The 57425-nt window shown below is 71.7% G+C and carries 51 protein-coding genes and 3 pseudogenes (1 of these 54 running past the window's edge); 31 read left to right on the top strand and 23 right to left on the bottom strand.

Going from position 1 to position 57425, the window contains the following annotated elements; translation table 11 throughout:
- Positions 1-1222 carry the 5' end (the start) of an ATP-dependent helicase HrpB gene (gene hrpB, locus ABZT12_RS31420; RefSeq protein WP_356390822.1) on the bottom strand. Its footprint begins 1319 nt before the window's first position, so 1222 of the gene's 2541 nt are visible here — the first part of the coding sequence; the start codon lies at positions 1220-1222; the stop codon falls past the left edge of the window.
- A gap of 100 nt (positions 1223-1322) precedes the next feature.
- Complete coding sequence (locus tag ABZT12_RS31415) at positions 1323-2135, bottom strand: class I SAM-dependent methyltransferase (RefSeq protein ID WP_356390858.1); 813 nt, start codon at positions 2133-2135, stop codon at positions 1323-1325.
- Between the two features lie 385 nt (positions 2136-2520).
- Here ABZT12_RS31415 and rpsA point away from each other — a divergent pair, with 385 nt between their 5' ends.
- The 4 genes from rpsA (at position 2521) to ABZT12_RS31395 (ending at position 6415) form a co-directional block, all read left to right on the top strand.
- Positions 2521-4035 (top strand): 30S ribosomal protein S1, encoded by a 1515-nt coding sequence (gene rpsA, locus ABZT12_RS31410; protein ID WP_356390820.1) that lies wholly within the window; start codon positions 2521-2523, stop codon positions 4033-4035.
- A gap of 312 nt (positions 4036-4347) precedes the next feature.
- Positions 4348-5286 (top strand): PAC2 family protein, encoded by a 939-nt coding sequence (locus tag ABZT12_RS31405; protein WP_356390818.1) that lies wholly within the window; start codon positions 4348-4350, stop codon positions 5284-5286.
- Between the two features lie 77 nt (positions 5287-5363).
- A complete protein-coding gene (coaE, locus tag ABZT12_RS31400; protein WP_356390816.1) occupies positions 5364-5984 on the top strand; it encodes a dephospho-CoA kinase in 621 nt (206 codons plus the stop codon).
- Positions 5985-6034: 50 nt separating this feature from the next.
- Entirely contained in the window at positions 6035-6415 is a 381-nt protein-coding gene (locus tag ABZT12_RS31395) for a tetratricopeptide repeat protein (protein WP_356390814.1), read from the top strand.
- A gap of 33 nt (positions 6416-6448) precedes the next feature.
- Here ABZT12_RS31395 and ABZT12_RS31390 read toward each other — a convergent pair whose 3' ends face one another.
- A complete protein-coding gene (locus tag ABZT12_RS31390; RefSeq protein WP_356390812.1) occupies positions 6449-6715 on the bottom strand; it encodes a DUF6343 family protein in 267 nt (88 codons plus the stop codon).
- Between the two features lie 316 nt (positions 6716-7031).
- Here ABZT12_RS31390 and ABZT12_RS31385 point away from each other — a divergent pair, with 316 nt between their 5' ends.
- Together ABZT12_RS31385 and ABZT12_RS31380 are read left to right on the top strand one after the other, a co-directional pair.
- On the top strand, positions 7032-7730 hold the full coding sequence (locus ABZT12_RS31385; protein WP_356390810.1) for a class I SAM-dependent methyltransferase: 699 nt from the start codon (positions 7032-7034) through the stop codon (positions 7728-7730).
- Between the two features lie 101 nt (positions 7731-7831).
- The gene (locus ABZT12_RS31380) at positions 7832-8332 is read left to right on the top strand and encodes a DoxX family protein (protein WP_356390808.1); all 501 of its coding nucleotides are present in this window, start codon (positions 7832-7834) and stop codon (positions 8330-8332) included.
- A gap of 219 nt (positions 8333-8551) precedes the next feature.
- On the opposite strand, the gene ABZT12_RS31375 is transcribed toward ABZT12_RS31380, so the two are convergent.
- Positions 8552-9229 carry an RNA-binding S4 domain-containing protein gene (locus ABZT12_RS31375; protein WP_356390806.1) on the bottom strand — a complete coding sequence of 226 codons (678 nt, stop codon included), beginning with the start codon at positions 9227-9229 and terminating at the stop codon, positions 8552-8554.
- Between the two features lie 120 nt (positions 9230-9349).
- Here ABZT12_RS31375 and ABZT12_RS31370 point away from each other — a divergent pair, with 120 nt between their 5' ends.
- Positions 9350-10060: a uracil-DNA glycosylase gene (locus ABZT12_RS31370; RefSeq protein WP_356390803.1), complete on the top strand. Its 711-nt coding sequence runs from the start codon at positions 9350-9352 to the stop codon at positions 10058-10060.
- Between the two features lie 183 nt (positions 10061-10243).
- Here ABZT12_RS31370 and ABZT12_RS31365 read toward each other — a convergent pair whose 3' ends face one another.
- Together ABZT12_RS31365 and ABZT12_RS31360 are read right to left on the bottom strand one after the other, a co-directional pair.
- The gene (locus ABZT12_RS31365; RefSeq protein WP_356390801.1) at positions 10244-10711 is read right to left on the bottom strand and encodes a GNAT family N-acetyltransferase; all 468 of its coding nucleotides are present in this window, start codon (positions 10709-10711) and stop codon (positions 10244-10246) included.
- Positions 10708-11220 (bottom strand): RidA family protein, encoded by a 513-nt coding sequence (locus ABZT12_RS31360; protein ID WP_356390799.1) that lies wholly within the window; start codon positions 11218-11220, stop codon positions 10708-10710. The genes ABZT12_RS31365 and ABZT12_RS31360 overlap by 4 nt, the downstream gene beginning before the upstream one ends.
- A 312-nt stretch (positions 11221-11532) precedes the next feature.
- Here ABZT12_RS31360 and ABZT12_RS31355 point away from each other — a divergent pair, with 312 nt between their 5' ends.
- The 3 genes and pseudogenes from ABZT12_RS31355 to ABZT12_RS31345 all read left to right on the top strand — a co-directional run bounded on the left by ABZT12_RS31355 (position 11533) and on the right by ABZT12_RS31345 (position 14202).
- Complete coding sequence (locus tag ABZT12_RS31355) at positions 11533-13392, top strand: FUSC family protein (RefSeq protein WP_356390797.1); 1860 nt, start codon at positions 11533-11535, stop codon at positions 13390-13392.
- A gap of 253 nt (positions 13393-13645) precedes the next feature.
- Positions 13646-13865, top strand: a pseudogene (locus ABZT12_RS31350) (DUF899 family protein); the annotation flags it as partial.
- 154 nt (positions 13866-14019) lie between these two features.
- Entirely contained in the window at positions 14020-14202 is a 183-nt protein-coding gene (locus tag ABZT12_RS31345) for a hypothetical protein (RefSeq protein ID WP_356390795.1), read from the top strand.
- Between the two features lie 5 nt (positions 14203-14207).
- Here the strand turns inward: ABZT12_RS31345 and ABZT12_RS31340 are convergent, their stop codons facing one another.
- From ABZT12_RS31340 to ABZT12_RS31330, 3 genes are all read right to left on the bottom strand, one after another.
- Positions 14208-16151 carry an ABC transporter ATP-binding protein gene (locus ABZT12_RS31340; RefSeq protein WP_356390793.1) on the bottom strand — a complete coding sequence of 648 codons (1944 nt, stop codon included), beginning with the start codon at positions 16149-16151 and terminating at the stop codon, positions 14208-14210.
- A 281-nt stretch (positions 16152-16432) separates the two neighbouring features.
- The gene (locus tag ABZT12_RS31335; protein WP_356390791.1) at positions 16433-16876 is read right to left on the bottom strand and encodes a hypothetical protein; all 444 of its coding nucleotides are present in this window, start codon (positions 16874-16876) and stop codon (positions 16433-16435) included.
- Positions 16867-17508 (bottom strand): ATP-binding protein, encoded by a 642-nt coding sequence (locus ABZT12_RS31330; protein WP_356390789.1) that lies wholly within the window; start codon positions 17506-17508, stop codon positions 16867-16869. Before ABZT12_RS31330 ends, ABZT12_RS31335 begins: the two co-directional genes overlap by 10 nt.
- Before the next feature lie 253 nt (positions 17509-17761).
- On the opposite strand from ABZT12_RS31330, the gene ABZT12_RS31325 reads away from it, so the two are divergent.
- Together ABZT12_RS31325 and ABZT12_RS31320 are read left to right on the top strand one after the other, a co-directional pair.
- A complete protein-coding gene (locus ABZT12_RS31325; RefSeq protein ID WP_356390787.1) occupies positions 17762-18622 on the top strand; it encodes a helix-turn-helix transcriptional regulator in 861 nt (286 codons plus the stop codon).
- On the top strand, positions 18623-18877 hold the full coding sequence (locus ABZT12_RS31320) for a DUF397 domain-containing protein (protein WP_356390785.1): 255 nt from the start codon (positions 18623-18625) through the stop codon (positions 18875-18877). It abuts the gene before it with no gap.
- Between the two features lie 226 nt (positions 18878-19103).
- Here ABZT12_RS31320 and ABZT12_RS31315 read toward each other — a convergent pair whose 3' ends face one another.
- On the bottom strand, positions 19104-20591 hold the full coding sequence (locus tag ABZT12_RS31315; RefSeq protein WP_356390783.1) for a glutamate synthase subunit beta: 1488 nt from the start codon (positions 20589-20591) through the stop codon (positions 19104-19106).
- A 243-nt stretch (positions 20592-20834) separates the two neighbouring features.
- Positions 20835-21815: a zinc-binding alcohol dehydrogenase family protein gene (locus tag ABZT12_RS31310; protein ID WP_356390781.1), complete on the bottom strand. Its 981-nt coding sequence runs from the start codon at positions 21813-21815 to the stop codon at positions 20835-20837.
- Positions 21816-21913: 98 nt separating this feature from the next.
- Between ABZT12_RS31310 and ABZT12_RS31305 the strand changes: the two genes are divergently transcribed.
- The 7 genes and pseudogenes from ABZT12_RS31305 to ABZT12_RS31275 all read left to right on the top strand — a co-directional run bounded on the left by ABZT12_RS31305 (position 21914) and on the right by ABZT12_RS31275 (position 30392).
- Positions 21914-22411 carry a MarR family transcriptional regulator gene (locus ABZT12_RS31305; RefSeq protein ID WP_356390779.1) on the top strand — a complete coding sequence of 166 codons (498 nt, stop codon included), beginning with the start codon at positions 21914-21916 and terminating at the stop codon, positions 22409-22411.
- A gap of 381 nt (positions 22412-22792) precedes the next feature.
- Positions 22793-23020: a hypothetical protein gene (locus ABZT12_RS31300; RefSeq protein WP_356390777.1), complete on the top strand. Its 228-nt coding sequence runs from the start codon at positions 22793-22795 to the stop codon at positions 23018-23020.
- 328 nt (positions 23021-23348) lie between these two features.
- Positions 23349-26549 carry a TIM-barrel domain-containing protein gene (locus ABZT12_RS31295; protein WP_356390855.1) on the top strand — a complete coding sequence of 1067 codons (3201 nt, stop codon included), beginning with the start codon at positions 23349-23351 and terminating at the stop codon, positions 26547-26549.
- Between the two features lie 413 nt (positions 26550-26962).
- Entirely contained in the window at positions 26963-27940 is a 978-nt protein-coding gene (locus tag ABZT12_RS31290) for an aldo/keto reductase (protein ID WP_356390775.1), read from the top strand.
- A 53-nt stretch (positions 27941-27993) separates the two neighbouring features.
- Positions 27994-28125 (top strand): annotated as a pseudogene (locus ABZT12_RS31285) (aldo/keto reductase); the annotation flags it as partial.
- Between the two features lie 162 nt (positions 28126-28287).
- Positions 28288-28446 carry a hypothetical protein gene (locus ABZT12_RS31280; protein ID WP_356390773.1) on the top strand — a complete coding sequence of 53 codons (159 nt, stop codon included), beginning with the start codon at positions 28288-28290 and terminating at the stop codon, positions 28444-28446.
- A gap of 158 nt (positions 28447-28604) precedes the next feature.
- Positions 28605-30392: a LamG-like jellyroll fold domain-containing protein gene (locus tag ABZT12_RS31275; RefSeq protein WP_356390772.1), complete on the top strand. Its 1788-nt coding sequence runs from the start codon at positions 28605-28607 to the stop codon at positions 30390-30392.
- Here the strand turns inward: ABZT12_RS31275 and ABZT12_RS31270 are convergent.
- Complete coding sequence (locus ABZT12_RS31270; protein ID WP_356390770.1) at positions 30367-31245, bottom strand: class I SAM-dependent methyltransferase; 879 nt, start codon at positions 31243-31245, stop codon at positions 30367-30369. The genes ABZT12_RS31275 and ABZT12_RS31270 overlap by 26 nt on opposite strands.
- A gap of 228 nt (positions 31246-31473) precedes the next feature.
- Between ABZT12_RS31270 and ABZT12_RS31265 the strand changes: the two genes are divergently transcribed.
- The gene (locus ABZT12_RS31265; RefSeq protein ID WP_356390767.1) at positions 31474-32115 is read left to right on the top strand and encodes a uridine kinase; all 642 of its coding nucleotides are present in this window, start codon (positions 31474-31476) and stop codon (positions 32113-32115) included.
- 59 nt (positions 32116-32174) lie between these two features.
- Here ABZT12_RS31265 and ABZT12_RS31260 read toward each other — a convergent pair whose 3' ends face one another.
- Positions 32175-33302: a magnesium and cobalt transport protein CorA gene (locus ABZT12_RS31260; protein ID WP_356390765.1), complete on the bottom strand. Its 1128-nt coding sequence runs from the start codon at positions 33300-33302 to the stop codon at positions 32175-32177.
- Between the two features lie 242 nt (positions 33303-33544).
- On the opposite strand from ABZT12_RS31260, the gene ABZT12_RS31255 reads away from it, so the two are divergent.
- Entirely contained in the window at positions 33545-34339 is a 795-nt protein-coding gene (locus tag ABZT12_RS31255) for a methyltransferase domain-containing protein (RefSeq protein ID WP_356390763.1), read from the top strand.
- A gap of 117 nt (positions 34340-34456) precedes the next feature.
- On the opposite strand, the gene ABZT12_RS31250 is transcribed toward ABZT12_RS31255, so the two are convergent.
- The 4 genes from ABZT12_RS31250 to ABZT12_RS31235 all read right to left on the bottom strand — a co-directional run bounded on the left by ABZT12_RS31250 (position 34457) and on the right by ABZT12_RS31235 (position 37944).
- Positions 34457-35371, bottom strand: a complete 915-nt coding sequence (locus ABZT12_RS31250; protein WP_356390760.1) for a PfkB family carbohydrate kinase — start codon at positions 35369-35371, stop codon at positions 34457-34459.
- A complete protein-coding gene (locus tag ABZT12_RS31245; protein ID WP_356390853.1) occupies positions 35368-36273 on the bottom strand; it encodes a pseudouridine-5'-phosphate glycosidase in 906 nt (301 codons plus the stop codon). Before ABZT12_RS31245 ends, ABZT12_RS31250 begins: the two co-directional genes overlap by 4 nt.
- Before the next feature lie 145 nt (positions 36274-36418).
- Positions 36419-36973, bottom strand: coding sequence for a methylated-DNA--[protein]-cysteine S-methyltransferase (locus ABZT12_RS31240; RefSeq protein ID WP_356390758.1), 555 nt, complete (start codon positions 36971-36973; stop codon positions 36419-36421).
- 77 nt (positions 36974-37050) lie between these two features.
- Positions 37051-37944 carry a glycerophosphodiester phosphodiesterase family protein gene (locus tag ABZT12_RS31235; RefSeq protein WP_356390756.1) on the bottom strand — a complete coding sequence of 298 codons (894 nt, stop codon included), beginning with the start codon at positions 37942-37944 and terminating at the stop codon, positions 37051-37053.
- A gap of 280 nt (positions 37945-38224) precedes the next feature.
- Between ABZT12_RS31235 and ABZT12_RS31230 the strand changes: the two genes are divergently transcribed.
- The 6 genes from ABZT12_RS31230 (at position 38225) to ABZT12_RS31205 (ending at position 46577) form a co-directional block, all read left to right on the top strand.
- Complete coding sequence (locus ABZT12_RS31230; RefSeq protein WP_356390754.1) at positions 38225-39094, top strand: MHYT domain-containing protein; 870 nt, start codon at positions 38225-38227, stop codon at positions 39092-39094.
- A 39-nt stretch (positions 39095-39133) separates the two neighbouring features.
- Positions 39134-41272: an excinuclease ABC subunit UvrB gene (gene uvrB / locus ABZT12_RS31225; RefSeq protein ID WP_356390752.1), complete on the top strand. Its 2139-nt coding sequence runs from the start codon at positions 39134-39136 to the stop codon at positions 41270-41272.
- Between the two features lie 158 nt (positions 41273-41430).
- Positions 41431-42009 (top strand): TerD family protein, encoded by a 579-nt coding sequence (locus tag ABZT12_RS31220; protein WP_356390750.1) that lies wholly within the window; start codon positions 41431-41433, stop codon positions 42007-42009.
- Between the two features lie 56 nt (positions 42010-42065).
- Entirely contained in the window at positions 42066-44144 is a 2079-nt protein-coding gene (locus tag ABZT12_RS31215; protein WP_356390748.1) for a TerD family protein, read from the top strand.
- Positions 44145-44383: 239 nt separating this feature from the next.
- Entirely contained in the window at positions 44384-45397 is a 1014-nt protein-coding gene (locus ABZT12_RS31210; RefSeq protein ID WP_356390746.1) for a TerC family protein, read from the top strand.
- 79 nt (positions 45398-45476) lie between these two features.
- A complete protein-coding gene (locus ABZT12_RS31205) occupies positions 45477-46577 on the top strand; it encodes an ionic transporter y4hA (protein ID WP_356390744.1) in 1101 nt (366 codons plus the stop codon).
- A gap of 24 nt (positions 46578-46601) precedes the next feature.
- On the opposite strand, the gene ABZT12_RS31200 is transcribed toward ABZT12_RS31205, so the two are convergent.
- On the bottom strand, positions 46602-47873 hold the full coding sequence (locus ABZT12_RS31200; RefSeq protein WP_356390742.1) for an MFS transporter: 1272 nt from the start codon (positions 47871-47873) through the stop codon (positions 46602-46604).
- Between the two features lie 93 nt (positions 47874-47966).
- Positions 47967-49013, bottom strand: coding sequence for a S66 peptidase family protein (locus ABZT12_RS31195; protein WP_356390740.1), 1047 nt, complete (start codon positions 49011-49013; stop codon positions 47967-47969).
- Positions 49014-49113: 100 nt separating this feature from the next.
- Between ABZT12_RS31195 and aroQ the strand changes: the two genes are divergently transcribed.
- Positions 49114-49587: a type II 3-dehydroquinate dehydratase gene (gene aroQ / locus ABZT12_RS31190; RefSeq protein ID WP_356390738.1), complete on the top strand. Its 474-nt coding sequence runs from the start codon at positions 49114-49116 to the stop codon at positions 49585-49587.
- A 54-nt stretch (positions 49588-49641) separates the two neighbouring features.
- Here the strand turns inward: aroQ and ABZT12_RS31185 are convergent, their stop codons facing one another.
- The 4 genes and pseudogenes from ABZT12_RS31185 to ABZT12_RS31170 all read right to left on the bottom strand — a co-directional run.
- Positions 49642-50409, bottom strand: coding sequence for an amino acid ABC transporter ATP-binding protein (locus ABZT12_RS31185; protein WP_356390736.1), 768 nt, complete (start codon positions 50407-50409; stop codon positions 49642-49644).
- On the bottom strand, positions 50406-51356 hold the full coding sequence (locus ABZT12_RS31180) for an amino acid ABC transporter permease (RefSeq protein ID WP_356390734.1): 951 nt from the start codon (positions 51354-51356) through the stop codon (positions 50406-50408). The genes ABZT12_RS31185 and ABZT12_RS31180 overlap by 4 nt, the downstream gene beginning before the upstream one ends.
- A complete protein-coding gene (locus ABZT12_RS31175) occupies positions 51353-52237 on the bottom strand; it encodes an ABC transporter substrate-binding protein (RefSeq protein ID WP_356390731.1) in 885 nt (294 codons plus the stop codon). Before ABZT12_RS31175 ends, ABZT12_RS31180 begins: the two co-directional genes overlap by 4 nt.
- 355 nt (positions 52238-52592) lie before the next feature.
- Positions 52593-52778: pseudogene (locus ABZT12_RS31170) on the bottom strand (MBL fold metallo-hydrolase); the annotation flags it as partial.
- Between the two features lie 1052 nt (positions 52779-53830).
- Between ABZT12_RS31170 and ABZT12_RS31165 the strand changes: the two are divergent.
- The 3 genes from ABZT12_RS31165 to ABZT12_RS31155 all read left to right on the top strand — a co-directional run.
- On the top strand, positions 53831-54022 hold the full coding sequence (locus tag ABZT12_RS31165; RefSeq protein WP_356390729.1) for a hypothetical protein: 192 nt from the start codon (positions 53831-53833) through the stop codon (positions 54020-54022).
- A gap of 26 nt (positions 54023-54048) precedes the next feature.
- Positions 54049-54204 carry a hypothetical protein gene (locus ABZT12_RS31160; protein WP_356390727.1) on the top strand — a complete coding sequence of 52 codons (156 nt, stop codon included), beginning with the start codon at positions 54049-54051 and terminating at the stop codon, positions 54202-54204.
- A 659-nt stretch (positions 54205-54863) separates the two neighbouring features.
- A partial coding sequence (locus ABZT12_RS31155) for an Ig-like domain repeat protein (protein ID WP_356390725.1) occupies positions 54864-57425 on the top strand: 2562 nt, incomplete at its 3' end.

Below are 57425 nucleotides of genomic sequence, written 5' to 3'. Positions count from 1 at the left end.
CCTCGCGCGCCGCCGCCATCGCACCGCCGGGCGGCGCGTCGAGCAACGCCAGCCCGGACGCGTCCGGGTCACCCCAGCAAGCCGCCTGGAGAGCGAACGCCGTCAGGTCGGCCACCTTGATCTCCGGCGCCGGGAAACGCGGCAGACGGGCGTCCTCGGCCTCCGCCCAGCAGCGGTACACCGTCCCCGGTGCCTCCCGGCCGGCCCGGCCCGCCCGCTGCCGTCCCGCCGCCCGCGACGCCCGCACCGTCGCCAGCGCGCTCAGCCCGCGCGCGTGATCGACCCGGGGCTCGCGCGCCAGCCCGGAGTCGACGACCACCCGCACCCCCGGAACCGTCAGCGACGACTCCGCCACGGCCGTCGCCAGCACCACCCGCCGCCGCGCCCCCGGGGAGAGCACCGCGTCCTGCACGGTGGCCGGCGCCCGCCCGTGCACCTGGAGCACCTCGACACCGCCCAGCCCTCCCAACTGCCCGGCGACACGGGCGATCTCACCCACGCCCGGCAGGAAACACAGCACGTCCCCGTTCCGCTCGGCCAGCGCCCGCCGCACCACCGACGCCACGTGCGCCAACTGCGCCGGATCCACCCGGGTCCCGTGCGGAGGCCGCACCGGACGCGCCGGCGGCGTCCACACCACCTCCACCGGATACGAGACACCCTCCGCCTCGACCACCGGCGCACCGCCCAGCAGCCGCGCCCACCCGGCCGCGTCCGTCGTCGCCGACGCGGCCACCAGACGCAGCTCGGGCCGCAGCGCCTCCCGCACGTCGACCAGGAACGCAGCCACCGTGTCCGCGTCCAGATGCCGTTCGTGGCACTCGTCGAGGACCACCACGTCGACGCCCGTCAACTCCTGGTCCCGTTGCAGCCGTTGGAGCAGCACCCCCGTCGTGACGACCTCCACGCGCGTGTGCCGCCCGACGACCCGCTCGCCGCGCACCGTGAATCCGACGCTCTCCCCGGTCTTCTCGCCGAGCAGCCACGCCATCCGGCGGGCCGCCGCCCGCGCCGCGATGCGCCGGGGCTCCGCGACGACCACCCGCCGTGGCGGGCCCGGCCGTTGGTCGAGCAGCCCGGCCAGGGCCAGCGGCACCAGGGTGGTCTTGCCGGTGCCGGGCGGCGCGACCAGCACCGCCGTGCCGTGTCCCTCCAGGGCGTCGGCCAGTCCGGGCAGGGCACCGCGCACGGGCAGCGCGTCCAGGGCTTCGTAGCGGATCACGTACCCAGTGTCGTACGCCCGCCGGAACCGTCTCCCCGCGCGCGTGCGGCCCGCCCCGCGTGGACGGCCCGCACGCGCGCGTGGAGCTGTGGACGGTCGCTCAGTCGCGTGCGCACACGAAGATCGCCGTGCCCGGGATCAGCCGGCCGCGCAGCGGCGACCAGCCGCCCCACTCGGCGGTGTTCCAGGCCGGCCACTCCGGCTCCACCAGGTCGGCCAGGCGCAGCCCGGACGCCGTGATGTCCCGGACGCGGTCGCCGATCGTCCGGTGGTGCTCGACGTACTTCGCCCGGCCCTCGTCGTCCTGTTCGACGTAGGGCGTGCGGTCGAAGTAGGAGGCCGCCACTGTCAGGCCCTCGGGACCCGGCTCGTCGGGGAACGCCCAGCGGACCGGATGCGTGACGGAGAAGACGAGACGGCCCCCGGGACGCAGCACCCGGCGCGCCTCGCGCAGCACCAGCACCGGGTCGGCGACGAAGGGGAGCGCCCCGTACGCCGAGCAGACCAGGTCGAAGGAGCCGTCGGCGAAGGGCAGCGCGCAGGCGTCGGCGCAGACCAGGGGGAACGATCCGCCGATCCGCAGCGCGTGCTGGAGCTGGCGGTGGGAGAGGTCGAGGGCGACCGGGCGGGCCCCCTGGGCGGCCAGCCAGCGCGAGCACTGGGCCGCACCGGCGCCGATCTCCAGGACGTCCTTGCCCTTCAGTTCCTCCGGCGGGCCGAGCAGTTCCGCCTCCACCTCGTCGAGGCCCTCGGGGCCCCACACGAAACGGTCGTCACCGAGGAAGGTGCCGTGCTCGGTCTGGTAGTCGTCCGCGTTCCGGTCCCACCAGCCCCGGTTGGCCCGGGAACTCTCCGTGGTTCCGGCGGCACGCCGGGTGGCTTCCGGCTCGGACGCTTCGGGCTCTTGGATGATCGGCTCCCTCGTCGTACTCTTCCGTCACCTCGGCGGTGCGGCCGTCTTCACGGCGTCATTGAAGAGGTGTGTCAGGCGTGCGTGGCCTCGCGGGACACGTTTTGTGCCGGGTATGCGGTGATCCGCCCCGGGTGTGCGCCTTCGCGCATTGACCCTGTCCGGCTGCCCCCGTATGCTACAAGTTGCGCTGCGGGCCTGCGCACCTCAGACGTAGCAGGTTGCGCTCGCATCTGTATGTATGTCCCCTCGGTTTTCGAGGCGCCACCGGACACTCCATGTCCCGGAGCGGCGCTTCCTTGGCTGTCCGGCCTTGTACAGAGCGAAACGGGCTCCCGGCGTAAGCAGTACCTACGACTTCAATGTCCGTACCGGAGCCCTTTCCCACATGACGAGCAGCACCGAGACCACCGCCACCACCCCGCAGGTAGCGGTCAACGACATCGGTAACGAGGAAGCTTTCCTCGCCGCGATCGACGAGACGATCAAGTACTTCAACGACGGCGACATCGTCGACGGCGTCATCGTGAAGGTCGACCGGGACGAGGTCCTGCTCGACATCGGTTATAAGACCGAAGGTGTGATCCCGAGCCGCGAGCTCTCGATCAAGCACGACGTCGACCCGAACGAGGTCGTCGCCGTCGGTGACGAGATCGAGGCCCTTGTCCTTCAGAAGGAGGACAAGGAAGGCCGCCTGATCCTCTCGAAGAAGCGCGCCCAGTACGAGCGTGCCTGGGGCACCATCGAGAAGATCAAGGAAGAAGACGGGATCGTCACCGGTACCGTCATCGAGGTCGTCAAGGGTGGTCTCATCCTCGACATCGGCCTCCGTGGCTTCCTCCCGGCCTCCCTGGTGGAGATGCGCCGCGTCCGCGACCTCCAGCCCTACGTGGGCAAGGAGCTCGAGGCCAAGATCATCGAGCTGGACAAGAACCGCAACAACGTGGTCCTGTCCCGCCGTGCCTGGCTGGAGCAGACGCAGTCCGAGGTCCGCCAGACGTTCCTCACGACCCTCCAGAAGGGTCAGGTCCGCTCCGGCGTGGTCTCCTCGATCGTCAACTTCGGTGCCTTCGTGGACCTGGGTGGCGTCGACGGTCTGGTCCACGTCTCCGAGCTCTCCTGGAAGCACATCGACCACCCCTCCGAGGTGGTCGAGGTCGGCCAGGAAGTCACCGTCGAGGTTCTCGACGTCGACATGGACCGTGAGCGCGTCTCCCTGTCGCTGAAGGCGACCCAGGAAGACCCGTGGCAGCAGTTCGCCCGCACCCACCAGATCGGCCAGGTCGTGCCCGGCAAGGTCACGAAGCTGGTTCCGTTCGGTGCGTTCGTCCGCGTGGACGAGGGCATCGAGGGTCTGGTGCACATCTCCGAGCTGGCCGAGCGCCACGTGGAGATCCCGGAGCAGGTCGTCCAGGTCAACGACGAGATCTTCGTCAAGGTCATCGACATCGACCTCGAGCGCCGTCGCATCAGCCTCTCGCTGAAGCAGGCCAACGAGGCCTTCGGTGGCGACCCGGCCACGGTCGACTTCGACCCGACGCTGTACGGCATGGCCGCGTCCTACGACGACCAGGGCAACTACATCTACCCCGAGGGCTTCGACCCCGAGACCAACGACTGGCTCGAGGGCTTCGAGGCTCAGCGCGAGGTGTGGGAGACCCAGTACGCCGAGGCGCAGCAGCGTTTCGAGCAGCACCAGGCGCAGGTCATCAAGTCCCGCGAGGCCGACGCCCAGGCGGCGGCCGAGGGCGGCGACACCGCGGGTGCGGCTCCGGCCGCGTCCGGTGGTGGCGGCGGTGGCGGTGGCTCGTACTCCTCCGAGGGCCCGGACAACTCCGGCGCACTGGCCTCGGACGAGGCGCTTGCCGCACTGCGCGAGAAGCTGGCCGGTGGCCAGAGCTGAACGCTGCCGCTGAGGTTTAGCCGGTAGTTCGAGAGGGGCCGCACCTTTTGGTGCGGCCCCTCTTGCCTGTCCCGGCGCGGTCGTCGGTCCGGGCCGGCCGGTCGTCGGTCCGGGCCGGCCGGTCGCCGTCCACGCGCGCGTGCTCTCCGCCCAAGTCCCTCCGACTCCTGGTGAGGCGGTGGAGCGGGGCACGGCGGACCGGTGGACCGGCGCGAGAAAAGCCGGTGAAAAGCGCCTGATCAGAGAAGCGGACGGGAATGCCCCTGTCCCGGGCCGCGTTGTGCAGTACGAACACGAGGAGGAGCGGTCACAGTGCTTGATCCGCAGGGTTTGTACGCATGGGAGCCGAAGGGCCTGGCAGTCGTCGACATGGCGCTCGCCCAGGAGTCGGCCGGACTTGTCATGCTCTACCACTTCGACGGGTACATCGACGCGGGCGAGACCGGCGACCAGATCGTCGAGCGCCTTCTCGACTCGCTGCCCCACCAGGTGGTCGCCCGGTTCGACCACGACAGGCTCGTGGACTACCGCGCCCGGCGCCCGCTGCTCACCTTCAAGCGGGACCGCTGGACCGAGTACGAGGAGCCCACGCTCGACGTACGACTGGTCCAGGACGCCACCGGGGCACCCTTCCTGCTGCTCTCCGGCCCCGAGCCGGACGTGGAGTGGGAGCGCTTCGCCGCGGCCGTCCAACAGATCGTGGAGCGGCTCGGCGTCCGCCTCTCCGTGAACTTCCACGGCATCCCGATGGGCGTCCCGCACACCCGCCCCGTGGGCCTCACCCCGCACGGCAACCGCACGGACCTCGTCCCGGGCCACCGCAGCCCCTTCGAGGAGGCACAGGTTCCCGGCAGCGCCGAGGCGCTCGTCGAGTACCGCCTCATGGAGGCCGGACACGACGTCCTGGGTGTCGCCTCGCACGTCCCGCACTACATCGCGCGCTCCGCCTACCCGGACGCGGCGCTGACCGTCCTGGAGGCCATCACGGCCGCCACCGGACTGGTCCTCCCGGGCATCGCGCACGCCCTGCGCACCGACGCCCACCGCACGCAGACGGAGATCGACCGCCAGATCCAGGAGGGCGACGAGGAACTCGTGGCGCTCGTCCAGGGTCTTGAGCACCAGTACGACGCCGCGTCCGGCGCCGAGAGCCGGGGCAACATGCTCGCCGAGCCCGTCGACATCCCCTCCGCGGACGAGATCGGCATGGAGTTCGAGCGCTTCCTGGCGGAGCGCGAGGGGGACAACTGACATCCGGTGCGCGGAACGAACAGGCGACAACTGACGCCCGCCGCACGCCCGTCGGCGCCAAGCCCTAAGCTCGGCTCATGCTGACGGTGGGCCTGACCGGCGGAATCGGCGCCGGCAAGAGTGAAGTGTCGCGGCTGCTCGTCGCGAACGGCGCCGTGCTGATCGACGCGGACCGCATCGCGCGTGAGGTCGTCGCGCCGGGTACGCCCGGGCTGGCGTCGGTCGTCGAGGCATTCGGACCGGACGTGCTCGCCGCGGACGGCAGCCTCGACCGGCCGAAGCTGGGGGCCGTCGTCTTCGCCGACCCCGAGAAGCTCGCCGCGCTCAACGCGATCGTGCACCCCTTGGTCGGCCGGCGCTCCCGGGAACTCGAAGCCGCGGCGCCCGAGGACGCCGTGGTGGTCCACGACGTACCACTCCTCGCCGAGAACGCTCTCGCGCCGCTCTACGACCTGGTGATCGTCGTGGACGCGAGCCCCGAGACCCAGCTCGACCGCCTGGTGCGGCTGCGGGGGATGACCGAAGAGGACGCACGCGCGCGTATGGCCGCCCAGGCGACGCGCGAGAAGCGCCTCTCCGTCGCGGACATCGTGATCGACAACGACGTCCCCCTTGAGGTGCTGGAACGACGCGTACAGGACATCTGGGACGGACTCGTGCGCAGAGCCCATGGGTCCCCGAAGCCACCCCAGGAATAGCGTTCGCCGGTCCGCGCGTTGAAACCTCCCAGCAAGGGAAGGAATGCGCCGTGCCCGAGACCAGCGGAACGACCGGACGTACTCCGGAGACACATGTCATCGACTTCCGTGCCGCCGAGCAACTGCTCGACGCACGGGACCCGCGGGGCGCGGTGAAGTTGCTCGACCGTGTCATCGCCGCACACCCGGAGAACACCGCCGCCCGCCTGCTGCGCGCGCGTGCCTTCTTCGCCGCCGCTCAACTACGCCCCGCGGAGCTTGAGTTCACCATCGTCCTGGAGCGGGAGCCGGACAACGCCTTCGCGCACTTCGCGCTCGCCCGCACCTACGAGCGGCAGGGCCGCAACGACCAGGCCAAGCGCCACTTCCGCCTGGCCGCGGCGCTCGACCCCAACCCGCAGTACCTGAAGGCCGCGCGTTTCGACTCCTGACCCTTCCGCCGGCCGGGGCCAGCGGTCACGGCACTAGGGATCGCGGTGCTCCGGCGGCCGGTACGGCGGGATGTCCGGGCCGGGCTGGTAGTGCGGGCCCTGGCGCAGGTGCCTGAGGATCATCGCCAGGTCGACCGTGACGACCAGCCACAGCACCCCACAGGCCACCGCCCACCCGGGGCGCCCGGCGAGCGCGAAGGCTGCCGTCCCGAAGATCGCCCAGACCAGCCCCCACACGCTCAGCCACAACCGCGCCCGCAGCGCACTGCGCGCTGTCCTCGGCTCACTTCCCGTACGCATAGGGACCACCACTCCTCCTTGCAACGTACTCTCCGCAGCGGACGTACTCCACAGGGAGGCGCACCGCACCGTGCCGCCGGCGCCGACGAACTGCCCGAGCGCCGACTTCCGGCGACGGTTCCGGGCGGTCCGCGAGGACACCGAGCCGGCCGACACCGAACCGAACCGGTCCGGTCCGTCTCGGGCGACCCCGTTCTGACGGCGCCGGATCCGGCGGAGCCGGTCGCGGCGAGTTCCCGTTCCGGCCGAGTTGACTCGTACGGGTGAACCAGTGCGAGGGGGGAACGGCTGTGCGGCTGCGGGCCGTTGGACGGGCATGCGAAGCGAAATGCGTGAGGGGTACGAGGGGACGGGACCGGGGGCGATCACTCCGGACGGCTGCGCGGTGGAGCTCTACTCGCGGCTGCCGGTGGGACAGGAGCCGGACGTCATCGCGGCGGCCGTGCCGGCGGGCGCGCGCATCCTGGAGCTGGGCAGCGGCGTGGGCCGGGTGACCCACCCGCTCCTGGAGCGTGGGTTCACGGTCACGGCGGTCGACGAGTCGGCCGACATGCTGGAGCGGGTCCACGGGGCGCGCACGATCTGCGGCCCCATCGAGGAGCTGGACCTGGGCGAGACCTTCGACGTGGTGATGCTCGCGTCGTTCCTGGTCCACGCCAGGGACGCCGAGGTACGGCGAGGGCTCCTGCGCACCTGTGTGCGCCATGTCGCGCCCGGCGGCTGTGTGCTGATCCAGCGGGAGGGCGAGGACTATCACTCGAACCTGCCACGCGAGCGGGTCGACCCCAGCGGTTTCACCGTACGGATAGCGTCGGCGGACCCGGTCGGGGACGGGGTCAACGCGGTGCGCGCGGAGTACGCGTTTCCGGACGGGGCCTGGACGCAGACGTTTCTCTCCCGGCCGCTGAGCCGGGTCCAGTTCGAGGAGGCGTTGAAGGAGGCGGGGCTGAGAGTGGAGAGCTATCTGACACCCGACCGGATATGGGTGAGGGCTGTGACGACCGCGAGAGATTAGCCAGGTAAATCGCGCACCGCGGCGATGAGTTCGGGGGTGAGGGCCGGTCTACCTCTGCGACAGCACACGAACCGCCACGGACCGCTTCCTCAGGAGATCTCATGCCCGAGACCACCACCCCCGTCCCTCCCGTCCCTCCCCTCTCTCCCACCGCTCCCGTCGCGTCCCGAACCGTCGTCGCCGAGCCCTCGACCGTCCGGGGGCGCCGGGCGCGGGCCGCCCTGCGCGGGCTGCAGATCGTGCTGGCGCTGTTCTACGGAATCGCGAGCGCCCTCCCCAAGCTGATCGCGCACCCGTCCGCGGTCGAGTCCTTCGACAAGATCGGCTGGGGGAGCGGTGCCATGTACACCATCGGCGCCCTCGAACTAGCTGGGGCCGTCGCCCTGTTGGTGCCGGTCCTCCAGTCGGTGGCGGCGATGGCGCTGAGTGCGCTGATGGTGGGCGCGTTCATAGTCCAGCTCACCGCGTTCCACGGTCAGAACGCGGCGACCCCGTTGATCCTGATAGTGCCGCTGGTCTTCATCGCCTGGGCCCGGCGGCGACACAACACGGACCTGCTCCGGCTGCTCCGACGACCGCTGCGGCGGGGCGAGCGCGCGTGACCGTGCGACGGTGACGGCGAACAATGCGGTACGGCTCCGCCTGACCATGGAGCCGCAGGGGGGACGGCGCGTGGCAACGGGGCGGAGCGGAGGCGGGGGCAGCCGGAGGCACGAGGTGGCGGCACGGGCCGGCCGCCGCTCGTTCCACACAGCGTCACGTCGGATCACGTGAGGTCACGTAAGGGCGGCTCACGTCGGGTCAAGCCAGGTCACAACGAGTCATGGCCTAGGGCTACTTGACCCACCACCCGGGCTGTTGCGGCCCCGGCCCCGGCCGCCCGCCCCCGGTCCGCCCAACTGGCCCGGGCCGCTCAATCCACCAGGTGCGCCTGGGCCGCCCAGTCCGCCCAGCCCGCGCAGGCGTTCCAGGTCGCGGCGGTCGCGCTTGGTGGGGCGGCCGGCGCCTCGGTCGCGGATGCCGGCCGGGGCGATGGCCTCGCGGGGCGGGGGCGGCGGGGAGTTGTCGATGTAGCACTGGACGGCGACCGGGGCGCCGACGCGCTTGCGGATGAGGCGCTTCACGACGACGATCCGCTCCCGGTTCTCCTGGCGCAGACGCACCTCGTCACCGACGCGCAGGGAGTGGGCGGGCTTCACGCGCTCGCCGTTGACACGGAGGTGGCCGCCCTTGCACGCGGCGGCACCCATCGAGCGGGTCTTGACCAGGCGGACGGACCAGATCCAGCTGTCGACCCGTACGCTCTCGCCGCTCGCCGGCCCGGCGGCCACGGCGGCGGCGATCGCCTGGGCGGCCGCCTCGTCGGTCTCCGCCTCGGTAGCGCCCGGCTCGGTAGCGCTCGGGCCGCCGGCGCCCGGGGCCGCTGCCGCGTCGGTGTCACGGTTCGTCTCGCCGGTCGCGCCGTCCTTGCCGGCGTCGTCCACACCCTCGGAAGCCATGCTCCGACTTTAGTACCCGGAGCCGTCCGGCCCGGCCCGGTTTTGCCGTGCGCGGCAGGAAGGCCGGCAGCACCACCGGGCGGATCTTCCGGGGCGGCCCGCCGGGGCTACGGTGAGGAGATGGACCTCCCCGAGCTGGACCGGCGCATAGCGGACTGTCGGGCCTGTCCGAGGCTGGTGGACTGGCGTGAGGAGGTCGCCCGTACCAAGCGCGCCGCGTTCGCCGACTGGACCTACTGGGGGCGCCCGGTGCCCGGCTTCGGGCCCGCCGACGCGTCGCTGCTGATCGTCGGGCTCGCGCCGGCCGCGCACGGCGGCAACCGTACCGGGCGGATGTTCACCGGGGACCGTTCCGGGGATGTGCTGTACGAGGCGATGCACGACGTGGGGCTCGCCTCGCAGCCGACCTCGGTGAGCGCGCGGGACGGCCTGGAGCTGTACGGCGTGCGGGTGACGTCGCCGGTGCACTGCGCGCCGCCCGCCAACAAGCCGACACCCGAGGAGCGGGACACCTGCCGGCCGTGGCTCGTCGAGGAACTGACCCTGCTACGGCCGACGTTGCGGGCCGTCGTCGTGCTCGGGGCCTACGGCTGGCAGGCGGCGCTGCCCGCGTTCACGGCGGCCGGGTGGACCGTGCCCAGACCACGGCCCGTCTTCACCCACGGGGCACACGTCCGGCTGGACCCGTCGAGCGGCCGGCCGGCCCTGGACCTCTTCGGCTGCTTCCACGTCAGCCAGCGCAACACCTTCACCGGCAAGCTCACCCCGACGATGCTGCGCGACGTGCTGCGGACGGCGGCGGGAGCGGCGGGGCTGAGCGTCCGGTCGTAGGCGGCGCGGGATGGAGGGTCGTCGAGGGGAGCGGAACGCAGAAAGTTGGCTTGGGCCGCACGTACGGGCACCCCTCCTCAACGCACCCGCCTACCTGTGAGGCAAGCGCTCCGGCGGGGGCCGTTGGTGGCTGCCGTCACGCCGTCGGACCGGTCCGGAACGCACGTCACTGACGGAGGAGCGCTACGGCCGCCACACGTACCGCACGTCCGGCTCGCGTTCCTCGTTGCCGCCGCCGTCCGTGTGCTCGACGGCGACGAAGCCGTGCCGTTCGTAGAAGCGGCGGGCCGGCTTGTTGACCTGGAAGGTCCAGAGGCGGAGGCCCTGGGGGCTGCGCTCCTTGGCGAGTCGGACGAAACGGTCGCCGAGGCCGCGTCCGCGCCAGTCGGGGGAGAGGTACAGCTGGGAGAGCAGGTCGTCGGCGAGGACCATCACTCCCACGATCCCGTCCCCGCCGGCCGCCTCGGCCACCCAGGTCTCGCGCAGCGGGACCACCACGTCCCGGAAGTGGCCGCGCACCTCGTCGGCGGAGCGCGGGCTGACGACCGTGGGCAGCGCGGCGACGAAGGAGGACAGCCACACATCGGCGGCGGCGCGCGCGTCGGGACCGGTGGCGCGACGGATGACGACGGCGCTCCCGGCACCCGTCACAGCGCGCCCTCCGCCGAGCCGAAGACCGCCGTGTCAACAGTCGCCCCAGACTCGGAAATCGTCCCGGTGGTCGTGTCGGCAGTTGTCCCGGCGGTCTCCCCGACGGTCGGTTCGGGGACCACGGCTGTCGCCGTGATCTCCACGAGCTGGCCGGTGTAGCCGAGGCAGGCCACGCCGATGAGTGTCGAGGAGTGCGGTCCCGCGCTGAGTCCGGATGCCTCGACCACCTCCCAGACGGCGGAGAGAACCGAGGGTTCGCCGCTGACGACGTACACGTCGGTCGCTATGACATGCGCCAAGTCGCTCCCGACCGCCCGCAGTTGCTCGCCGAGATTCGCCACCACCCGTTCCGCCTGCCGGACCGGGTCGCCCGCGCCGACCAGTTCGCCGCCGGCGTCGAGGGGCACCGCCCCCGCGAGGAAGGCGAGCTTCGTCCCGGCCTCGACGACGGAGGCATGGGAGTACGTGGGCGGTGGGAAGAGCGCGGGGGCGGTGACGCGTTCGAGCACGGGGTCTCCCGGGGGTCGATGACCGGCGGCGGCCACCCCATCACGGGGGTGACGGCGTCCGCATCCGGTTTTCCCTGCCCATCGGTCCGTCGCCGGTCCGTCATCCGTACCGGCGCCGGTACGGCGCCGCTCTCAGGGGCGCCGCGTCGGCGTTGCGTTCATAAAGAAACCGTCTTCCGCGCCAACCGTCACGCCCTGGCAACACGACAGCCCCGTTTCCCCACGAGAACCCGCAGTACCGTGGAGGAACGCAGCTCGCAGCCCCGGCCACCGTCGCCCGAAGGCATTCGCCCTCGCACCGACAGGAGCCCTGTGTCCCGCCGAGTCGCCGCAATCCCTCTTCCGCCCTGGCTCGCCCACACCCTTCGTGCCCAGCGCGGCCCGGTACCGTGGAGCGCGGTGGTCAGAGGGGCACTGACGGCCGGGCCGCTGCTCCTCGTGGCCGTGCTCGCCGGGCGCACCTCGCTCGGGGTGGTCGCGGCGCTCGGTGCCATGTTCGCCGGGATCAACGACCGGCCCGGCAGCCGGCGGGCCTCCGTCAAGCGGCTCGGCGGCCCCGCGCTCGCGGGTGCGGCCGGACTGCTGACCGGGACCTACGCCGGACAGCACGCCGGGGCTGTCGTACTGACGCTGCTGCTGACCGTTGTCGGGCTGGTCGCCGGTGGTTTCAGCGCGATCGGGCCCATCGCCTCGGGGGCCGGGACGCAGTTGCTCGTCGCCACGGCGATCGGGGCCGGGATGCCGCTGCCCGAGCCGGGGTGGGTGCGCGCGGCCGTCTTCCTCGCCGGGGCCGGGTGGCTGATCGTGCTGCGGCTCGCACTGCCCACCCCCGGCGCGATCGCCGGTGACTACCGCTTCGACGGGGAGCGGCACGCCGTCGCCGCCGTGTACGACGCGGTCGCCGCACTGCTCGACGCCGTCGGCGGCCCGAAGGCGACGGACCGCCGCGCCGCACTCACCGCCGCTCTCGACCACGCCCAGGACGCGCTGGCCGGACCCCGGCTGCGGCGGTACGCCAGTTCCGCGGCGGAGCGGCGGCTGCACGGGCAGTACGCCGCCGCGCTGCCCCTCGCCGAGGCGGCGACGGCGCTCGCCTGGGCCGGGGAGCCGGTGGCGGCCCGCGCCGCCGAGGGGCCGCGCCGGCTCGCCGCCGCCGTACGGGAGAGCACGCCCGGGGGGCCGCTGCCCGCGCCGACGCGTTCGGCACCCGCGCTGCGGGCGCTCGACGACGCACTGCTGCACGCGGCGGACGCCTTCGACCAGACCGACGGCAGCGATCTGCACACGCGCCGGCGCACGCCGACCGCCCTGTTCCGCGCCGCCTTCGGGGCCGGCGGGCGGGAGTACGGGCTGCGGGTCGCGCTCTGCTTCGGCGCCAGCGCGGCCGTGGCGCAGGCACTGCACCAGTCCCGGTGGTACGGGCAGTACACGCACTGGTACTGGCTGCCCGCCACGGCCGTCTTCCTCGTCAAGCCCGACCTGGGGCCGCTCGCCTCGCGGGTGCTGTGCCGGGCGGCGGGGACCGTGCTCGGGGCGCTCGTGTTCGCCGGGTTCGCCGCCGTACTGCCCCGGCCCGCGGGGCTGGTCGTGCTCGTCGCGCTCAGCGGCGCGCTGATTCCCGTGGCCACCCGGCACTTCGCCGCCCAGACCGCCGTCGTGACCGTGCTGGTGCTCTCCCTGGTCATGGTCGGCGGCGAACCGGAGGCGTCGGCCAGCCGGCTCGGCGAGACGTTGCTGGCCTGCGCGATCGTCCTGGTCGTGGGGCATCTGCCGATGCCGGGGAAGCGCGGCGGGGGCGTGCGCGCCCGGCTCGCGGAGGCGGGCGCCGCCGCGCACGCCTACCTCGTCCATGTGCTGAGCGAGTCCGACGACCGTGCCGCCCGCTGGACGCTCCGCCGCGAGGCCTACCGCACGCTCTCCGAGGCACGGGGCGCGATCGCCCTCTCGGCCGCCGAACTCCCCGCGATCGCCCGGCACACCGAGGGCACCGACGTCATCGCGGCCGTCCTGGAACGGCTCGTCGACACCACCACCGCGTGCGCCGTCCACCTCGACGACACGGGCCGGCTCACGCCCCGGCACACCGAGCAACTCACCCGGCTGCTGGCCGAGTTCGACCGGGCACGGGGGACGGCGGGACTGCGCGCGATCGAACTGCCCATACCGGTCTGACCACTTGACCCGCGCCGCACTCCGCGTCCCGCGCAGCACCCCGGGCTTCGCGCCGCGCCTTGCGCCCCGCCTCGCCCCCCGCGCGCCGCCCCCGGCCCCGCACCCCGCGCCTCGCCCCGCCCCCCCGCGCCTCATACCGCCCTGCGCCCCGAACCTCGTGGCGAACTCCCGCGACATCCTCCCCAGACCCCCAGACCCCCAGACCCCCAGACCCCCAGACCCCCAGACCCCCGGACGGCGATGAGTTTGCGCGCCGGGCGTGAGCTGCTTCCTGCGCGACCGGGACCGTGTCTTCCATACCTACTCGACGTTCGCGCGCGGGCTCGACGGGCTCGGCTCGACCACCAGTCTGCTCGACCTGACCGCGCTGGGCAGGCAGGAGGAGTGGGAGAGGCCGCGGGGGGCGGGCGTCGGCGCAGGGGGCGCCCGCGGGCAGCGAGCGCGTCCGGTATCACGACGAGTACCCGGACTGACGCGGAACGTGTCCGGAAGGTGCGGAAAAGTGACCGTCTGCTCACCCTCCGGAGTGAACGGGTGTCAACTTTGTCTCAGTACCGTCATTTCCCGCGCCGTTCACCGCATGGTTGCGTCTAACTCTTCGAGTACAGCGCGACATGGAGGTACAGGGTGAACGGGCGAACCGTGCTTGAGCGCTTTCCCGCCGGTGGGCCGCGGGGGTCGTGGCCGGCCGAGGAGTTCGCGCGGGCGCGGCGCCTGGAGGGCCTGCCCGCCGAGGTCGTCATGGACCTCGTGACGGACACCTTCCTGGTGATCGTCCGCGGCGGCGACCCGGTCGACGCCATCGCCTGAGGAGGTCAGCCCGCCTTCGGGGTGGGCAGCTTCACCGTGAACTGGTCCGCCTGGAGCGAGTACAGCTCCGCGTAGACCCCGCCGATGGCCAGCAGCTCCTCGGGGGTTCCCGACTCCACCAGCCGCCCCTGCTCCAGGACGTGCACCAGGTCGGCGTGGCGTACCGAGGCCAGCCGGTGCGTGATGAGGACGACGGTCTGGCCGGCGCCCGCCAGCGCGCGGATCTTGTCGAAGACCGCCAGCTCGGCCCGGGCGTCCAGCGCCGCCGTCGGCTCGTCCACGACCAGGATCAGCCCCTTGCGGTAGGCGGCCCGCGCGATGCCGAGCCGCTGCCACTGGCCGCCGGACAGCTCGTGGCCGCCGCTGAAGTTGCGGGCCAGCAGGGTGTCCAGGCCGCGCGGCAGATCCGCGACCACCTTCTCGGCACCGGCCTCGCTGACCGAACCCGCCACGCGCTCGTCGGTGAGCGGCGCGGAGGAACGGCCGATGGCGACGTTGACGCGGGCCGTGAACGGCCACCGTTTGAAGTCCTGTGCCACCATCGCGATCCGCTCCGCCAGTTGGTGCCGGTCCGCGGTCGCCGCGTCGACGCCGTCCCACAGGATGCGGCCCGCGTCCGGCTGGTAGAGGCCGGCCAGCAGCTTGATCAGGGTCGTCTTGCCCGACCCGTTCTCGCCGACCAGGGCCACGATCCGGCCGAGCGGGAGCGTGAGGGTGATGTCGTCGAGCGCGGGGCGGGTGTTCTCGCCGGGATAGCCGAACGTGACGTGCTCGAAGCGGATCTCCCGCGGCTCCTCTGGCAGGTCGGCGCCGCCGAGCGGGATCGCGCGCTCGGCGGCCTCGGCGTACATCCGGTGCAGGTCGCCGACGAACAGGGCCTCCTGGTGGAGCTGGTTGATCTCCAGGACGAGGTTCTGCAGGCTCTCGGAGCCGCTGCGGATCGCGAGCACGGCCGTACCGGCCACCGAGAGCGCCATCGCGCCGGAGAGCAGCAGTCCGCCCAGGGTCGCGTACGTCGCGGCGGTGGCGAGGCCCGTCCAGGCCGCCGCGACCAGTCCGGTGCGGGCCGCCAGCCGAGCCAGCCGTTCCTGTTCCGCCTCCGCGCTCTCCGACATCTCACGGAAGTGGCGGAGCAGGAACGGGCCGACCCCGTGGACGCGGATCTCCGGCGCCGCGCCCTGCTCGGTGAGGAGGGAGCCGATCAGCTGGCCGGCGCGGACGTGCTGCACCCAGACGTGGAACGACTCGTACTGGCGGCGGGCGTTCGTCAGGGCGCCCCAGGCGCTCGGCACCGTCATCGTCACCAGCAGCGGGAGCAGCGCCGGATGCAGCACGGTGAGTACGCCGGCCGCGGTGATCAGCGAGATGGTCGCGTTCAGCACCCGGGTGGCGTTGGAGATCATGCGGCGGCCGGCGCCGGCGCCGTACTGCGCGGTGTCCAGCAGCTTGTGGAACGCGTGGTCCTCGATCGCGGCCAGCTCCACCGCCGCCGCGCGCTCCAGATACAGCTCGGTGGCGACCCGCTCGACCTTGGGTTCGAGCCGGCCGGTGGCGAACGTCGACGCGGCCCGCAGCAGCGCCGCGACCAGCATCACGCAGGCCATCGTGACCAGGGCGGGGAGCGCGTCGTGCAGGCGGTCCTCGATGGTGCCGCCGTTGATCAGCCGGCTCAGCACCTTGTTGACCGCGAGGAGGCTGACCGCCTGGGCCGCGCCCCGGCCGACCTCCGCGGCCACCACGATGCGCGCGGCCCGCGGATCGGCCCGCCAGGCCAGCCCGAAGCTCGCCCCCAGCATCGACGGCAGCCGGGTCATCATGGCGCGGAAGCCCAGCTCCAGGAAGGCGTCCCGGTGCTGGTTCCACCCCATGTCGTAGCGCAGTGGTCCGCCGAACAGCAGCCGCTCAGACGCGGACGGCTGCGGCTCACCCGCGTCCGCCTTCTTCCCCACCGACACCCTCCCCGGTCGTGGACGAACGCCACTATCGCGGGGGAACCGCCGTCGGGGCAGGGCGCGGAGCCGGATCCGAGGAGTACGCGGGCGTGCGCGGGCCGGAGACCCGTGCGGCCCGTGCGGCGCAGGCCCCCGTGCCGCGCACGCTGGGTGTTCCGTCCGGCGGGTCACCCCTCGCGCTCCTGCGCTCCGCGGGCGGGCGCCCCACGCGCCCACCCGCGGAGCCCGCCAGGCGGCTTGTACGTCCCGGGGGAGGGCGCTCGGCCCGGCCCCGGGGGTTACGCGCTGATCGGCCGCGACCAGGAGGGGGTGGTTCCGGTCAGCCGGCAGAGCGCGAGATACAGCGGGATCGGCGGGGTGTACGGAACCGTGCCGTCCGGCTTGTGGATGAGGCCGGGGGCGTTCGAGGCGTCCGGGAGGAGTGCGCCCGCGGCGTAGCGCGCCGGAGCGGGCCAGTCCAGGGCGTAGTCGGAGTCGGAGGGGACCATCCACCACCAGTGCGCGTCGTCGGCGTACACGCATCCGACGCGCGGCAGCCGGGGCATCACCTGTGGTCCGAGGCCGGCGGGCGTCGCCACGGCATCGCAGCCCAGCGGCGCGGTCATCCCGTCCGGGACGGCCAGCCGCCGGGGCGTACCCGGTGTGTGCAGCGTGCGCCCCAGGCGGATCAGGGTGTCGAGGGCGATCACCCGGCCGGCGCCGGATCCATCGCTCACACCCATGCGGTCCCCGTCCCGAAGTCCCCGTGACCCCCGTCGAGGAAGGCCTCCGCCTCGTCCTCGTCGCCCGCGCCCCCGGCCGGTCCCGGCTTGGGCCGGGCTCCCCAGCCCAGGTCGTTGCACGGGCCGGTGTCCTCGCGGGGCGCGTCCGTCCGGCGCGGCAGCTCCGCCCAGACCAGCAGTCCGGGTCCGTGCTCCTGGGCGCCCCAGGCGTGGCACATGGCCTCGACGAGGAGCAGTCCCCGTCCGTGCTCCTCCTCGGGCTGCTGCGCGGACGGCCGGGGCTCGCCGGGGGCGCACCCCTGGTCCCGAACGGCTATGCGCACCAGGTCGTCACCGTCGTGCAGCTCGCAGACGACATGGCTGCTCGCGGTGTGCACTATGGCGTTGGTGACCAGCTCGGAGATGACCAGGACCGCGGTGTCGCAGGTGTCCTCGCACACCGACCAGCCGGTCAGCCGCGCCCGTGTCAGGCGTCTCGCCTGGGCGGGGGAGCCCGGGTGTGCGGCCAGCTCGAACCGGAACCGGCGCTCGGCGGCGGTCCCGGCGGGGACGGCTCCCGAAGCGGCACCGAGACCGAGGCGGCCTGCGGCGGCGTCTGTTCCTAAGGGCGCGGACGGAATCACGCTTGCCACTATCGCCCCGCCGTGAACACTTGGCAAGTGTCACTATGAAAAATGCAGAGTGCTGTGTGACTCGGTCGGCGGCCATGGCACACTGCATGCAACAGCACGTCGAGCGGCGCCAGTTGGGATCTCCGAGGATCTGCCCGCAGCGCAGAACTTCGAACGCATCTTCGAATGGCGCCGCAGGGCTGTCCGGAATCGATCGTGCCGGAGCCCCTCGTGCCTGCATCAGCCGTGCCTGAATCACTCGTGGAGGTCGAGCGTGAGCGAGCCGCGGTCCGCGCCGACGGTCGGCCAGGTCGTCCTCGGCCGGCGTCTGCTGGACCTGCGGGAACGCGCCGGGCTCAAGCGCGAGGAGGCCGCCCGCATCCTCCGCGTCGCGCCCGCCACGGTCCGCCGGATGGAGATGGCCGAGGTCTCCCTCAAGATCCCGTACCTCCAACTGCTCCTGAAGTCCTACGGCGTCTCCGACGCGGAGGCCGAGGCCTTCGTCCAGCTGGCCGAGGAGGCGAACCGGCCCGGCTGGTGGCAGCGGTTCCACGACATCCTGCCCGGCTGGTTCTCGATGCACGTCAGCCTGGAGGGCGCCGCCGCGCTGATCCGGTCCTATGAGCCGCACTTCGTGCCCGGTCTGCTGCAGACCGAGGAGTACGCGCGCGGCGTCCTGAGGTCGGGCGCCATCGGACAGACCGAGCCGGACGACATCGAACGCCACGTCGCGCTGCGCATGCAGCGCCAGGGACTGCTCACCCGCCCGGACGCGCCCCGGTTCTGGGTTGTCATGGACGAGACGGTGCTGCGCCGCCCGGTCGGCGGCCCGGAGGTGATGCGCGCGCAGATCGACAGACTGCTCGAAGCCACGAAGCTGCCCCATGTGACCCTGCAGATCGCCCCGTTCTCCTCGGGGCCGCACCCCGGCACGTTCGGGCCCTTCGTGCTGTTTCGTTTTGCCATGTCAGAACTGCCGGACATGGTCTACAGCGAGTACCTGACCGGCGCCGTCTACCTGGACGCGCGCGCGGAGGTGGCGACCCACCTCGAGGTCATGGACCGCATGGCGGCGCAGGCCGCTACGGCACATCGCACGAAGGAGATCCTCCTGGATCTCCGCAAGGAGCTGTGAATGGACCGCATCAAACCGCGCCTGAGCGTCTACAACGGCATGCCCGCGCGGGACTTGGGAAGCGAAGGCTGGCACAAGCCGTGGAGCGGCGGGAACGGCGGCAACTGCCTGGAGGCGATGAAGCTGGCCGACGGCCGGATCGCCGTCCGCCAGTCGACCGACCCGGACGGACCGGCGCTCATCTACACCAGCGACGAGATGACCGCCTTCATCGAGGGCGCGAAGGCGGGAGAGGCAGACTTCCTGCTGTCCTGAACCGACCTGTACCGCATGCTTTTTACTTCTCCAGCCACCTCAACCCCGCCATGCTTGAAGTTGACTTCCTTATTCTTTTACTGAATTGACCACGCAGGAACGGCCACCCGAGGGGCGGGCCGCGACCGACCGGACGCATCCCCGGCGGCAGCGGCCCGCCCCTCGGCGTATCCGGGGGCGCCCCGAGATCCGCCGCGCCCGACGGCGAGATCCGGTCACCCGACCGTCACACCACCATGGGCCGGTCGTACGGCCCGATCGGCGCCGGCAGCCGTGACGTCCCGGTGAGGTGGCGGTCGACGGCCGCCGCCACCGCCCGCCCCTCCGCGATCGCCCACACGATCAGCGACTGGCCGCGCGCCGCGTCACCGGCGGCGAACACGCCCCGGACGTTCGTCGCGAACTCCGCGTCGCGGGTGATCGTGCCGCGCGGGTCCAACCCCAGACCGAGCTGGTCCACCAGGCCGTCCGCCCGGTCGGGCCCGGAGAAGCCGAGGGCGAGCAGAACGAGGTCGGCCGGGAGCGTCCGCCCGGAGCCGGGGACCGGACGGCGCCCCGCGTCCACCTCGACCAGGTGCAGCGACCGCACCCGCCCCGCCGCGTCCCCGGCGAAGCGGAGCGTGGACGCCGCGAAGAGCCGCGCGTCCACGTCGGCCGCCGGCGCCGTCCGCAGCTCGCCGGCCTCCTCGTGCGCGGCCGACAGGCGGTAGATCCTCGGATACGTCGGCCAGGGCTCCGCGTCCTCGTCGCGTCCGGTGCCCGGCTGGGCGTAGATGTCCAACTGCGTGACGGACGCGGCCCCTTCGCGTACCGCGGTGCCCAGACAGTCCGCCCCGGTGTCCCCGCCGCCCACGATGACGACGTGCCGGCCGGCGGCGGAGAGGGGGGAGGCCGCCAGGTCGCCCTCGCGGACCCGGTTGGCCAGCGGCAGGTACTCCATCGCCTGGTGGACGCCGGTCAACTCCCGCCCCGGCACGGCCAGATCACGCCACGCCGTCGCTCCCGTGGCGATCACCACCGCGTCGTAGCGCGCACGCAGTTCGGTCGCCCCGATGTCCTGGCCGATCACCGTCGACGTGCGGAACCTGGTGCCCTCGGCGCGCATCTGGGCCAGCCGTCGCTCCAGGTGCCGCTTCTCCATCTTGTACTCGGGGATGCCGTAGCGCATCAGTCCGCCGAGCCGGTCGTCCTTCTCGAAGACGGCGACCGTGTGCCCGGCCCGGGTCAGCTGCTGGGCGGCGGCCAGGCCGGTGGGTCCGGAGCCGACCACCGCCACGGTCCGCCCGGAGAGCCGGTCCGGTGGCCGGGGTGTCGTGAAACCGTCGGCCCAGGCGCGTTCGGCGATGGCGACCTCGACGTTCTTGATGGTGACCGCGGGCTGGTTGATGGCGAGCACGCACCCGGCCTCGCACGGCGCTGGGCACAACCGGCCGGTGAACTCGGGGAAGTTGTTCGTGGCGTGCAGCCGGTCGCTCGCCGCGCGCCAGCCGTCGCGGGAGACCAGGTCGTTCCACTCGGGGATCAGGTTGCCGAGCGGGCACGCCTCGTGGCAGAACGGTACGCCGCAGTCCATGCACCGGTCGGCCTGCCGCTCGATGATCGGCAGCAGCGCTCCCGGGACATACACCTCGTCCCAGTCCCGCGCCCGCTCCTCGACCGGGCGGCGCGGCCACTCCTGGCGGGGCGTGGTCATGAATCCCTTGGGATCGGCCATGGTCGTCCACCTCGCGGACCTGTACGGCGGGGCCGTACGTCATCGGGCGGCACTCTTCCGGCCACGATACGTCCCCGCCGACGGGCGCGCAGAGTGACCGCCGGGGCCCTCGCGGGAACACTTCCCGGCGGCGCCGAAGGCACGTTCGCGCGGGCGAGGCCGACGTGAGGCCGACGGCGGGGGTCGGTCCGGTCGCGCCGCTCCCGCGCGTGCGCACACCGGTCCCCGTGATGGGGTCGGGGGTCAGCTCTCCTTCGGTGCGGGGACCAGGACGGTGCGCACGCCGGGGACCTCGGGCGCCGTCCACGCGGTGCCGACGTCGGCGAGGGGCACCGGCCGGGCGGAGACGGAGAGGCCACCGTTCTGGATCTCCTCGACGAGGGCGGGCAGCTCCTCCAGGTAGGTCCTGGTGGAGACCGCGCCCTGGCCGTTGCCCTGGATCCGGAGGTTCGCCGAGCGCAGCGCTACCGAGGGCAGTTCCAGGGTGGGGCCGGCCATGGAGCCGATCTGGATCCAGTTCAGGGCCCGGCCGCGGTCGGCGCGGGCCCGGAGCAGCGCCATGATCGCCTCGCCGGCGGGCCTGCCCCACAGGTAGTCGATGACCAGGTCGACCTCACAGGCGGCCTCGGCCAGCGCCCCCGCGGTGGCGTCGGCGTCGTCGGTGAGCGCGACGGTGGCGTCCGCTCCGATCCCGGTCAGCGCCGCCAGGCGGTCCCGGTCGCGGCCCGCGCCGACGACGCGGCCGGCCCCGAGGCGCTTGGCGACCTGGACGGCCATCCGGCCGGCGTTGCCGGTCGCGCCGAGGACCAGCACCGACTGCCCGGCCTCGATCGGCACCCGTCGGCGCAGCGCCACCCACGCCGACATGGCCGGGTTCATCGCGGCGGCGATCTTCACCACGTCGGTGCCTTGGGGCAGCGGGACGCTGCGCCGGGTGTCGATGACGGTCCGGGTGGCCATCGGGCCGACGAGGTCGTCGTCGGCGACGAAATACACCGCCCGGCCGTCCGCACGTCGGCCGACCCCGTCGATCCCGGGCACCATCGGCAGCTTCCCGGTGCTGGTGTAGTGGCTGCCCGACGCGCCGGTGCGCACCCGGGGGTGCAGGCCGACCGCGAGGACGTCGACCACCGCCTGGCCGTCGTCGGACGGCGCCGGGAGGTCGAACGGCGCGTAGCGGGGCGGTTGGTCGAACGAGCTGACGACGGCGGCGTGGATGTCCACGGAGATCTCCCCACACTTGGTACGTGACCCAAAGGTTTTGGTACGTGACGCAAATCAAATTAGTAGGTGCCGCGTACCTTCGCAAGTAGGATCGGCCCATGACGCCACCTCACGACCCGCCGACCCCGCAGGCACCGTGGTCCCCCGGCGAGGAACCCGGCCTGGTCGACGCCCTCGCCCAGCTGTCGTTCCTGGTGCAGAACGCTCTGGCCGGCATCGCCGGCCAGCATGAACTGTCGGTCGTCCAGACCCGGTTGCTCGGCATACTGCGGGACCGGGAACCGACGATGCACCAGCTCGGCCGCCACCTCGGCCTCGACAAGTCCTCGATCACCGGCCTGGTCGACCGCGCCCAGCGCCGCGGCCTGGTCACCCGCACCGTCAGCCCCACCGACCGCCGCTCGTTCCAGGTGTCCATCACCGACGCCGGCCGGCGGCTCGCCGAACAGGTCGCCGCGGAGTTCGCCGAGCGGATCGAGCGGTCCGTCGCACCGCTGCCCGGACCCGACCGGGAACGGCTGACGCGGCTGGCCGTCCGGATCGTGAGCGCGGACGCCGAGACCCGCGGCCCCGACCCGCGCACCACCTCGCGCTGACCGCCGTACTCCGTCCGCCTCGCCGCCGAGGCTCCGCACGGCCACCGACCCCTGGCGGTGCCCCGGGGCCAGGATCGCCGGCATGACACCTGATCGACGAGTACGCCATCGCGAGACTGGCCGACGCCCACGGCGTTCCCCTGGTCGTAGCAGGGGAGTTGACCCAGGCGCTGCGGCCCTGCGTCCTCCTGGTGCCGTCCGGGGAGCTTCCCCGAGGGTGCCCGGCCGGACGCCCGCCCGACGGGCCGCTCCGGCGGGCTGCCCTCACTGCCGTACGACGTCCAATGACCCCCCGGTGCGGGCCCGTTCGTGCTGGCGGTCGACTGCGCGGCCCTGCCGCACGACGCGCTGGACATCTAACTGCCGCGCGCGGGACGGTTGTTGTTCTTCACCTCGTTCGCCTACGAGCCCGAGGGCGCCGTCGTGCCGCACATTCCCGCCGGTGTCCCGACCGCGGAACGGCCCCCGCCCGAGGACCTCGACGACCAGGAGGCCGCACCCTACGAGCCGCGTCCGCACCGCCTCTTCACCCTGAACCTGGTCGTGGGCACCCGCGAGGACATCGCCGCGGGGCGCTGGGCGAACTTCCGCTACGAGCAGCAGTACTGAGCCGGCCGAGCGGGAGCTCGACTCACCGTCCCGGCAGGGGTCGTACCGGCCGCCGTCCCAACCGCCGCCCGGCACACGTTCGTTGGGACAAAAGTGCTGCAAGGGGCCAGCGATACCGGGCCCGCAGGCCCTACCATCCTCAAGATGTGCATGTCATGGGCGTGTTGAGCGCCACTTGGCCGTCGGATACGTGTCCCGCCGAGGACGGGTGGGGCAACGGACCGACAGGAGGACGGAGTTGGGTATGCCAGGCAGTTCTTTGAGGCGTCGGTTGAAGTCCGCGCTGAGACCGGCGGGGGTCACTGTCGCCCTCGTGACGACCGCGGCGATGACACTGGCCGACACCGGCACGGCGGCGGCGGCCGGAGGCGCGCACCGTGCCGCGCTGCCGACCGTCACCTCGGGAGACGCCCGTTTCGAGATCCTCTCACCGACGCTGATCCGCACCGAGTACGCCGGCGACCGTAAGTTCGCCGACCAGGCGACCTTCAACGCGATCGGCCGCGACGCGTTCCGGCCGACGCCCTACAGCACCACGACCGCCGACGGCTGGCTCACCGTCAAGACCAGCGCGGTCTCCCTCCGCTACCGGATCGGCAGCGGCCCCTTCACCGCCCAGAACCTCTCCGTACGGCTCGCGGCGGCGGACGCGACGGTGACCGCCACCCCCTGGCAGCGCCTGACCTGCACGCTGGGCGCCCTCTGCGAGGCCGAGGACCAGCAGCTCAACGGCGTGTCGGTGGCCGACGACCACACGGGCCACACCGGCAGCGGCTTCGCCGCGGGCTTCGAGGGCACCGGCGGTTCGCTGTCGACTGACATCGATGTCAGCGCCGCCGGGACGTACCAGTTCGGGCTGCGCTACGCCAACTCCGGTGGCGGGGACGGCCAGACGAAGACCCGCACCCTCACCCTGACCGTGGACGGCGGCGCCGCGCAGACCGTCAGCCTGCCGACCACGGCGAACTGGGACACCTGGAACGTCGTCACCGCCAAACTCGCACTCGGCGCGGGCCACCACTCCCTCGCCCTGACCCGGACCGCCTCGGACTCCGGCGACGTCAACCTGGACAGCGTCGCGCTCACGCGCGCCGGTGACCCGTACCCGCCGGTCTCCACCACCGCGATCACCGACTGCCTCTTCGACAGCAGCTGCGAGGCCGAGTCGGCCCGGCTGAGCGGCACGGCGGTGAGCGCCACCGACCACACCGGGTACGCGGGCAAGGGCTTCGTCGCCGAACTCAACCAGGGCTCGACCCTGTCGGCCCACCTGGTCGGCGTCCCCGCCGACGGCGACTACACCCTCCGCGTCCGCTACGCCAACGGCACGGGCAGCGACGGCCGGCACGAGACCCGCACCGCGGCCGTCACCACCGGCGGCACCACCAGAACGCTGGCCCTTCCCGCCACCGACAACTGGGACGACTGGCAGACGGCCTCCGTGCCCGTGACCCTCAAGGCGGGCGCCGACGACCTCACCCTCGGCTGTCCCGACCCCACCAGCTGCCACATCAACGCGGACACGTTCTCCGTGGCGGCCCAGCAGGGCGACGTCCCCCAGCCGCACATCGCGCTGGGCGGCTACCGCCGCGGCATGGACGGCGTCACCGGCAACGCCTCCCTCCCGACCACACCCGGCCTGCTGCACAAGGACGGCTGGTACCTCCTCGACGACACCACCTCGGCCCTGTACGACACCGCGAAGCAGCAGGTCACCCAGCGTCCCGGCCACGCCGGCGCGCCCTACCAGGACGGATACGTCTTCGGGTTCGGACACGACTACAAGCAGGGCCTGGCCGACCTGGCCACGCTGACCGGGCCGCCCGCGCTGCTGCCGCAGTGGGCGTACGGCGTCTGGTACTCGGAGTACATCGACCGCACCGCGGCCGACTACGAGAACACGATCCTGCCCGCGTTCCGCTCCGAAGGCGTCCCCCTGGACGTCCTGGTGACCGACACGGACTTCAAGGCCGGGAACACCTGGAGTGGTTGGGAGATGGACCCCGCCAAGTTCCCCGATCCCAAGGGCTTCTTCGACTGGTCCGCCGCCCAGGGGCTGCACAACACGCTCAACGTGCACCCCAGCATCCTCGCCTCCGACCCCCAGTTCGCCCAGGCACAGGCCACCGCGAAGGGCAAGCTGACCAAGGGCGGCTGCGCCTCGGCCGCCGGCGGCCAGAACAACTGCTACACCTTCGACTTCGGCGACCCCGACCAGCTCAAGGCGTACCTGGACCTGCACCGGACCATGGACCAGCAGGGCAACGACTTCTGGTGGCTGGACTGGTGCTGCGACTCGTCCCAGTCGTCCATGCCGGGCGTCACCCCGGACGCGTGGATCAACCAGCAGTACGCCACCGCGACCGCCGCCACCCTCGGCCGCGGCTTCGTCCTCTCCCGGGCCTACGGCTCCCTCCAGGCGGGCGGCTACAGCGGGCAGCAGCCTCTGGCGACCGGGCCGTGGGCCGACAAGCGCTCCACCGTCCACTTCACCGGTGACACCTCCTCCACGTGGGGCACGCTGAAACTGGAGGTCGGCTACACCCCGGGCGAGTCCGCCGCGACCGGAATGGCGGCGATCACCCATGACATCGGCGGCCACAACGACACCACGGGACTGACCGGTTCGGAGACCTACACCGACGGCGCGACCACCCGCACCACCCACAAACTCCCCGACGACCTCTACGCCCGCTGGGTCCAGTTCGGCGCCTTCCAGCCGGTCGACCGCCTGCACAGCAACCACAGCGACCGGCTGCCCTGGCAGTACGGCAGCGAGGCCCGCAAGTCGGCCGACGCCTTCCTCAACCTGCGGGAAAACCTGGTGCCGTACACCTACACGCTGGCCGAGGAGGCCAACCGCACCGGCCTGCCCATCGTGCGGCCCACCTATCTGGAGTACCCCGACGAGCCGGCGGCGTACACGGCGGCGGACAGCGAGTACTTCTACGGCTCCGACATCCTGGTCGCGCCCGTGACCACGCCCGGCACCTCCGCCACCACCTCCGTGTGGTTCCCGCCCGGCCAGTGGACCGACTACTTCACCGGCAAGACGTACACCGGCGGCGCCTCCCACTCCGTCACCACCGGCCTCGACACGATGCCGGTGTTCGTCAAGGCGGGCGGCATCCTGCCCACCCGCACGCACGACGTCAGCAGCAACGACCGGAGCTCGCTGACCGACGTCACGCTGACCATCGCGGGCGGTGCCTCCGGCTCGTACACCCTCTACGAGGACGACGGGACGACGAAGGGGAAGACCCGCTCGGCCACCACGAAGATCCGCTACACCGAGAGCGGAGCGCGCCACACGGTCTCCATCGCCGCCGCGAAGGGGTCCTTCCGGGGCCAGGTCAAGAACCGCCGGTGGACCCTGTCGCTGATGGCCGCCCAGGCACCCGCCCAGATCGCCGTCACCGGGAAGAAACTCTCGTCCCACGACTACCAATGGGACAGCGTCACCGGCAAGTTGACCATCCGACTCCCCAAGCGCAGCGTGCACAGCCCGATCACCGTCACCTACCAATAGGCGCCCTGGGCACCGACCCGGCCCGCGGCCGCGTACAGGACTCCGCGTCCTGTGCGCGGCCGCGCTGTGTCCGGACCGGCCGGGCACCTTCGGGTGGCGGAACGTCCGCACTCCGGCGGGATCACGCGGTGCGCGGGCCCGCTCCCGCCGGAGTCCGGGACCGCCACGAAGTCACCGGCCGCGAGCCGGCGTGCGGGGCCCTGCCGATACCCCGGACAACCCGGCCTGCCTCCGGACGCGAGGAACCGCGAAGGTGGGTACCCGACGGCCTGGGCCCGCCCTTCGGGGAAGGCCGACGAACGCGTCGCCGTCCGGGACGGGACCGCCATGACGGCGCGTCGCGGCGAGCGATCACCACCCGCCCGCGTCCAGGGCGGACACGGCCACCACACACGACGGAACGGAGAGAGCGAATGCGACACATCAAGCTGCGCGACCTGGAGGTCTCCCGGATCGGACTCGGAGCGATGGGGATGACCCACGGCTACACCGGCTCCGGGACGGACGAGGCGGAGTCCGTCCGGACCGTGCACCGGGCGCTGGAACTGGGCGTCACCCTGATCGACACCGCCGAGATCTACGGCCCCTACACCAACGAGGAACTCCTCGGCCGCGCCCTGAAGGGCCACCGCGAGCAGGTGGTGCTGGCGACGAAGTTCGGCCTCGTCTCCCACGCGGGCCAGGGCCCCTGGAACCTCGACAGCGGCCCGGCCAACATCCGTACGGCCGTCGAAGGCTCGCTCAGCCGCCTCGGCACCGACCACATCGACCTGTACTACCAGCACCGGGTCGACCCGAACACCCCGATCGAGGAGACGGCCGGCGCGGTCGCCGAGCTGATCACCGAGGGCAAGGTCCGCGCGTTCGGCCTCTCCGAGGCAGGCCCCGACACCATCCGCCGCGCCCACGCCGTCCACCCGGTCACCGCCGTGCAGTCCGAGTACTCCCTGTGGACCCGGGGCGTCGAAGAGCGGGTCCTGCCGGTGCTGCGCGAGCTGAACATCGGGCTGGTGCCGTTCTCCCCGCTCGGGCGCGGCTTCCTGACCGGCACGATCCGCTCCACCGACCAGTTCGACGAGTCCGACTTCCGGCGCGACAACCCGCGCTTCACCGGCGAGAACTTCCAGCGCAACCTGGCCCTCGCCGACGAGGTCCAGGCCGTCGCCGCCGAGGTCGGCGCCACGCCCGCGCAGGTCGCCCTGGCCTGGCTGCTCGCCCAGGGCGACGACATCGCCCCGATCCCCGGCACCAAGCGCGTGGCCCGGGTCGAGGAGAACACCGCCGCCGACACCGTCCGGCTGACCGGCGAACAGCTCGACAAGCTGAGCAGCCTGCCCCCCGCCGCCGGCGACACCCACACCGAGGCCCAGGCCCGGATGCTCGAACGCTGACCCCCGCACCCGATAGTCCGCACGGCGGCTCCTCTTTGTCGCTCGGAGGGGTCGTCTCCGACGCCCTCGCCGCCCCGGTTACCGGCTGCTCGACACGGCCGCCGCCTACGGCGACGAGGAAGCCGTCGGCCGCGCCCTCCCGCGCGACTGACCTGTTCGTCACCACCGAGCCGTGGGTACGGGACGCCCGGCCGAGGAGCGGAGGCCGCGCGGCACCAGTGTCTCGAAGACGCTGCCCGCGCTGGGCGGGAGCAGCGCGGAACAGCTGACGGACAGGCCCTCGCGCGAGGCTCGCTCCGAGGCTGACCACGCCCTTGCCAGTCCAACCGCCGCCGCGTCCCGGCCGGATGGCGCAGCCCCTCGACATCTTCGACATCTTCGCCTTCGAGCCGACCGACGACGAGAAGGACCGGATCGCGGGCCTCGCCACCGGCACGACACTCTTCTTCGACCACCGCGACCCCGCAATGGTCGCCTGGCTGGACAAGCGCCACCTGGACAGCTGAGCGGCCGGGCAGCCGCCCACCTCTCGCCCGTGACAGCGCCACTCCTGACCATTGTTCGAACTACCGCCTCCTGTACGGGACTTCGACGATCAGGTCGTCCGCTGCACCTAAGCTGTCCCGAGTTCACGGGGGCAACGCAGGTACTGCGGGAGGCAGTTGTGACAGCGCTGGAGTCGGACGACCCGGAAGCAGTCGGGGCGTACCAGCTGATCAGCCGACTCGGCGCGGGGGGAATGGGGCGGGTCTACCTGGGGCGTTCACCCGGCGGCCGGCTCGTCGCGGTGAAGGTCGTCCACTCCGAACTGCTACGGCGGCCCGAATTCCGCTCCCGGTTCCGGCGCGAGGTGCAGGCCGCCCGCTCGGTGAGCGGAGCGTTCACCGCGCCGGTGATCGACGCCGACCCCGACGCGCCGCGCCCCTGGCTGGTGACCAGCTACATCTCCGGCCCCTCGCTGGAACAGGCGGTGGCGGAACAGGGCCCCTTCGCGCCGCCCGCCGTCTTCGCGCTGGCCGCCGGGCTCGCCGAGGCGCTCGTGTCGATTCACGCCGCGCGGCTGATCCACCGCGACCTCAAGCCCTCCAACGTCCTGCTCGCCGAGGACGGGCCGCGAGTCATCGACTTCGGGATCGTACGGAGTGTCGAGGGCGACTCGCTCACCGGGACCGGACTCCTGGCCGGCTCACCGGGTTTCATGTCGCCCGAGCAGGTCGCCGGCGCGGACATCACCCCGGCGAGCGACGTATTCTGCCTCGGCGCGGTGCTGGCCTTCGCCGCGACCGGCGTCAACCCCTTCGGCACCGGTCCCACCCCCGCCCTGCTCTACCGGGTCGTGCACGGCGAGCCCGAGGTCGCTTCCCTCACCGACCCCGCCCTGCGCGCGCTCATCAACGCCTGTCTGGCCAAGGACCCGGCGGCCCGCCCCACCCCGCACCAGATCCTGGCCCACGTCGGCCCCTGGGCCGCCGCCGCTCACCCGCCCGCCCGCGGCATGCCGGCCGAGACGGCCCACCCGGTCCACGCGACCCACTCAACTCACTCAAGTCACCCGGTTCATGCGACCCGTTCGGGCCGGCCCGCCCACACGAGCGGGGTACGGGAGTACCGGCCCACCCAGGTCGGGACGGCGACCGTTCCGGTCACCCGCTCCGCCACCCGCCTCGACACCGACCCGCCCGCGCCCGCGCCCCCGCCGGCTCCGACCCGCCGTCGCCTCCTTCTCGCCGGTGCCGGAACCGCCGTCACCGCGCTCGGCGTCGGCACGGGCCTGTGGCTCACCCGTTCCGGCCACCACGACGACGAGGCAACCGCGGCCACCGCGTCGCCGACCACGGCCGCCGTCCGCCTCCCCCGGCCCGTCGGCCGCTGGCCCCTCGACGCGGGCTCCGGCGACATCGCACGGGACACCGCCGGCGGCAACGACGGCACCGCGACCGGCGTCAGCCCGCAGCAGGGGGCCGCGGTGTTCGACGGCACGAGCAGTCAGATCGTCACCGCCCGGCCGGTGATCGACACCAGCGAGGGGCGCAGCTTCACCGTGTCGGCATGGGTGCGGCTGCGCACGATCCCCGGCGGCTCCGCCACCGCCGTCAGCGAGGAGGGCGGGGTCAACAGCTGTTTCTACCTCCAGTACTCCGGCGCCGAGCGGCAGTGGGCCTTCGCCGGCGCCGCCCAACGGGCCGCGGGCCGCACCGCCCCCGTGCCGGGTGTCTGGACCCACCTCGTCGGCGTGTGCGACGGCCCCCAGCACCGGCTCCGTCTCTTCGTCGACGCCGTCCAGGAGGGCACCGTGGCCGACGTCACCGCCGCGGGCGGCGCCCTGGTGATCGGACGGGCCAAGTACAACGGCGGCTCCACCGACTTCTTCCCCGGCGCCATCAAGGACGTACGCGTCTACGACCGTGCCCTGACCGGCGCCCAGATCAAGCAACTGGGCGTCGGCCCCTGAGCGGTGGCCGTCCGGCACCGCACCCCTCGCCAGGCAGCACCGCCGCCGTCCCGTCGTTTTCCTCTTGGCCAACTCCGCTCACCGGGCGCCCGTACGCGGGGGCGGGGCCGCCCGGACGGCCACGGGGGAGTCGGCTTGGGCGCCGGTTCGTGGGCGGAGCCGACCGTGTCGGTGAGCCGGCCATCGGCCGTACGGCGGCCGAGTCCGGCAGCGAGACCGGGTCGAACACGGAGGCGCGGTCGGCGAGCACGGAAGGCGGCAGGAACGAGGTCGACCGGATGTGACCGGCGAGTTCGGGCATCGTCCAGTGGTGCTCGACGGAGAACTCATGGCGTCCGGCGTCGTCGAACCCGGCCCGAGCCAGTACCTCGTGGTCGGGGTCCCGCCGCCGTTCCCCTGCCCAACCCGGCGGAATCCGCCCGGCCGCCCCGAGGGCACTCCGCCACGAGCGCGGCATTCCGTCGAGCCTCCGCTGCCACTCGCGGGGCCCCGCCCACGGCGAGGTCGGCCAGCACGGCGCCAGGCAGCCGCCGGGCTTGAGCCAGGCACGGGCGCGCCGGGCGACCGGGGAACGGTTCGGCCGGTGGAAGGCGTTGCCGATGACGATCAGTTCGAGACCGCCCGGCTCGGCGTCCAATTCCTCGGCACGGCCCGTGACCGCCCGTATGCGGCCCGCGCCGACGGCGTCCGCCTTGGCCGGTACCACCTCGGTCATGTCCGGTTCCGCGTCCACGGCCCAGACCTCCGCGAACAACTCGCCGAGCGGATAGGCGAGTTGCCCGGTGCCGCAGGCCAGGTCCAGCAGGCGCCCACCCTCTGACGGGGCGGCCCGGCGCGAAAGATCGACGACCATCGCGTCGGGATACGGAAGCCGGAACCGCTCGTGACATCCCTGACGCTCTGCAGGACCAGGACCAGGACCATGACCATGACCATGACCAGGACCAGGACCAGGACCAGGATTAAAACCAGGACCACCACGGCAGGGGGCCGCGCGGCCAGGAAATGAGGAGCGACTCGCCTCGGACCGGAGCCGCGTGCGTCGAGGGTGGCTCCGCGGCCGGCCGCGGGCTGACGCATCATGGGCCGTGTGCGACTGGAAGCGATCACTTGGGACCGGCTCGGCGACCTCCTCGCCGAGCGTCTGCTCGAACTCAAGCCGGACGACGGCGGGTCCTGGCCGCGTGTCGCCTTCGACGGTGCCCCGGCGGCCCGCCCCGGTGACCTCGCCGAACGCGTCGCGGAGGCGCTGCGCGTACGCGGCCGTTCCTCCCTCGTCGTCGGCACCGAGGGCTTTCTGCGGCCCGCGTCGCTGCGCCTGGAGTACGGCCGCCAGGACGTCGACGCCTACTACGACGGCTGGCTCGACACCGGCGCCCTGTGGCGCGAGGTCTTCGGCCCCCTCGAACCGGGCGGCGACGGCCGTGTCCTGCCGGACCTGTGGAACCCCGCCACCGACCGGGCCACCCGCAGCCCCTACGTCCAACTCCCGCCCGGCGCCGTCCTGGTGATGCACGGCTCGTTTCTCCTTCGGCACTGGTTCCCCTTCGACCTGACCGCTCACGTCCTCCTCTCGCCGGGCGCCCTGCGCCGCCGTACCCCCGAGACCGACCACTGGACCCTCCCCGCCTTCGAGCGCTACGCGGACGAGACCGACCCGGCGGCCACGGCCGACCTCCTGGTACGGGCCGACGACCCACGGCACCCCGCCTGGAACGGCTGAGCCGCCGTCGCCGGACCGGGACCGCGCCGGGCGTGCCGTGCGCCGGCCGTCGGTCGGTGTCAGAGCCAGCCGTTGCGCCGGAACCCCCGGTACAGCACCAGACAGGACGCCGAGATCACCGCCAGCACCAGGGGATAGCCGAACCGCCAGTGCAGCTCCGGCATGTGGTCGAAGTTCATGCCGTACACGCCGCACACCATCGTGGGTACGGCGATCACCGCGGCCCACGCCGTGATCTTCCGCATGTCCTCGTTCTGCGCCACCGTCACCTGGGCGAGATGGGCCTGGAGGATCGAGTTGAGCAGTTCGTCGAAGGACGCGATCTGCTCCTTCGCCCGCAGCAGGTGGTCGGAGACGTCCCGGAAGTAGGCCTGTATCTCGGGGCCGACCACCCGCGCCGGCCGGGTCGCGAGATCCTCCAGCGGTCGGCTCAGAGGCACCACCGCCCGCTTCAGTTCGAGGAGTTCGCGCTTGAGCTGGTAGATGCGGCCCGGATCGGCCCGCGCGCCGTTCTCCGCGAACACGTCCGTCTCGACCTGGTCGATGTCCGCCTGCACCGAGTCCGTGACGCTCAGGTAGTCGTCGACCACGTGGTCCGCGACCGCGTGCAGCACGGCGGCCGGCCCCTTGGCGAGCTGCTGGGAATCCGACTCCAGCTCCTCGCGCAGCGGGCCCAGCGAGCCGTGCCGTCCGTGCCGCACGGTGATGACGAAGTCGGTGCCGACGAACAGCATGATCTCGCCGGTGTTCACGACCTCGCTGGTCGCGGTCAGCTTCTCGTGCTCGACGTAGCAGACCGTCTTGAACACCGCGAACAGCGTCTCGCCGTAGCGCTCCACCTTCGGGCGCTGATGAGCCTCGACCGCGTCCTCGACGGCCAGGGGATGCAGATCGAAAAGGTCGGCGACGTCCGCGAACTCCCCTGCCGTCGGCTCGTGCAGACCCAGCCAGACGAAGCCGTCGTCCTTCTTGCGCACCCGCTCCACCGCGTCGACGAGATCGCCGCCGACCGGAATGCGCACCCCGTCCTGATAGACCACGCAGTTCACCACCGAGGAGCCCAGCGGTGACCGGGCGGGGTGGCTCAGGTCGACTTTCGGGCGTCGCCGGGCCAGCTGTGCCACCTTGCGGAGGCCGCCGACCCTGCCGAGGCCCGTCACCCTCCGCAGATTCCCTGCCATGGACATCTGGCTCTCCTTGCGTGGTTCCCCTCACATCGCATTTCTGCGCCTTGGCCGGCAAGTTTGCCAGGCCCGCGCGAACCGCGGGCAAGCCTGTGGGAACGCGACATTCCGCTTGGTTCCCGACTGTGGACAAACCGGGCGCGGCCGTTTCGGGCCGCGGAGACGCGGTCGCGGCAGCGCGGCCCTCCGGTCGTGCCGGAGCGTCGCCCCCGCCGCGCAAGCCGGGCAACTGGGATGATCGCGGCATGACGCGAACCGACGGGTATCTCCTCGACAACGGGCAGGCCGAAGCGGGGCAGCGCTTCGACGCCTTGGCCACGCTCTTCGACCCCACGACCTTCCGGCACCTCGAAGGACTCGGCGTCGGACCCGGCTGGCGCGTCTGGGAAGTCGGCGCCGGCGGTACCTCCGTCGTGTCCTGGCTGGCCAAGAAGGTCGGCCCGACCGGCAAGGTGGTCGCGACCGACATCGACACCACCCGGGTCGCCGCGGCCGGCCGCCCGCCGGTCGAGGTCCGTGTCCACGACGTGGGTACGGAGGAGCCGCCGGCGGAGAGCTTCGACCTCGTGCACGCCCGGCTCGTACTCGTCCATGTGCCGGACCGGGAACGGGCGTTGCGCTCGATGATCAAAGCACTGCGCCCCGGCGGACGCCTTCTCGTCGAGGACGCCGACCCCGCCCTCCAGCCCCTCCTCTGCCCCGACGAACACGGGCCCGAGCAGCAACTCGCGAACCGGCTCAGGCATGGCTTTCGCGCACTGCTCGCCGACCGCGGCGCCGACCTCTCCTATGGCCGCAGACTCCCGCGCCTGTTCCGGGAGGCAGGGCTGCGCCGCGTCGAGGCCGACGCGTACTTCCCGGTCACCTCACCTGCCTGTGCCGCCCTCGAATCCGCCACGGTCCGGCAGATCCGCGACCAGCTCGTCAGCGCGGGCATCGCCACGGAGGCGGACATCGACCGCCATCTGTCGAACGTGGCCGCCGGCTCCATGGACCTCGCCACGGCACCGATGATCTCGGTATGGGGGCGCAAGGCGTAGGGCGGCTGACAGGTCTCGAGCGGGCGCCGGTGACCCCGGCCCGGCACCGGTGCCTCTCAGCCGGGTACCAGGGGGTCAGCCCGGTACCGGTGCCTCCTCGGCCCGGGTCCGGTGGTTTCAGCCCGGTACCGGTGGTCTTCCGCCCACCCTCCGTACGGCCAGGGCCCCGGCCCGGCATCCCTCCGTCGCCGCCCCCTCCGGGTCGGCGCCCGCGAGGAGGGCCGCGAGGAAGGCGCCCGTGAAGGCGTCGCCGGCGCCGGTGGTGTCGTGGGCAGTCGCGGGCGCCGCGGGTACGCGCGCGTGCACCGCGCCTGAGTGGGCCACCAACGCCCCCGCGGCTCCCAGTTTCACGACCACCAGGGGGACCAGCCGGCTCAGTTGGGCCGCCGCGTCCGCCGCGTCCGGCACCGCCGTGAGCAGGCACGCCTCGTCGCGGCTGGGCAGCAGCACGTCCAACCCCGCCGCGAGCCCCAGGAAACGGTCCACGCCCAGCTCCGCGAGGAAACCCGCCGACGCCGGATCCATGCTCACCGGCACACCACGCGCGTGTGCCGACTCCAGGGCCGCCGCCACCAGCGCCCGGCTCGACTCGGAGAAGAGCAGATAGCCCGACAGATGCAGCCGGGCCACACCGTCGAGCGACGCGTCCGACCAGTCACCGGGTTCCAGCCGCAGCGATGCCCCACTGTCCGTGAGGAACGTCCGCTCGGCCGACGCCCCCGCGTCGACGAGACAGATCACCGTCCCGGTCGCCGCCCCGGGGTCCACGACGAGCCGGGGCCGTACCCCGGCGGCGATCAGCTCCCGCTCGTGCCACGCGGCCGAGTCCGCGCCCACGCGACCGAGCAGCCGTACGTCCGCACACCCCCAATGGGCCGCCCAGCAGGCCACGTTGGCGCCCGCGCCGCCCGGCACGGTCCGGATCGCGGCGGCGGTGTCGGTGCCGGCGGCGAGCGGTCCCCGGTGCCGGGCGACGACATCCGTGACCACATCCCCGACGACCAGGAGCGCCCCGCCCGCTCCCGTCGTCACGCCCCTGCCCAGGCCGCCGCGATCCGCCCCGCCAGCCGTACGTTGCCCCGAACCGCCGCCAGGTTGGCGTCCAGGGAGGCGCCGTCGGTGTGCCGCACCAGGTAGTCGAGCAGGAACGGCGTGATCGCCTGGCCGGTGACGCCCTCCGCCTCGCAGGCGTGCAGCGCGTCGGCCAGCACGCGCGCGTGCAGTTCCGGATCCAACTGCTCTTCCTCGGGCACCGGGTGGGCGACGATCAGTGTCGACTCCGGGACGCCGAGCCCGTCCTGGGCCCGCATCACCTCCGCCACCTGCTCCGGAGTCTCCAGCGTCCACTCCACCGGGTGCCCGGAGTCGGACAGATAGAAGCCGGGGAAGCGGTCCGTGCCGTATCCGGCCACGGCCACCCCGAGCGTCTCCAGACGCTGCAACGTGGCCGGCACGTCAAGGATCGACTTCACGCCCGCGCACACCACCGTGATCCGGGTCCGCGCGAGCAGCCCCAGGTCGGCGGACTCGTCCTGCGTCACGGTCCACTCCCGGTGCACCCCGCCGAGCCCACCGGTGGCGAACACCCGGACCCCCGCCAGGGCGGCCAGCAGCGCGGTCGCCGACACCGTGGTCGCCCCGCTGGCCCCCGCCGCCACCGCGAGCGGCAGGTCGCGGTGGCCGAGCTTGCGTATCCCGTCCTCGTTGGCGACCCGCTCCAACTGGTCCTTGTTCAGGCCGACATGGGGCCGCCCGTCCAGTACGGCGATCGTCGCGGGGACGGCGCCCTCCTGCCGTACCGTCGCCTCCAGCTCCAGAGCGACCTGGAGGTTGCGCGGGCGTGGCAGCCCGTGCGCGATGATCGTGGACTCCAGGGCCACCACGGGCTGGCGCGCGTCGATCGCCTCACGTACTTCCTCGGAAACCACCAGCACCACGTGCCTGCCTCCTGTCGAACGGCCCTTCCTCATCTCTGGCGGGCGGCACACCCCGTCAAACCTCGTGCCTCCCCGGCCACCGCCCGCTGACAGACGGGAAGGGCGTCCACGCACGCGGGGGGACGCCGGCCCGGACAGCGACTCAGAACAGCGGCTCCGGCAGGACACCCTCCAGTGCCAGCAGCTTCCGCTTGGTCTCCACGTCGCCGCCGAAGCCGCCGATGCCGCCGTCGCTCTCGATGACCCGATGGCAGGGCACCACCACCGGCAGCGGATTGGAACCCATCGCCACGCCCACCGCCTGCGCCGCGCGCGGCTGGCCGACCCGGCCCGCCAGCTCGCCGTACCCCACGACCGAGCCGAAGGGGACACCGGCCGCCAGCTCGCGCAGCACCTGGCGGTTGAAGCCGCCGATCAGGGACCAGTCCAGCGGCAGTTCGAAGTCGCGCCGCGCGCCGGCGAAGTAAGCCTCGACCTGACGTATCGACTCGGCCAGCAACGGCGAACCGGGCGCCTCGACCGGTGCGGTGCCGAGCCGGGACGCCAGCCGGTCGAGCGCTCTGTCGCGCACCGGGCCGGTGGCATGGAACACGACGTTGACCAGGCCGTGGCGGGTGGCGGCCAGCAGCAGCGGACCGACGCCGGTGCCGACCACGGCCCACACCACCTGCTGCTCGTACTGCCCATGGCTGTTCATGCGGACCACGGTACGGCCCGCCACTGACAACGCCCCACGACCCACAGCGCCTCACGAGCGGGCCGCGGCGGCCGGAGTCAGAAACCGGCCAGCGCAGTCCGTACGACATCCGGCCTGTCCGTGATGACACCGTCCACCCCGTACCCGACGACCTTCCAGGCGGTGGCCGCGTCGTCGACGGTCCAGGCGAACACCTCCAGCGGCCTGCCGTGCGCTCCGTCGAAGGCGTGCACGGCGGAGACGTAGCCGCGGGAGAGGGCGGTGTACGGAGGGTTGACCAGATCGGTGAAGTCGGCGTACCGGTGCAGGGACGCCACCGACGGGGTGCCGAGGAAGCCGGTCCTGACGGCGGGGGCGAGACGGTGGACGATGCGCAGGCTGTCCGCGCTGAAACTCTGGACGATCAGCCGGCCGGCGAGGTGCGACCGGTCCAGCCATCCCTCCTTGCCGAGGAGGTCGAGGGTCTGGCGCTCGATGCCGGGATAGAGCCCCGGGTTCTTGATCTCCAGCAGCAGCTTCTCGTGGTTGTGCTCGACCTCGCGCATGTACTGCTTGAGGGTCGGCACGCGCGTGCCCGCGTACGAGCGGCCGAACCACTTGCCCGCGTCGAGCCGGGCGATCTCGGCGGCGGTGAAGTCCTTGACCTTCCAGGGCGACCGGTCGGGAAAGACCCGCCGGACATCGGTGGTGCGTTGCAGGTTGTCGTCGTGGATGACGACCAGCCGGCCGTCCCGGGTGCGCTGGACGTCGTTCTCGACCCACCGGAAGCCGAGCGCGGCCGCCTTGTCGATGGAGGCGAGGGTGTTCTCGGGGGCGTAGGCCGAAGCCCCGCGGTGGGCGACGACGGTGAGCCACCCGGCGCTGCCGCCGGCCCTGGCGTCGGAGCCGGGGGGCAGGAGGGCGACTATGCCCAAGAGGGCGGCTATGCCCAGAAGCGCGGTGATCGAGGCGGTGACTGCGCGCGTGTGCATGCGTACTCCTCGCGTCGTGCCATCACGTTCCGTTCCAGCGTGACAGCAGACGGTCGACGCCGAGGGGGTAACCGGACGGACACGGTCCGACTCGGCTTGCCCAAGTCCGCTCACTGATACCGCACAAGTGGGGCGAGGCCGTGTTTCTTTGCCGGAAAATCGTTCGACCATTCCGGTGGGAGTCATACTCTTCTGCGTCAGCCCCGACCGCTCCCGCGGCCTGGGACGGAGCGCATTCCGGAGACATCGGGAACGCCACAGGGCGGAAAGGCCATCGCGCATGCAGGGCACGGTCGACGGCTTCAGCTACGGACTCGTCACGCCGTTGGTGGCCTACTTCATGGCCTGCCTCGGCGGCGCCCTCGGCCTCCGTTGCACCACCAGAGCGATGCTCGTCTCCCACTCCTGGCGCTCCGGATGGCTGGCGCTCGGCTCGGCGGCCATCGGCTCCGGCATATGGACCATGCACTTCATCGCGATGATGGGTTTCCAGGTCAGGGAGACACCGGTCCACTACGACAGGGCGATGACCTTCGCGAGCCTGGGCGTGGCGATCGTCATGGTGGGCCTCGGCATCTTCATCGTCGGCTACAAGGGCGCCGGCGGAACGGCGCTCTTCACCGGGGGCACCATCACAGGCCTGGGCATCGCCACGATGCACTACCTGGGCATGGCGGGCATGCGGCTCAACGGGGAACTGGGATACAACACGGTCACCGTCGGCCTGTCCGTCGTGATCGCCGTCGTGGCCGCGACGGCCGCCCTGTGGGCGGCCGGGCAGGTCCGGGGGTTCCTGTGGAGCGTCGGCGCGAGCCTCGTCATGGGACTCGCCGTCACCGGCATGCACTACACGGGCATGGCCGCGCTCAGCGTCCACCTCCACGGCACCGCCGAGACCACGGCGGGCGACTCGGCCGCCGCCCTCCTCGCGCCGATGATGATCGGCCCCCTCGCCTTCCTCTGCCTCGCCGGAGTGGTCGTGATGTTCGACCCGCTGATGGTCATGGGCAGGCCCGAGTGGACGCCCGTCGAGCACAAGCCGGGCGTCCCGGCCGCCGCCGTACCCCCGCACACCGCCCGCCACCGGCCCCCGCACCCCTCCGGCCGCGGGGTCCGCCGGCACGGATCCCGGACCCCGCAGAACCGGTGACGGACCCCGTTGTCAGTGGCGGGTCGTACGGTGGAACCCATGCGGCCCGTTTCCCACATCGAACGCACGGTGGCGCCCTTCGAGGTCGTCAGTCCCTACACGCCCAGCGGCGACCAGCCGGCGGCGATCGCCGAGCTGTCCCGGCGCATCGAGGCAGGTGAGAAGGACGTCGTCCTCCTGGGCGCGACCGGCACCGGCAAGTCCGCCACCACGGCGTGGATGATCGAGAAGCTCCAGCGCCCCACGCTCGTGATGGCGCCGAACAAGACCCTCGCCGCCCAGCTGGCCAACGAGTTCCGCGAGCTCCTGCCGAACAACGCGGTCGAGTACTTCGTCTCGTACTACGACTACTACCAGCCCGAGGCGTACGTCCCGCAGTCGGACACATACATCGAGAAGGACTCCTCGGTCAACGAGGAGGTCGAGCGGCTGCGCCACTCCGCCACCAACTCGCTGCTCACCCGCCGCGACGTCATCGTGGTCGCCTCGGTCTCCTGCATCTACGGCCTCGGCACGCCCCAGGAGTACGTGGACCGCATGGTCCCCCTCAAGGTCGGCGACGAGATCGACCGCGACCAACTGCTGCGCCGCTTCGTGGACATCCAGTACACGCGCAACGACGTCGCCTTCAGCCGGGGCACCTTCCGGGTACGCGGCGACACCATCGAGATCTTCCCGGTCTACGAGGAACTGGCCGTCCGCATCCAGATGTTCGGCGACGAGATCGAGGCCCTCTCCACGCTGCACCCGCTCACCGGCGAGATCATCAGCGACGACGAGCACCTCTACGTCTTCCCGGCCTCCCACTACATCGCGGGACCCGAGCGCCTGGAGCGGGCCGTCAACGACATCGAGAAGGAGCTGGGGGAGCGCCTGGCCGAGATGGAGAAGCAGGGCAGACTCCTGGAGGCCCAGCGGCTGCGCATGCGCACGACGTACGACCTGGAGATGCTCCGCCAGATCGGCTCCTGTTCCGGTGTCGAGAACTACTCGATGCACTTCGACGGCCGCGAGCCCGGCTCCCCACCGAACACGCTCATCGACTACTTCCCGGACGACTTCCTGCTCGTCATCGACGAGTCGCACAACACGGTGCCGCAGATCGGCGCCATGTACGAGGGCGACGCCTCCCGTAAGCGCACCCTCGTCGACCACGGCTTCCGGCTGCCCTCCGCGCTCGACAACCGCCCGCTGAAGTGGGAGGAGTTCCAGAAGCGCATCGGACAGACCGTCTACCTGTCGGCGACTCCGGGCAAGTACGAGCTCTCCCGCGCGGACGGCGCGGTCGAGCAGATCATCCGTCCCACCGGTCTCATCGACCCGGAGGTCGTCGTCAAGCCCACCGAGGGCCAGATCGACGACCTGGTGCACGAGATCCGCGCGCGGACCGAGAAGGACGAGCGTGTCCTGGTCACCACGCTCACCAAGAAGATGGCCGAGGACCTCACGGACTACTTCCTGGAACTCGGCATCCAGGTCCGCTACCTGCACAGCGACGTGGACACCCTGCGCAGGATCGAGCTGCTGCGCGAACTGCGCTCCGGCGAGTACGACGTCCTGGTCGGCATCAACCTCCTCCGGGAGGGTCTCGACCTGCCCGAGGTGTCCCTGGTGGCGATCCTCGACGCCGACAAGGAGGGCTTCCTGCGCTCCGGCACCTCCCTGATCCAGACCATCGGCCGCGCGGCGCGCAACGTCTCCGGCCAGGTCCACATGTACGCGGACAAGATCACCCCGGCGATGGAGAGGGCCATCGAGGAGACCAACCGCCGCCGGGAGAAGCAGGTCGCGTACAACACGGCGCACGGCATCGACCCCCAGCCGCTCCGCAAGAAGATCAACGACATCGTGGCGCAGATCGCCCGCGAGGACGTCGACACGGAGCAACTGCTCGGCTCGGGCTACCGCCAGGGCAAGGACGGCAAGCCTGCCAAGACCCCCGTGCCCGCGCTCGGCGGCAAGGCGGCCAAGAGCGCCAAGTCCGCGAAGGGCAAGGACGGGAAAACGTTGCCGACCGACCGTCCCGCGGCCCAACTCGCCGAACAGATCGAGGAGATGACGCAGCGGATGCGCGCCGCCGCCGCCGACCTGCAGTTCGAGGTCGCGGCCCGGCTGCGGGACGAAGTCTCCGAGATGAAGAAGGAACTCCGTCAGATGAGGGAGGGAGGCCTGGCCTGACCTCCGCGCGGCACCGCCGGACCCCGACCCCGCACAGTGTGTTGCAAGACCGACACAAAGAGCGGACGGGGGTTCGGCACCGTCAGCGCCCGTGCGTAGGGTTCTGAGCATCCGCGGAATCCGCGGCAACAGGGGACAGTTCGAGAGGGGAAACAGTCGTGACCGTCAATATGACCAAGGGTCAGGCCATCAGTCTGCAGAAGAACGACGGTGCCAGCCTGACCGCGGTGCGGATGGGTCTCGGCTGGCAGGCGGCTCCCCGGCGCGGCCTGTTCGGCTCGCGCACCCGGGAGATCGACCTGGACGCCTCCGCGGTGCTGTTCGCGGACAAGCAGCCGGTCGACGTGGTGTTCTTCCGCCACCTGGTGAGCGACGACGGCTCCGTGCGCCACACCGGAGACAACCTGGTCGGAGGTGTCGGCCAGGGCGGCGACGACGAGGCCATCCTCGTCGACCTCCAGCGGGTGCCGGTCCACATCGACCAGATCGTCTTCACCGTGAACTCCTTCACGGGACAGACCTTCCAGGAGGTGCAGAACGCGTTCTGCCGTCTGGTCGACGAGACCAACGGCCAGGAGCTGGCCCGCTACACGCTCGCGGGCGGTGGCCAGTACACGGCCCAGATCATGGCGAAGGTGCACCGTGCCGGGACCGGCTGGACGCTGACGGCCCTCGGCACCCCGACCAACGGCCGCACCTTCCAGGACCTGATGCCGGCGATACTCCCGCACCTGTAGGAGAACGCGGCGAGCGGCACCCGGCACGACACGGCGACACAGGGGGGCACAGGGCGATGGCTGCCGAGCTGGTGCGAGGACAGAACCATCCGCTCTCCCAGGTCCGTCTGAAGATCCGCGTCTCGGCCGGACGGCCCATCGTGGCCGGTGTCACGCTCGGCGACGAGCACGGCAGGATCCACGGCGTGGAGTGGGTGGCCCACCCGGGCACACCCACCCTGCCGGGCATCGAGGTCTCCAAGCAGGCCGCGGCCGACCACCGGCTCGCGGTGGATCTGGGTGCCGTCCCGGAGACAGTGCACCGGGTCACCGTGCTGCTCGCCCTGCCCGTCGGGGCGGGCGGCCCGGCCCGTTTCGGGGCCGTCGCCGCCCCCTTCGTCGCGGTCACCGGCCTCGACGGCGCCGAGATCGCCAGCTACACCATCACCGGCCTCGACGCGGAGTCGGCCGTGGTGGCGCTGGAGCTGTACCGCAGACAGGGCGCCTGGAAGGTGCGCGCCGTCGGCCAGGGTTACGCGGGTGGCCTGGCCCAGCTCCTCGCCGACCAGGGCCTGCCGGAGGCCCGCGCACTCGCGGCAAGCATCGACGAGGCGGTCGCCCGGGGACTGGCCCGCTCGGTGGCCGCCCCTCCGCCCCGCACCCCGGACGGCGACCGCACCCGGCAGACGGCCACCCCCGCACCGGGCCCGGACCAGTCCGCCTCCGCGTCCCAGAGCAGCACCGGCGCCGTACCGTCACAGCCGACGTCTCCGCACGGGCCGCACAGCACTTCCGGCCCCGCCGCCTCTCCGTACGGCGCCCAGAGCCCGCAGGGCACCCCGGCCGCGGGCACCCCCGGCCGGCCCGCGCCGCAGACCGGGTCCACCGGAACCTCCGTACCCCTGGACCCTTCCGCGCCGCCGCCCGGCGTCGGCCCGGTCGACTACAGCCACCCGGGCCGGCGGGGCGGGGCACCGCCGACTCCTCCGCCGACCGCGCCCCCGGTCCGGCCCGGGCAGCCCGCGCAGCCGGTCGCGGGGGACGCGACCGGCTGGTCCATGGAGGAGCGCCTCTACAACCAGGTGTGGGGCATGTTCGAGGACCTGGCCCGCACCATGGCCGCGTACCGCAGCGCCGTCGACTTCGCCGACTCGCGGATGGAGAAGGAGCTCGACCAGGCCCTCTCCGATCCGCGCAGCAGGCTCAGCGGCCGGGGCGAATCCGCCCGCGAGGCGGCCCAACGGAGACATGTCCAACTCGTCGACCAGGCGAGAGCGGCCCTCGACCGGGACCTCGCCCAACTGGCGGCCGAGTCCGACGTGGTCGAACCCGCGCTCCCGCCGGCCTACGCCCGCTGGGACAACCCCGTCTGGCACGGTTATCGCGTCCCCATGGAGATCCCGATGGCCCTGCGTCTGGGCGATCTCCACCTCCCCGAGCGGCCCGAGCTGCGCATCCCGATGCTGGTCCGGCTCCCGCTGGAGCGAGGTCTGTGGATCGACAGCGGGACCGCCGAGTCCCTGGACGGCTCCTTCACCGACGCCTACGACGTGCGGCGCCTTGCGATGGAGACGGCGGTGGCGATCGCGGCCCGGTTGCTCGCCGTCTATCCGGCGGGCGAGTTCGGCGTGCACGTGATCGATCCGGCCGGTTCCGGGGCCGCGGCGCTGGAACCCCTGGTGCGGACGGGCGCGCTCGCCACGGCTCCCGCCGCGGGTGCCGCCGGGGTCGCCGAGGTGCTGACCCGGCTCACCGAGCGCGTCGACCTGGTGCACATGGCGGTCCGCGCGGGCGCGGCCGACGCCCTGCCGCCAGGCCTCGACACGGCCGAGCAGCTGCTGCTCGTCAACGACTTCCCGCACGGCTTCGACGACCGCGCCGTGACCCAGCTGCGCTATCTCGCGGACGAGGGTCCGGCCGTCGGCGTCCACCTGATGATGGTCGCGGACCGTGAGGACGCCACCGCCTACGGTCCGTTGCTCGACCCCCTGTGGCGTTCGCAGTTGCGACTCACTCCGCTGCCCGACGACCACCTGGCGGACCCCTGGGTCGGCCACGCCTGGACATACGAACCCCCGCTCGCGCCGCCCGGCAGCGAGATCCTCCGGCAGGTCCTCACCGCGGTCGCGGACGGCCGCCGCACCTGGCGTCAATAACCGGCAAACTCGTTGACCAGTGTACTTGGCCTTTCTTTTACTAAACCCTTTACCTTCCCTTGGTGATTGGGGTACTGTCGTCCACACGGAGGGGAGTACTCCCAACCTGCTGCGGCGTACCCGTCAATACGGATCAGGCCTGATCCCGGGGCGTCGGCCCCGGCCTTGTCCGGGGTGGAAGAGACCTCCGGTAGCGACGACGCTGACCATTTGCCGTTCATACTGCCGGAGGCATTGCAGTGGAAGTTTCCGTGACCCTGTGGGTCCTGACCATCGTGGGGCTCGCCGCCCTGATCACGATCGATTTCCTCATCGGCCGCAAGCCGCATGACGTGTCGATCAAGGAAGCCGGAATCTGGACCGTCGTCTGGATCGCCCTGGCCGGCCTCTTCGGACTCGGTCTGCTCCTCTTCGGCGGAGGCCGGCCGGCCGGCGAGTTCTTCGCGGGCTTCATCACCGAGAAGTCGCTGAGCGTGGACAACCTCTTCGTCTTCGTCCTGATCATGGCGAAGTTCGCCGTGCCCTCGCAGTACCAGCAGCGGGTGCTGCTCGTCGGCGTCCTGATAGCGCTGGTCCTGCGAGCCGTCTTCATCGCCGCCGGCGCCGCCGTCCTCGCCAACTTCGCGTGGGTCTTCTACCTCTTCGGCGCCTTCCTCATATGGACCGCCTGGAAGCTCATCCAGGAGGCCCGAGCCGACGAGGAGGACGCGGAATTCGAGGAGAACAAGCTGCTCAGGGCCGTCGAGCGCCGCTTCGGCGTGGCCGACCGCTACCACGGCACCAAGCTGTGGATACGGGAGAACGGCAAGCGGGTCATGACCCCGATGCTGGTAGTGATGCTCGCCATCGGCACCACGGACGTGCTCTTCGCCCTCGACTCCATCCCCGCGATCTTCGGCCTCACCCAGGACCCGTACATCGTCTTCACCGCCAACGCCTTCGCGCTGATGGGTCTGAGGCAGCTGTACTTCCTCATCGGGGGGCTGCTGAAGAAACTGGTGCACCTCAGCTACGGCCTGTCGGTCATCCTCGGCTTCATCGGCGTCAAGTTGGTGCTGCACGCGCTGCACGAGTCCGGCGTCCATGTCCCGGAGATCGGCATCCCGGTCTCGCTGGGCGTGATCTGCGCGGTCCTGATCGTCACCACGATCACCAGCCTGATGGCCAACAAGAAGCAGGCGGCGGCCGATGCGGCGCGGGAGGAGACCGAGGGCGAGACCGAGGGCGTCGCCCAGCGCAGCATCGACGCCTGACCGTGACGGCCGCGGACACGGCCCACGGGCCCCGTATCGCCGGAGTGCGGGGCCCGGACCGCTCTGGGACGATCGCTCCATGATCACTGGGGTCGGTGCGCTCACGAACCGGTGGACGACCCTCGTGCCGGTGCTGGCGGCCCTCCTGCTGATCCTCACCTGGGGTCGTGACCTGCCCGGCGCGGTCGTCGCCCTGGTGACCCTGGTCCTCGCGGGGGCCGTCCTGGCGGCGGTGCACCATGCCGAGGTGGTGGCCCATCGGGTCGGTGAACCCTTCGGCTCCCTGGTTCTCGCCGTCGCCGTCACGATCATCGAGGTGGCGCTGATCCTCACCCTGATGGTGGACGGCGGCGACAAGACCTCCACGCTGGCCAGGGACACGGTCTTCGCGGCCGTCATGATCACTTGCAACGGCATCGTCGGTGTCTGTCTTCTCGTCGGCTCGCTGCGCCACGGCACTGCGGTCTTCAACCCGGAGGGCACCGGCGCCGCCCTCGCCACCGTGGCGACGCTGGCCACCCTCAGCCTGGTCCTGCCGACCTTCACCACGAGCAAGCCCGGCGCGGAGTTCTCCGGCGTCCAGCTCACCTTCGCCGCGCTCTCCTCACTCGTTCTGTACGGGCTCTTCGTCACCACCCAGACCGTGCGACACCGGGACTACTTCCTGCCGGTCACCCGGCAGGGCGAGGTGATCACCACGGACGGTCACGCCGGGGTGCCCTCCGGGCGAACCGCCTGGATCAGCCTGGGCCTGCTCGGTCTCGCGCTGATCGGGGTGGTCGGTCTCGCCAAGAGTGTGTCGCCGACCATCGAGTCCGGGGTGGAGGCGGCCGGACTGCACCAGGCCGTCGTCGGCGTGGTCATCGCGCTGCTCGTGCTGCTGCCCGAGACCATCGCCGCACTGCGCTCCGCCCGCCGCGACCGTGTGCAGACCAGCCTCAACCTCGCGCTCGGCTCGGCGATGGCCAGCATCGGCCTGACCATCCCCGCGGTGGCCCTGGCCTCCGTATGGCTCTCCGGACCGCTCGTTCTCGGCCTCGGCTCCACCCATATGGTCCTGCTCGCGCTGACCGTCGTGGTCAGCTCCCTGACGGTGGTGCCCGGCCGCGCGACCCCGCTCCAGGGCGGCGTCCATCTGGTGCTCTTCGCCGCCTATCTGGAGCTGGCGATCAACCCGTAGCGCCGCCGGGCGCCCATGCGGCCGTCACCCGGTGGCCGGTTCGGCGACCACCGCCGTCACCGGTCGGGTCTCCGGCAGGAGGGCGAAGCAGCCCAGGCTCAGCAGGGCCATCCCCGTCAGATAGGCGCCGACACCCCAGGGGACGCGTCCGCCGCGCTCCGCGAGGGTGGTCGCCACGATCGGGGTGAGCGCGCCGCCGACGACCCCGCCGAGGTTGTAGCCCACGGCGGCGCCCGTGCAGCGCACCCGGGGCTCGTACAGTTCCGGCAGGTAGGCGGCGATCACGGCGAACATCGTGATGAACGCGAGCAGCGCGCCCAGCATCCCGAGGAACATCAGCAGCGGCGAGCCGGTGGCGAGCAGCGCGACCATCGGGAACATCCACAGAGCGGTGGCCGTGCATCCCAGGAGGCACAGCGGCCGTCGGCCGTAGCGGTCGCTCAGTACCGCCACCAGCGGGGTGAGCGAGCCCTTCACCGCCACGGCGGCCATGATGCAGCCCAGCATGACGGTACGGCTGACCCCGAGCCGCTCGGTGCCGTAGGCGAGGGACCAGGTCGTCACCGCGTAGAAGACGGCATACCCCACGGAGAGCGCCCCCGCGGTGAGCAGTACCAGCCGCCAGTGCTCGCGCGCGACCTCGACGAGCGGCACGCGCGCGTGGTCGTCGATTTCGAGGAACCGGGGGCTCTCCGTGAGCGACGAGCGCAGCCACAGCCCCGCCAGTGCCAGGACTCCGGCCGCCCAGAACGGCACCCGCCACCCCCACTGCGCGAACTGCGCGTCGGACAGGGACGCCGACAGGGCCAGGATCACGCCGTTGGCCAGTAGGAACCCGACGGCGGGACCGATCTGCGGAAAGCTGGACCACAGCCCGCGCCGCCCGGCCGGCGCGTGTTCCGCCACGAGCAGCACCGCGCCGCCCCACTCGCCGCCGAGCCCCAGCCCCTGCAGAAAGCGCAGCAGCAGGAGGAGTGCCGGGGCGGCCACCCCGATCGAGCCGTACGACGGCACACAGCCGACCGCGACCGTCGAGGCGCCGGTCAGCAGCAGGGAGGCGACGAGGACGGGCCGCCGCCCGCGCCGGTCCCCGATGTGCCCGAAGAGCACCGAACCCAGCGGCCGGGCGACGAAGCCCACCCCGAACGTCGCGAAGGCGGCCAGCGTCCCCGCCACCGGCGAGAACGTGGGGAAGAACAGCGGCCCCAGGACCAGGGCCGCCGCCGTCCCGTAGACGAAGAAGTCGTAGAACTCGATCGCGGTTCCGGCGAGGGAGGCGGCCGCGAGCCGCAACATGGAGGGCGCCTTTACGGTGCGTACAGCGTGCATGCCGCCTCAACTACCCACCGTGACCGGCAGTTACGGGGGCGTACGGAGGTGACGGGCGTTTCAGTAGGTGACGGTGATGCGCCGGGCGGGGCCGTCGACGCGGATCATGCCCCCGTAGGGGAGCACGAGTTGCGGGTCGGTATGGCCCAGGTCCACGTCGAAGACGGCCATGGTGTCGGGGGCGTAGGCCTTCAGCGCCCGCTGCACGGCCTCGCGCTGTTCGGCGGCGTGACGGGCGCCCTCCTCAGGGGTGTTGGGCCGCTCGAAGGACCAGGTCTTCGCGCGCCCCATCAGCAGCGCCGGAAAGCGCCGCAGCAGACCGCGCTCGCCCATGTTGCGCAGGATCCGGAAGACCTCCGTGGCGCTCGGCAGTTCCTCGGAGGTCTCCAGGACGAGTACGCCGCCGTCGTACTCGGACAGGTCCCGTGCGATCTCGCGGTCGGCCATCAGCAGCCACGAGAGGATCTCCAGGTTGCCGCCCCAGCCGCGGCCCTCCACCACGCGGTCGGCGCGCTGCCAGATCCATCCGGTGCCGGGCCGGGTCTCCGGTTCCGCGTCGAAGGTGGCCGGGTCGGCCCACTCCCGGTTGACGTCGGTCCAGTGCTCGGCGGGCCTCAGTTCGTAGGGCCCCGACGTGAACAGGGCGGCGCGCAGGGAGTCGGCGGTCAGCGGGTGCATGGCGCCGGGACGTCCCAGCTCGCACATGACGGTCGCGCCGTGATAGCCGACGACCCCGGTGTTGTACAGGTAGGCGAGCAGGTTGGTGTTGTCGCTCATTCCGAAGAACGGCTTGGGGTTGGCCCGGATCAACTCCCGGTCCAGCAGCGGCAGTACGGTGATCTGGTCGTCACCGCCGATCGACGCGATGACCGCCTTGATCTCCGGGTCGGCGAACGCCGCGTGGATGTCGTCGGCCCGTTCCCGCGGCGTCGAACCCATCTTCCGTGTCGCCGGATACTCGACCGGTTCGAGACCGAACTCCTCGCGCAGCCGCCGCAGGCCCAGTTCGTGGGGGAGCGGGTAGAGCCCCGGCAGGCCGGACGAGGGTGAGATCACGGCTACGCGGTCACCGCGCGACGGTTTGGGAGGGTAGGCGATCGTCGTCATGACGGGAGCGTACGGCCCGGCACCCGGCCGACGCACCGTGATAGACCGGGTCCGACCAGCGGTCCGTGCGACGGACCGCCCCGAACAGACCGGAGGAACCGTGCCCCGCACCCTCGCCAACGCCCCGATCATGATCCTCAACGGCCCCAACCTGAACCTGCTCGGTCAACGCCAGCCGGACGTCTACGGTTCCGGCACTCTCGCCGATGTCGAGGCGCTGTGCGCCGAGGCGGCGGCCGCGCACGGCGGGACGGTCGACTTCCGGCAGTCCAACCACGAGGGCGAGCTGGTCGACTGGATCCACGAGGCGCGGCTCGGCCACTGCGGGATCGTCATCAACCCGGGGGCGTACTCGCACACCTCCGTCGCGATCCTGGACGCCCTCAACACCTGTGACGGGATGCCGGTGTTGGAGGTCCACATCTCCAACATCCACCAGCGCGAGGCGTTCCGGCACCACTCCTACGTCTCGCTGCGTGCCGACGGTGTCATCGCGGGCTGCGGGATCCAGGGGTACGTGTTCGGCGTGGAGCGGGTGGTGGCGCTGGCAGGGCCCGCCCGGACCGACACGTGAGCACCGGCCTCCAGCCGGCCGGCGCGTAAGCACCGGCCTCCCGGCGCGCGCCCCTTACAGCCGGCCCGCCTCCACGATCCGCCGCAGGAAGCGCCGCGTGCGCTCATGCCGCGGGTCGCCGAAGATCCGCTCCGGGGCGCCGCGCTCCAGGACCACGCCTCCGTCCAGGAAACAGACCTGGTCGGCGACCTCACGGGCGAAGCCCATCTCGTGCGTGGCCAGCACCATCGTCATCCCGTCGGCCTTCAGATCCCGTACCACGCCCAGTACTTCGCCCACCAGCAGCGGGTCGAGCGCGGCGGTGATCTCGTCCAGGAGCAGCAGCCGGGGACGGACGGCCAGCGCCCGTACGATCGCGACCCGCTGCTGCTGACCGCCGCTGAGCCGGTCCGGGTACTCGGCCGCCTTGCCGCCCAGCCCGAGCCGCTCCAGCAGCTCACGCGCGTGCTGCTCGGCCTCGGCCCGCGAGGCGCCGTGCACGCGCCGGGGGGCGAGGGTGATGTTCTCCAGAACCGTCATGTGCGGGAACAGGTTGTACGCCTGGAAGACCACGCCGATACGGCGCCGTACCGCGTCCTGGTCGGTGCGCGGATCGGTGATCTCCTCGCCGTCCAGCCAGATCGCGCCGTCGTCGATGTCCTCCAGGAGGTTCGCGCACCGCAGCAGCGTCGACTTGCCCGAGCCCGAGGCGCCGATCAGCGCGGTCACCGTGTGCGGGGCGACCTCCAGGTCGACGTCGCGCAGCACGACCGACCCGCCGAACGTCTTGCGGACGGACTCCATCCGGAGCACCGGGGACCCGTCGGCCTTCTCCGTGGTCATGTCGTGCCTCCCTGGGCGCGCTGCCGGTCCATCCTGGCCGTCACCCAGTCCGTGAACCGGGTCATCGGGATGGTCAGGGCCACGAAGACCAGCCCCGCGACGATGTACGGCGTGTAGTTGAGACTGCGCTGCGCGATGATGTCGGAGGCCCGTACGGCGTCGATCGCGCCGCCGATCGAGACGAGCCCGGTGTCCTTCTGGAGGGACACCAGGTCGTTGAGCAGGGGCGGCACCTGCCGGCGTACGGCCTGGGGAAGCACCACGTGCTGCAGCGCCTGCCGGTTGGTCAGGCCCAGCGAGCGGGCCGCCGCGCGCTGCGAGGGGTGCACGGACTCGATGCCGGCGCGGAACACCTCGGCGACGTACGCCGAGTACGTCAGGGTGAGGGCCGTACCGCCCAGCAGTACGGGGTCGACGCTCACGCCCTGCAGACGCAGCGCGGGCACACCGAAGACCACGATCATCAGGTTGATGATCAGCGGCAGTCCGCGGAAGAAGTCCGTGTACGCGGCCGCCAGCGCCCGGACGGGGAAGAACACCGGCCCGCGCAGGGTGCGGGCGATGGCGATCAGCATGCCCAGGACGAGCACCAGCACACCGCAGATCACCAGCAGCCGGACGTTGAGCCACAGACCTTCGAGGACCTTGGGGAACGCCTCGCGCGCGTAGTGCCCGTCGAAGAAGGTCTCCTTGGTGCGCTGCCAGCCCGGCGCGCTGACCACGAGCAGGTACAGGACGACGGCGCTGACCAGGGTCGACACCGCGGCGATCGAGGTCGCCCGACGCGCACGCGCGCGTCGGTGGCGCTCGCGGTCCAGGCGCCGCTGCGAGGGGACGTAGGTGGTGTCCGCGCCGGCCACACCGGGCGTGTCGCCCTTGTCGTCCGCCGGGTCACCTGCCCTGTCGTCCGGGGCCTCCGGGCCGGAGCCGTCCTTCACGACGGTCACTTGAGCACCGGCGCGTCGACGGCGTCGGACAGCCACTGCTTCTCCAGCCGCGCCAGGGTGCCGTCCTCGCGCAGGGCGTTCACCGCCGACGTCACGCACGACGTGAGGGCGCTGCCCTTGTCGAGGACGAGGCCGAACTGCTCGGGTGTATCGCCCTGGTTCTCGAACTGGCCGACGATTTTGGCGTTGGTCACCTGCGCCGAGGTGACGTAGAAGGCGGTCGGCAGGTCGGTGACGATCGCGTCGACCTGGCCGTTCCTGAGCGCGGAGATGGCCTGGTCGTTCTTGGAGTACGCCGCCGCCTCCTGCTTCGGCTTCACCACGTCGCTGAGGTAGTTGAGGCTCGTGGTGCCGACCTGGGCGCCCAGCTTGAGGCCCTTGAGGTCCGCGATGCTCGTCGCCTTCGCCGCCTTGCCGCCCTTGAGCGCGATGACGGCCTGGCGCACGTCGTAGTAGCCGGACGAGAAGTCGACGGCCTTCTTGCGCTCGGTGCTGATCGACACCTGGTTGATGTCGAAGTCGAAGGTCTTCACGCCGGGCGCGAAGGCCTTGTTGAAGGGCACGCGCTGCCAGGTGACAGCGCTTTTGCCGTAACCGAGCTGCTTCGCGACGGCGTACGCGACGGCGGACTCGAAGCCCTTGCCGCTGGCCGGTTTGTCGTCCTCGAACCACGGCTCGTAGGCCGGCTGGTCCGTCGCGATCGTCAGCTTGCCGGAGCTCTGGGTGCGCAACTTGCCCGTGGCGCAGACGGTCCCGGTCGAACCCGAGGCCTGGTCGGAGGCCTTCTCCGCCGGCTGCGGCGCACAGCCGACGGCGGTGGCGAGCAGGGCGGTCGTCGCGGCGGCTGCCGCGTGGCGCAGTACGCGAGGGGCAAAGTGCATGGCGGGAGAGTGACAGTCCGACATCCTCTCTGTCGAGGTCAAAGCCGTGATTGTCCGCATGGTGGGAACGTGTGTTGCGATCGCGTGAACTGCCTCCGCGCGTGCGGGCAGTTGGCATGGGCCGGGGCCGCCGGTCCAGGGCGGGGATCGGCAGACCGGCGGCCCATCCGCTCAGGAGCCGTCAACCTGCGCGGGGCTACTGCCAGTTGACCGCGCGACCGTGTGCGCGGGGAGAGCGCACGCGGCCCCGGCGCGTGCGAACGCGTCACACGGGGTGCGTACGCGGGCGTCGCGCCGGGCGTGCGGAGCGGCGCACGCCGGGGCACGCACCCGCGCCTCGCCCCGCGTCAGGCGCTCACCATCCCCGCGCGCGCCACTCCGGCAGCTGCGGGCGCTCGGCGCCCAGCGTGGTGTCGTTGCCGTGGCCCGGGTAGACCCAGCTCTCGTCCGGGAGGAGGCCGAAGATCTTCGTCTCGACGTCGTGGATCAGGCGGGCGAACGCCTCGGGGTCCTTACGGGTGTTGCCGTCGCCCCCCGGGAAGTCCTGGGGCGGAGTGTCCGGCGCTCATCACGGACGAGCAGTAGGGGCTCTGTACGGTCTCCGGTGTGACAGGGGTGGGCGTGGCCGGAGTTCGCCTGCCGTGAAGCGGGTGAGGTGCCGGTCTGGACGGTCCGGGTGCGGTCGGCTTCGGGAAGGCGGGTGAGGATGCCGGGCAGGGGCCGCTCGCGTGCCACTTCGCGGCGGTGCGCGAGGATCGCCTCCCACTTCATGCCCGCCCACGGTGTGACGTCGATGCGGGTGGTCACACACGAGTCCGGTACCGCGTGCATCGTCTTGCCCTCCCCTTCCAGCAGCGGGCGGAGCAGGCCACACCGGAATCGGGGCGCCTGGCCGCGTACAGGACGCTCGGCCACCGGGACTCGCCGGCGTCCGGACACCGGTGCGGTAAGCCGGCGGCCTCGACGGCGGGGAGGGTGATCCGGTGGGCGCGTCCGTGATCCGGGTTGCCCCCTGAGCCGTCCAAGGGCGTCGTGGCGGACGACGATGTCGGGCCGGAACTCGCGGCTGTGCGTGACCAGGCGGCCGACGGCCTCGTCCAGGGGTGCATCGACGAGGCGTACGGCGCTGCGGGGGCTGAGGCAGGGTTGTGGGCCTCCGCGTAGCCGAGCAGTCGCGGCGCGCCGGCGCCCAAGGCGGCCAAGGCCTCGGTGAGTTCAGAGGCTAGTTGGGTGTCGGCGGTCCGGATGGCGGTGACGACGGCGGTGCGGGCGCCGGCTGCGGCGTGCTGGGCGAGGACGCCGCCGGTGAGGTCCGCTGGACCAGGACCTCCCAAGGGATCCTCGGTTCCCTCGCCCGCTTCTGCCGACGGATCCCTGACGCCGGACACCAGCGCTGCCCCCAAGACGGGGGTGCGGCTGATGACGAGGCGCGGGACGGCCAGAAAAAATCTGCCTAAGGGGAATTGTAATTTCGTCAGGCGCCTTACGATGAACGGTATGAACGCGGTGGTGTTTCTGCTGACACTCGGCGCTATTTGTCGTATTACCAGGTTTGTAACCAAAGATGAATTGGCGGCCGGATTCCGTTCCAGAGTGGCCGACCGGTTCGGCGACGACTCGAAGGTCTTCTATCTGGTCACCTGTGGTTGGTGCGCCGGCAGCTGGGCCTCCGTGTGCGTCGTCCCGCTCGCCTATCTGCTCGGCGACACCGTGGGGTTCCAGGCCGTCGCCATGGCCCTGACGTTGTCCTATCTCGTTGGCGTGGCGTCCACCTGGCTCGACTGAGGACAGACAACGAAGGAGGAACTCCCATGGGATGCAACTGTGGTGGGCGGGCCCGCCGGACCGTGCCGGTCTACCGGCTGATCCTGCCGAACGGCGTCACCCGCGACTATGCCACGCACCAGGAGGCCGAGGCCGCCAGGCGGCGGCACGGCGGAGGCACCATCGTCGTGGTGAACAAGTAGGTCGGTCGCACGACGGGAGTGCGCGGGGTGCATGGTGGCCGTCGATGCGCGCCGTGCGGAGCTGGCGAAGACTGCCCCACAAACCGCTCCCCGTAAGTGACCACCCCGGCTTGCGCGGGTCCACGCCCCGCGAATTCCGGGCGATGCTGGCCCGCTGTCGGGGTCGACCGATGGCGGGCCACCGGGCCTACGGTGCATGCCCAGGGCCGGGGCGGAGCGTCGGTGCCGTGCGCCTCTGCGAGTGCGCCGGATACATCGCGGTGAGCCCTGGCGCCGTCGGCTCCGCACAGGTGGTGGACGGCGGCTCGCCGGACCGTGCGGCGGTCCCGGCCGCCGGCCGAAAGTCGGTGAGGAGGCACTGGCATTCAACTGCTGTCTCGTGGCCGCACGTTACGCGGGTGCTCTTCGGGAGCGCTTTCGTATTATCCGAATCACCTCGTAGTACCGACCGTGAGCTGCCCCGATCGAGTGCTAATGCGTGCACCGGTATGGCGTAACGGGTGCACCTTTCCGCCTACTGGGAATCAGCTAATACGGGTCGCGGAACTGATTCGAGCTGTGGATTAGCAAGGTGTCGATATTTCTTTGTCGGCCTGCTGCCCGTCTCCCTCAGGTAAAGGGCCCGTTCGCCCCGAAACATGCAAAGGGGGGCTCAACCAGTGGCAAGTTCGACTACGGCACTCACTTCGTCGCCCAATCCATCCGTCTGCGGCGAGCAGGTCACGTTCACGATCACGGTCGCCGCGGCACCACCCGACACCGGGACGCCGACCGGAACCGTCAGCGTCATCATCAGCAGCGACGGGCCCACTCTGATCGGGACACTGGACGCGTCCGGCCAGACCCAGGTCACCATCAGCAACCTGACCGTGGGCACCCACCAGGCGATCGCCGTCTACAACGGCGACGCCAACTTCACCTCCTCCGCCTCTAATCTGCTGGACCAGACCGTCCTCGCTGCGCCCACCACGACCACGGTCACCGCCTCTCCGGATCCGTCGGTGTGCGGTCAGTTGGTGACGCTGTGCGCGGCGGTGACCATCGACGCGCCGGGTTCGGGTACGCCGACGGGTACGGTGACGTTCACCGGATCTGGCGGCCTGAACGAGACCACGGTGCTGGACGGTTCGGGTCAGGCGTGCGTGACCACCACCGTGCTGTCCACCGGCACCGTGACCGCCTCCTACGACGGTGACGGCTGTGCAGCGCCGTCGACGGGCACGGCCGACGTGACCGTCGACGAGGCACCGTCGACGACTACGGTCACCGCCTCTCCGGATCCGTCGGTGTGCGGTCAGTTGGTGACGCTGTGCGCGGCGGTGACCATCGACGCGCCGGGTTCGGGTACGCCGACGGGTACGGTGACGTTCACCGGCCCCGGCGGCCTGAACGAGACCACGGTGCTGGACGGTTCGGGTCAGGCGTGCGTGACCACCACCGTGCTGTCCACCGGCACCGTGACCGCCTCCTACGACGGTGACGGCTGTGCAGCGCCGTCGACGGGCACGGCCGATGTGACCGTCGACGAGGCGTCCACGGCGACCGTGCTGGAGGTGGACCCGAACCCGTCGGTGTGCGGTGAGTCGGTGACGCTGTGCGCGACGGTGACGACGCTTCCGCCGGGTTCGGGTACGCCGACGGGTACGGTGACGTTCACCGGTCCCGGCGGCCTGAACGAGACGGTGACACTTGACGTGTCCGGTGAGGCGTGTGTGACCACCACGGTGCTGTCCACGGGGACGGTGACCGCGACGTACAACGGTGAGGGGCCGTGCTTCGCGGGCTCGTCGGACACCGCGAACGTGTCGGTCAACGCGGCCGATACGACGACCACGCTGACCGTCTCTCCGGATCCGTCGGTGTGCGGTGAGTCGGTGACGGTGTGTGCGGCGGTGACGACGCTTCCGCCGGGTTCGGGTACGCCGACGGGCATGGTGACGTTCACCGGCCCCGGCGGCCTCAACCAGACAGTGCCGCTGGACGGCACCGGTCAGGCGTGTCTGACGGCCACTGTGCTGGAGACCGGCACCGTCATCGCCGAGTACGACGGCGCTCCCTGCTTCAGCCTGTCCTTCGCCACGATTGACGTGACGGTGAACCCCGCCCCGTCCACGACCACGGTGACGGTGGCTCCGGATCCGTCGGTGTGTGGTGAGTTGGTGACGGTGTGTGCGGCGGTGGCCGTGGACCCGCCGGGTTCGGGTGTTCCGACGGGCACGGTGACGTTCACCGGTCCGGGCGGGCTGAACCAGACGGTGGGGCTGGACGGTTCGGGTCAGGCGTGCGTGAGTGCCACCACGTTGGCCACGGGCACCGTGATGGCGACGTACGGCGGTGACGGTTGTGCCGCGCCGTCGTCCGGCACGGTTGGCGTGACTGTGGACCCGGCCGATACGACGACCACGGTGACGGTGGCTCCGGATCCGTCGGTCTGCGGTGAGTTGGTGACGGTGTGTGCGGCGGTGACGACGGATGCGCCGGGTTCGGGTGTTCCGACGGGCACGGTGACGTTCACCGGTCCCGGCGGGCTGAACCAGACGGTGGTACTGGACGGTTCCGGTGAGGCGTGTGTGACGACGGCCTCGCTGGCCTCCGGCACGGTCACCGCGACGTACAACGGTGAGGGGCCGTGCTTCGCGGGCTCTGTCGGAACCGTGTCGGTCACGGTGAGCCCGGCCGGCACGACGACCACGGTGACGGTGGCTCCGGATCCGTCGGTGTGCGGTGAGTTGGTGACGGTGTGTGCGGCGGTGGCCGTGAACCCGCCGGGTTCGGGTGTTCCGACGGGCACGGTGACGTTCACCGGTCCGGGTGGGCTGAATCAGACGGTGGTACTGGACGGTTCCGGTGAGGCGTGTGTGACGACGACCTCGCTGGCCTCCGGCACGGTCAGCGCGCAGTACAACGGTGCGGCCTGCTTCGAGGTGTCCTCGGACACGGTCGAGGTGACTGTGGACGCGGCCGATACGACGACCACGGTGACGGTGGCTCCGGATCCGTCGGTGTGCGGTGAGCTGGTGACGGTGTGCGCGACGGTGACGACGCTTCCGCCGGGTTCGGGTGTTCCGACGGGCACGGTGACGTTCACCGGTCCGGGCGGGCTGAATCAGACGGTGGTACTGGATGCCAACGGCAAGGCCTGCCTGACCACCACAGTTCTGGCCACGGGCACCGTGACGGCGACGTACGGCGGTGACGGTTGTGCCGCGCCGTCGTCCGGC

Origin of the sequence: Streptomyces sp. NPDC005423 (assembly GCF_040606415.1) — a bacterium.
GTDB lineage: Bacteria > Actinomycetota > Actinomycetes > Streptomycetales > Streptomycetaceae > Streptomyces.
The sequence above is the reverse complement of the archived record's forward strand: the minus strand, read 5'-3'. Positions and strand labels throughout refer to the sequence as shown.

Coding starts and splice junctions, on each gene's coding strand:
- rpsA (WP_356390820.1), top strand. CDS start 2,521: ATGACGAGCAGCACCGAGACCACCGCCACCACCCCGCAGGTAGCGGTC.
- coaE (WP_356390816.1), top strand. CDS start 5,364: ATGCTGACGGTGGGCCTGACCGGCGGAATCGGCGCCGGCAAGAGTGAA.
- ABZT12_RS31390 (WP_356390812.1), bottom strand. CDS start 6,715: ATGCGTACGGGAAGTGAGCCGAGGACAGCGCGCAGTGCGCTGCGGGCG.
- ABZT12_RS31385 (WP_356390810.1), top strand. CDS start 7,032: ATGCGAAGCGAAATGCGTGAGGGGTACGAGGGGACGGGACCGGGGGCG.
- ABZT12_RS31380 (WP_356390808.1), top strand. CDS start 7,832: ATGCCCGAGACCACCACCCCCGTCCCTCCCGTCCCTCCCCTCTCTCCC.
- ABZT12_RS31375 (WP_356390806.1), bottom strand. CDS start 9,229: ATGGCTTCCGAGGGTGTGGACGACGCCGGCAAGGACGGCGCGACCGGC.
- ABZT12_RS31370 (WP_356390803.1), top strand. CDS start 9,350: ATGGACCTCCCCGAGCTGGACCGGCGCATAGCGGACTGTCGGGCCTGT.
- ABZT12_RS31335 (WP_356390791.1), bottom strand. CDS start 16,876: ATGGGTGTGAGCGATGGATCCGGCGCCGGCCGGGTGATCGCCCTCGAC.
- ABZT12_RS31320 (WP_356390785.1), top strand. CDS start 18,623: ATGGACCGCATCAAACCGCGCCTGAGCGTCTACAACGGCATGCCCGCG.
- ABZT12_RS31315 (WP_356390783.1), bottom strand. CDS start 20,591: ATGGCCGATCCCAAGGGATTCATGACCACGCCCCGCCAGGAGTGGCCG.
- ABZT12_RS31305 (WP_356390779.1), top strand. CDS start 21,914: ATGACGCCACCTCACGACCCGCCGACCCCGCAGGCACCGTGGTCCCCC.
- ABZT12_RS31295 (WP_356390855.1), top strand. CDS start 23,349: ATGACACTGGCCGACACCGGCACGGCGGCGGCGGCCGGAGGCGCGCAC.
- ABZT12_RS31290 (WP_356390775.1), top strand. CDS start 26,963: ATGCGACACATCAAGCTGCGCGACCTGGAGGTCTCCCGGATCGGACTC.
- ABZT12_RS31280 (WP_356390773.1), top strand. CDS start 28,288: ATGGCGCAGCCCCTCGACATCTTCGACATCTTCGCCTTCGAGCCGACC.
- ABZT12_RS31270 (WP_356390770.1), bottom strand. CDS start 31,245: ATGGTCGTCGATCTTTCGCGCCGGGCCGCCCCGTCAGAGGGTGGGCGC.
- ABZT12_RS31265 (WP_356390767.1), top strand. CDS start 31,474: ATGGGCCGTGTGCGACTGGAAGCGATCACTTGGGACCGGCTCGGCGAC.
- ABZT12_RS31260 (WP_356390765.1), bottom strand. CDS start 33,302: ATGTCCATGGCAGGGAATCTGCGGAGGGTGACGGGCCTCGGCAGGGTC.
- ABZT12_RS31255 (WP_356390763.1), top strand. CDS start 33,545: ATGACGCGAACCGACGGGTATCTCCTCGACAACGGGCAGGCCGAAGCG.
- ABZT12_RS31240 (WP_356390758.1), bottom strand. CDS start 36,973: ATGAACAGCCATGGGCAGTACGAGCAGCAGGTGGTGTGGGCCGTGGTC.
- ABZT12_RS31235 (WP_356390756.1), bottom strand. CDS start 37,944: ATGCACACGCGCGCAGTCACCGCCTCGATCACCGCGCTTCTGGGCATA.
- ABZT12_RS31230 (WP_356390754.1), top strand. CDS start 38,225: ATGCAGGGCACGGTCGACGGCTTCAGCTACGGACTCGTCACGCCGTTG.
- uvrB (WP_356390752.1), top strand. CDS start 39,134: ATGCGGCCCGTTTCCCACATCGAACGCACGGTGGCGCCCTTCGAGGTC.
- ABZT12_RS31215 (WP_356390748.1), top strand. CDS start 42,066: ATGGCTGCCGAGCTGGTGCGAGGACAGAACCATCCGCTCTCCCAGGTC.
- ABZT12_RS31205 (WP_356390744.1), top strand. CDS start 45,477: ATGATCACTGGGGTCGGTGCGCTCACGAACCGGTGGACGACCCTCGTG.
- ABZT12_RS31200 (WP_356390742.1), bottom strand. CDS start 47,873: ATGTTGCGGCTCGCGGCCGCCTCCCTCGCCGGAACCGCGATCGAGTTC.
- ABZT12_RS31195 (WP_356390740.1), bottom strand. CDS start 49,013: ATGACGACGATCGCCTACCCTCCCAAACCGTCGCGCGGTGACCGCGTA.
- ABZT12_RS31185 (WP_356390736.1), bottom strand. CDS start 50,409: ATGACCACGGAGAAGGCCGACGGGTCCCCGGTGCTCCGGATGGAGTCC.
- ABZT12_RS31175 (WP_356390731.1), bottom strand. CDS start 52,237: ATGCACTTTGCCCCTCGCGTACTGCGCCACGCGGCAGCCGCCGCGACG.
- ABZT12_RS31160 (WP_356390727.1), top strand. CDS start 54,049: ATGGGATGCAACTGTGGTGGGCGGGCCCGCCGGACCGTGCCGGTCTAC.